The following is a 56483-nucleotide window of genomic DNA, read 5'->3' on the forward strand; positions in this document are numbered from 1 at the left end:
GTGCCACCGCGGCGGCGATGGACCTGCTCCGTCGCCTCCGCGCGGCACACGGCCCGCTCATGCTGCACCAGTCCGGCGGCTGCTGCGACGGCTCGGCCCCGATGTGTTACCCCGCAGGCGAATTCATCGTCGGCGACCGCGACATCCTGCTCGGCCTGCTGGACCTGCGCCTGGGCCCGGACGAGATCCCGAGTACCGCACCGGATTCCGGCGACACCGCACCGGTCTGGATCTCCGGCCCCCAGTTCGCCGCCTGGCGGCACACCCAGCTCATCCTCGACGTGGTCCCCGGCCGCGGCTCGGGCTTCAGCCTGGAAGCCCCGGAAGGCATGCGATTCCTCAGCCGCGCACGAGTTTTCGACCTGCACGAACAGGAGGCGCTGGCGGAGTCGCCGGAATTGACCGGCGAGATGTGGGAACAAGGAATGCGGCCCACCGCGGCAGCCGTGGAGGCCCAGGTGGTCGTCTTCGCCGCCGATGCGTGCCCGGTACCCGGGCCCTCCGCTGTGCGCCATCAGGGACTCGAACCCCGAACCCGCTGATTAAGAGTCAGCTGCTCTGCCAATTGAGCTAATGGCGCCTGGCATTCGAAAGCCCCGGCAACAGTGTTGCCGGGGCCTTCGTGGTGCGCCATCAGGGACTCGAACCCCGAACCCGCTGATTAAGAGTCAGCTGCTCTGCCAATTGAGCTAATGGCGCGTACTTCGCTGCCGGAGGTGATCCGGCGGCTCTGCGGTGCGGAAAGAAGATTAACAGGGATGCCGCGGGAAAGTGAAATCGGCTGGTTGGAGGGGGTTTTGTCGGGATGGCAAAGATTCGTTCACGGTGTTAACGCGCGAGGCCCCGGCGGGGATGTAGGGGTGAGCCCTGCGGGGGCGGACGGCTTGGTCGTTGGTCGGGGCTTGGACCTGGCAGAATGTTCCGAGCGTGGTCTCGACCGATTCCGCAGGCGTGGCTGGTCGAGCAGGCGTGGTCGGGGCCGGGTCCCGGAGGCCGACTGCGCACCGAGACGTGAAGTGGGGTTGCAAATGATCGCAGGTCAGGGCCGGCGCCGGTCGAGGAAGTTGCTCGGATCCGTGGCGGTGTTGTCCGTACTAGCGCTGGCGGTAGCCGGCTGTTCGGGGGGATCGTCGAAGGACTCCTCCACTGTCGCAATCGATTCCAATCCGCTCAGCGAGCTGGTGAAGCCGAAGCTGCTGGCGCCGGTCAAGGACGGTCAGAAGGGCGTTTCGCCCGGCGATCCGCTGGTGTTGAAGGTCGAGGACGGCAAGCTCACCAATGTGACGCTGACCAACCCCGAGGGCAAGCCGGTGGCCGGCGAGCTCGCGCCGGACGGGCTGTCCTGGAAGTTGACCGAGCAGTTGGGTTTTGCGCGCACCTACAAGCTGGCGGTGGACGCCATCGGGCTGGGCGGTGCGGCCAACACCACTATGAGCTTCAGCACCATTTCGCCGAACAATCGCACCCACCCGTACCTGCTGCCGGGCGAGAACGAGACGGTCGGCATCGGTCAGCCGGTGGCCATCCAGTTCGACGAGAACATCCCCGACCGCAAGGCCGCCCAGGCCGCGATCAAAATCACCACCACGCCCGCCGTGCAGGGCGCCTTCTACTGGGTGAACAACCGCGAAGTGCGCTGGCGGCCCGAGCATTTCTGGGCGCCGGGCACCAAGGTCGATGTGGCCGTGGGCGTTTACGGCAAGGATCTGGGCAACGGCCTGGTCGGCGATTCGGACATCACCTCGACCTTCACCGTCGGCGATTCCATGGTCTTCACCGCCGACGACAACACCCACATGGTGACCGTGGAGAAGAACGGCCAGGTGATCAAGACCATGCCGACCTCGATGGGCAAGAACTCCACGCCCACCGACAACGGCGTCTACATCATCGCCGACCGGCACGAGAAGATCATCATGGATTCCTCCACCTACGGCGTGGCGATCAACGCGCCCGACGGCTACAAGACGCCGGTGGACTACGCGACCCGAATGTCCTACTCGGGCATCTTCTTCCATTCGGCCCCGTGGTCGGTGGGTGCGCAGGGGTCCTACAACACCAGCCACGGCTGCCTCAACCTGAGCCCCAGCGACGCCCGCTGGGTCTTCGAGAACGCCAAGCGCGGCGATATCGCCATCGTCAAGAACACCGTCGGCGGCACGCTGTCCGGCGTGGACGGGCTGGGCGACTGGAACATTCCGTGGGAGCAGTGGAAGGCCGGCAACGCCGACGACAACCGCTGATCCTGAAACACGGAAGGGCACCGGCATAGCGCCGGTGCCCTTTTTCATGCTCGAACCAGTCGGTCCCCGGGAAGCGCCGGGAGGCTACTTCTTGGTGCCGGTGCCGGGGATGGTGTCGCCGGGCTTGACGGTCATGGAGTTGCAGCCGAACGAAGCCTCACCGGAGATCGGCACGGCACTGCCCAGCGCCATGCACAGGTTCTTGAAATCGCCGAAGATCAGCTTGTCCAGATTGGGCAGCCCGAAGGAGCCGGTGCCGGTCGAACCGGTGGAGGCCAGCCCGCCCGAACTGCCGGCGCTCTGCACCGAGCCGCCGCCCGCGCTCCCGGTCACCGCGGTCATCACATCCTCGTCGGCCTTGTCCTTGGAGTCGGTGGCGGCGGCATCGGTGAGCACGATTTCCGCGGATGCGGTGCCCGCCGTCGCGGTGAGAATGGCTGCGGTGGCCAGCAAAGTGGTTAGGGCGGAACGGTTCACAATGAGCGGCTTTCTTCTTCGAGCGCGAATTCGGGGGCCCCGACACCCCCGTGTCGGAAGAAGTCTACGAAGATCGAGTGGGCCGCGCCACAGAATCAGATACAGTGACGTTTCAGTCACATGCCGATGCGTGCCACCGCCCGCACCGGAGCGCCGTCCGCGCCCGGCAGATACAGCGGGAAAAGGGAAACGTCGAGGTCGTGCCCCGCGTGCTGGGCCGCCAGCAGTTCGGGCAGATTGGTGAGATTCTCGGCGATGACCGCGTGCGCGCCGCAGAGGATGCGATGCACCGGGATCTCGTGCGCCGGGGTGGGGTCCACGCTGAGCGCGTCGATGCCGATGGTGCGGACGCCGGAGTCGATCAGATAGCTCGCGGCCTCCGGGGTGAGATACGGGTGGGCCAGGTAGTCGATGGTGCCCCAATGCGCCGACCAACCGGTCGCGATCAAAACGATGAGGCCGGCGGACACCCGCCCCTCGAAATATTCGCGCCCGATCGCACCGCGCGGTTCCAGCCCGCGCGCGTCCACCACCACCGCCCGGCCCGTGAACCGTTCCAGCGGGAGCATTTCCAGGGTGGGCAGCGCATCGTCGATATGCGCGGGGGCGTCCACGTGCGTCCCGGTCTGCGAACCCAGATCCAGATGCAGCACGTTCACCCCGTCGGCGGCGACGGTGAGCGCGGGCGTGATGCGCACTTCCGGATCGCCGGGATAGACCGGCATTCCGGTGCGCAGCGGAACCGACAGGTCGATCAGGCGCATGCGCTCATCGTGCCAGTTGCAAGGCCAGCGCGGCCGCGGCGGGAACCAGATACAGCACCGGGAAGATGGCCGTCCCGTACGACTTGGCGCGGATGGTGGTGGCCACCGCACCGGCGAAGTACAGGATCAGCCCGATCGCGGCCGCCACCCCGATGGCCGGGATGAAGAACCCGGCCACCAGGCCCAGCGCGCCCGCCGCCTTGGCCGCCGCCAGGGGCGTCCACCAGGTCTGCGGCACCCCGTACTGGACCAGCGGCTGCACCACGAAGTCCTTGCGGGTGGCGAGCGAGAAGCCCGAGAAGCCGATCCACAGGGCGGCGGCGACGGCGACGATGTGGTACGCGGTGTTCATTGAAATCACTGTCCTTCCAAGCGGTTCCACCGTGGTCGGTGGTTCGCCTGGATGACGACGTCAGGTCCGCGAGTGTGACATGAGATCCGGGTCACTCGGCGCGGCCGCCTTGCCCAGCACCGAATGCCGGCGGCTGTAGGCGAAGTAGACGACGGTGCCGATGGCCATCCAGATCACGAAGCGCAGCCAGGTCTCGATGGACAGGTTCAGCATCAGCCACAGGCAGGACAGCGCGGCCAGGATGGGGATGAGCGGCACCAGGGGGACGCGGAAGCCGCGCTTCAGGTCCGGGCGGGTGCGGCGCAGGATGATCACGCCGATCGACACCAGCACGAACGCGACCAGGGTGCCGATATTGACCATCTCCTCGAGCGTGCCGAAGTCGACGAACCCGGCCAGCAGCGCGCAGACCACGCCGACGATCACGGTCAGCCGGACCGGGGTGCCCTTGGCGCCGGTGTGGGCCAGGCCGCGGGGCAGCAGGCCGTCGCGGGACATGGCGAACAGCACCCGGGTCTGGCCCAGGTACATGACCATGACCACGGTGGACAGGCCCGCGAGCGCGCCGATCGAGATGATGTTCTTCACCCACATATCGCCGTGGATGGCGAAAGCCGTTGCCAGGGTGGCGTTTCCGCCCGCCAGCTCGGTGTAGGGCACCATGCCGGTGAGGATCAGCGAGACCGCCACGTAGAGCACGGTGACGATGGCGAGGGAGCCCAGGATGCCGCGCGGCACATCGCGCTGCGGGTTGCGGGTCTCCTCCGCGGTGGTGGCGACGACGTCGAAGCCGATGAAGGCGAAGAACACCAGGCTGGCGGCGGCGAGCAGGCCGTACCAGCCGTAGCTGGTGCCGCCGGAGCCGGTGAGGAAGGCGAACAGCGACTGGCGCACACCCTCGGCCTTCTCCGACGGCTGGGCCGGCGGAATGTACGGGGTCAGGTTCGAAGCCTTGAAATACGTTGCGCCGACGACCAATACGAGGGCGATGACCGCGAGCTTGATGGCGACGGCGATGGCGGAGACGCGAGAGGAGAGTTTGGTGCCGGTCGCCAGCAGCGTTCCGACCACGGCGATGATGAGCACCGCGCCCCAGTCGAAGTGGATCGAGCCGAGTTCCAGAATCGGTGGGCGGGAACCGAGTACCTCGCCGAGGTACTGCGACCACCCCTTGGCCACCACCGAGACGGCCAGGGCGAATTCCAGGATCAGGTCCCAGCCGATGATCCAGGCGATCACCTCGCCGAAGGTGGCGTACGCGAAGGTGTAGGCGCTGCCCGCCACCGGCACCGTCGAGGCGAACTCGGCGTAGCAGAGCGCGGTCAGCCCGCAGGCGATGGCCGCGAACACGAACGCCAGCGAAACCGCCGGTCCCGCAACGGAACCGGCGGTGCGGGCGGTCAGGGTGAAGATGCCCGCGCCGATGACCACCGCGACGCCGAAGATGGTGAGATCCCGGGCCGTGAGGTCCTTGCGTAGCTTGGAATCCGGTTCGTCGGTGTCCCGGATGGACTGTTCAACCGATTTGGTGCGGAACATTCCGCTGGCGAACGACACTGTTCATTTCCTCTCTGGTACCGCTGCGATCAGATCGACCGCGGAATGGCGTCGAGCCGGCGCTCGGCGAAACGATTGGCGGCCGCGCCGGTGCCGATGCCCTCGGCGCGGGCGGCCGCGATGATGTCCCGGCAGCGGTCGAAGATGCCCCTCACGTCATCTTCGACCGCCTCCGGAGTGGCTCGGCGCAGTTCGCCTTCCACCTGGATGAGCCCGCCGGCGTTGGCGACGAAATCGGGCACCCAGGTGATGCCGCGCTCGTTCAGCGCGAATTCGACCTCGGGGGTGGCGAGCTGGTTGTTGGCCGCGCCGCAGACCAGCTTGGCTTCGATGGCCTCGGCGCTCGAGGCGGTGAGCGTGCCGCCCAGGGCGCACGGGGCGTACACGTCGACGGGCGCGGTGGCCACGGTGCTCAGCAGGCGCACCGACGGGTGATCGGCCGAAACACGCTGTAGCGCGGCCTCGTTCACGTCGGTGACGCACACCTCCGCGCCGTCGGCCAGCAGCAGTTCGATGAGTTCGCGCCCGACCTTGCCGACGCCCTCGACGCCCACCGTACGATTCGCCAGCGACGGTGCGCCCCAGACGGATTCGGCTCCCGCGCGCATGGAGTGGAAGACGCCCAGCGCGGTCAGCCGGGCGCTGTCACCCGAGCCGCCCGCGGCCACACTGCGACCGGTCACGTAGCGGGTGTGCTGCCCGATGATGTCCAGGTCGTCGGTATTGGTGCCCACGTCGCCCGCCGTGATGTACCGGCCGCCAAGGGTTTCCACGAACCGCGCGTACGCGGCGAGCAGCTCGGGCGTCTTGTGCACGGCCGGATCGCCGATGATGACCGCCTTGCCGCCGCCCAGATTCACCCCGGCCGCAGCGGCTTTGTACGTCATGCCCCACGACAGCCGCAGCACATCCTGCAACGCCGCGAACTCGTCCGCGTACGGGTAGAACCGCGTCCCGCCCAGCGCCGGACCCAGCGTGGTCGAGTGAATGGCGATGATCGCCTTCAACCCCGTCTTGTCGTCCTCACAGAACATCACCTGCTCGTGCCGACGGGCGCTCAGCTCCTCCGAGCGACCGAAAACCCCTGCGTCGGTGTGCAGTACAGACACTGTCGATCCTTTCCTGATTGCCCCGCCTCGTGGGCGTCCGGGCAGTTTTCGTCATTCCCGCCGGTGTTCGGCCGGAATCTCCCGCGCCGGTGCGATGGCCGGTACGGATCCCGGCCGAAAGCGCGCCGGGTGGATGGGTATGCAGATGTCGGGACGCGGGCCGGTGCCCGGCCCGGGGCGGCGGGCCGCCTCTTGTCTCCGGCGTTTTCTGTTGCCGTGCCGGTCACGTGTCGGGAGTTTCCCGTCGCCGGGTCGGCCACGCGCCCGGTACTTCTCTCGCCCGGAATGCTCCGCCGACCGGACTCGCCCGCCAAGGTGGCGAGAAATTCCTGGTGGCTGGAGCCGTCCCGGTCGCCGGACCGTTTTCCGGTCGGCGGAGCTTCCCGGTGGCCGGACTTCCGTGCTGCCCGGAGCTGACGCCTGAACATTGCCGGGTGATCGGTCAGTTGCCGAAGCCGAGTTCGCGCAAGCGGTTTCGGTACAGTTCCACATTGCCGAGCTTGATGTCCTCGTAGCCGCGGACCAGGTCGGGTAGGGCGGCGGCCTCGGCGGCGGTGTCGTAGTTCGCCGGGGTGAGCACGGAGGCGAGCCGGTGTACGAGGTCGGTGTACTCGGCGAGCAGCTCTCGCTCCACCTTTCGTACGTGGGCGTAGCCGAACGGGTCGAGCTTGGTGCCGCGCAGGGCCTTGCCCTTGGCGAGAAGCTTCAGCGCCACATGGGATTTCGGGGCGAGGCCGATCTTCTTCTTGCGGCCCATGGCCCGCAGCACCGGGGGATGCAGTTTGTAGGTGAGGTTCTCGCCGCCGGGGACCTGGGCCTGCACTTCGGCCAGGAAGGCGGGATCGACCAGCAGGCGGGCGACCTCGTACTCGTCCTTGTAGGCGGTGAACTTGTACAGGCCGCGCGCCACGGCCTGGCTGAACTCGGTGCGTTCGGTGACCGAACGTTCCGCCTGCCAGGCGAAGTGGACCGTATCGATGTAGCGACGTGCGACCTTCTCGTTCTGGTAGCCGATCAGTTCGGCGGCACGCAGTTCGACCAGGCGCTCGACCTCGCCGTCGAAGCTGGTGTTCGCCAGGAGGTGCGCCGGAACCTCGGGCCGATTGCGTTGCGGCAGTGCGGTTTCGGTCGCCTTCGCGAAGGCGGCGGGGTCGGCGATGGCCACCCGGCCCCAGCGGAAGGCGGCGATATTGGCCGCCACCGCGACACCGTTGATGCCGATGGCCTCCTCGATCGCGGCGGCGGGCAGGCGCAGGCCGCCGGTCTGGAAGGCCGCGCCGACCATCAGGAAGTTGGCGGCGGCGGTATTGCCGAAGAGCCGTTCGGCGGCGGCCAGCGCGTCGAACGAACGCTGCGAATTCGACATCGTGGCAAGACGATCCAGCAGCGGCGCGGTGTCCGGGTACGGCACCGACTTGTCGTAGACCATATCGCCGGTGGGGGTGCGGCTGGTCGAGGCGACGGCGATGGTGCGCGCCGGATCGCCGTAGGCCAGGTTCTTCGGGTCGGTCGCGGTCAGCAGGTCGATGGCGACGATGCAGGTGGCGCTGCCCGGGGTCAGCCGGTTCGACGGCTCCAATTCCGTTGCGGAGAAACGCAAGTGGGACAGCACCGGTCCGGCCTTCTGGCTCAGGCCGATCTGGTCCAGGCTCTCCACCGCGTATCCGGCGCGCAGCGCGGCCGTTGCCAGCACCTGGTTGACGGTGACGATGCCGGTGCCGCCGATCCCGGCGATGAGCACGTTCTGGGTGCCAGCTGGTGCGCCGAGACCCGGGTCGGCCACCGCCGGCGGCTCCGCCTTCTCGGTGACCTTGCGGGAACCCTTGCGCCCCTTCGCATCCGGCTTCACCTCGACCGTCACGAATGACGGGCAATCGCCGTCCAGGCAGCTGTAATCGGTATTGCAGGAGGTCTGATCGATCCGCGTCTTGCGCCCGAACTCGGTCTCGACCGGTTGCACGGACAGGCAATTGGATTTGGTGCCGCAGTCACCGCAGCCCTCGCACACCGCCTCGTTGATCACCACGCGGGTATTGCGCACCGGCAAGGTCCCGCGCTTGCGCTGCCGCCGTGCGTCGGCCGCGCAATGCTGGTCGTAGATCAGCACGGTCACGCCCTCGATCTCGCGCAACATCCGCTGCGCCTCGTCGAGCCTATCCCGATGCCACAGCAGCGTGCCCTTCGCGAGCGCTTTCCGATTGTGCCGCTTGGGTTCGTCGGCGCAGATGATGATCCGCTTGACGCCCTCCACGGTCAGCTTGTGCGTCAGCTGCGCGACCCCGAGCCCGCCCTCGACGTCCTGCGCGCCGGTCATGGCGACCACTTCGTTCCACAACAGCTTGTAGGTGATGTTCACCCCGGCCGCGACGCACGCCTGAATGGCCAGCTGCCCGGAATGGAAGAAGGTCCCGTCACCGATGTTCTGGAACAGGTGAGGCACGTCGGTGAACGGCGCCTGCCCGATCCACTGGCTGCCCTCGCCGCCCATCTGGGTGAGCCCGGTGACGGCGCTGTCGCTGCGCCCCGACATGGTGACCAGGGTGTGGCAGCCGATACCGCCGCCGCCGATCGAACCCTCCGGAATGGCGGTGGAGCGATTGTGCGGGCAGCCGCTGCAGAAATAGGGGGTGCGCTTGGCGGACAGCACTTCCAGCGAAAGCGCGGGCGGCGGAGCCTTTTTCAGCTCCACGTGATCGCGCAGCACCCGCCGCAGCGGGGCGAGCAGGCGGCCCGCGGTCAGCTCGCCGTCGAACGGCATGAGCGGCGCGCCGCGACCGTCCAGCTTGCCGACGATGCGCGGGGCATCGACCGTGCCGTACAGGATTTCGCGGATCTGGGTCTCGATGAACGCCGTCTTGTCCTCGACCACGATCAGCTCGTGCAAGCCCTGCGCGAACTCGGTGACCCGCTGCGCGCCCACCGGATAGGGCATTCCGATGCGTAGCAGGCGAATTCCGGCGCGGTGCAGCGCGGCATCGTCGACGCCGAGATCCACCAGCGCCTGCCGGACCGCGTCGAAGGTGGTGCCGGTGGCGGCGATACCGAGCTTCGCCCCGCTCGGATTCACCTCGATCACATCGAGGGCGTTGAGCGCGCCGTAGGCCCGCACCGTCTCCCAGCGCGGTCCGTACAGGTCCGCCTCGGCCAGCACGCTGTCGGTCGGCGCCGCCATCGGCCGCTGCCGGTAGGTGAAAGTCTTTCCCTCCCACTGCACTTCGGGCACGGTGATCGCCAGGTCGGCGACCGAGCCGTCCACCGTCCAGGCCCCGTCGGCGACATCGGCCACGATCTTCATGGCCACCACGCAGCCCGAGGCCCGCGACAGCGCCACGCCGTGCAGCCCCATCGTCACGATCTCCTCGGCATTGCGCGGGAACAGCACCGGCACGCCCATCGCGGCCAGGGAGCGTTCGCTCACCGCGGGCACCGTCGAGGATTTCGACGCCGGATCGTCGCCGACCAGCAGCAGCACCCCGCCGCGGGCATTGACCCCGTACATGTTCGCGTGCCGGATGGCATCGGTGGCGCGGTCGACGCCCGGCCCCTTGCCGTACCAAACCCCCACGACCCCATCGTGTGTCGCGCGCCCGGCGGGCAGATCGGCCTGGCTGCCCCACACCGCGGTCGCCGCCAGTTCCTCGTTGAAGCCCGGCACGAACGTGATGTCGTGCTCGGCCAGCACATTCGGCATGCCGGCCAGCATCTTGTCCACGCCGCCCAGCGGGCTGCCCTGATAGCCGGAGACGAAGGTGGCGACCCGCCGGCCCGCCCGGATATCCCGCACATGCTGTTCCACCAGCAGTCTCGCGATGGCCTGCACCCCGGTCAGCAGGACCGGGCCCGCTCCGGAGCGGTAGCGATCGGCGAGATCGTAGGGCGTGGCCGCCGCCAACTGCGGCAGTGCGGGCACCCAGGCAACGTCGGTCATGAACAGTCACCACACTTTCCGCGGCCCAGGTCGTGAGCCCGCGAACGAAGGACGAAGCAATCGGTGCAGCGAAATCTGCCGTCCCGTGTGACCGGTGTCAACAACCGCCGGAAAAGTTGATCAATCTGCTCAAAAGTGATCTATCGCACTACGGCGTACACATCATTCTGCTCGGTCCGCGGGAGACCCACGTCACACTACGCCGTCGCCCGGTTGCTTGGTCAGCTGCTCCACCAGCGGCAGCGACCGGTACTCGATCGGCGTCGCCAGCGCCAGCATCGTCTCGGTGTGCTTGACCCCCGGTACCGAATGCACCCGCTGAATGATCCCCAGCAGATCCTGCTGCGACCGCGCCGCGATCCGCACCAGCAGATCGGCGCGCCCGGTGGTCGCGTGCACCTCCAGCACGTTCGGGAACTCCCGCAGCGCCTCCACGATGTCGTCCATCTTGTTCTGATCCAGCTCCACCCCCAGAAACGCGTGCACCCCGAACCCCACCGCCGCCAGATCCACATCCGGCGCATACCCCCGCACCGCCCCCGACCCCTCCAGCCGCTTCATCCGCGCCTGCACCGTATTCCGCGCCACCCCCAACCGCTGCGCCAACTCCAGAATCGGCACCCGCGGATCCCGCGCCAACTCCGCCAGCAACGCCGAATCCAGCGCATCGATCTTGATACTCATCCCTCTATGTTCGCCGACATAGCGCGGATCTCGGACCTGCTGCACCGAACTGGAATGCGGTGACCATGAATATTCCAGCGCGCATATCGGCAGCCGAACCCTCGCGGATCGACAACGTCACCAGCCGCATATCGGCAGTCGACGCCCGAAATAATGCGGTGAAACCCGCCCGGGCGCGCACCTAGGGTGGCTGCATGAAAACCCTGGAACAGGTGCTGCGGGAACGGCTGGCGCGGGCATTCGCGGAGGTCGGCGGGGAAGACGCCGATCCGGTGGTGCAGCGTTCGCAGCGCGCGGATTTCCAGGCGAACGGGGCGCTGGCGCTGGGGAAGCGGCTGGGGATGGCGCCGCGGGAGGTCGCCGGGCGGGTGCTCGCGGCGGCGGAACTGGATGATCTGGCCGGTGCGGTCGAGGTGTCGGGGCCTGGGTTCATCAATATGACCGTCGATGACGCGGTGCTGGGGCGGCTGGTGGGGGCGGTGAACGCGGATGTGCGGCTGGGGGTGCCGGCGGCGGTGCGGCCGGAGACCGTGGTGGTCGATTACAGCGCGCCGAATGTGGCCAAGGAGATGCATGTCGGGCATCTGCGGTCGACGGTCATCGGGGATGCGGCGGTGCGGGTGCTGGAATGGGCCGGGCATCGGGTGATCCGGCGGAATCACCTGGGGGACTGGGGGACTCCGTTCGGGATGCTGATCGAGCACATGGCCGATATCGGGGATGCCGAAGCGGTGCGGGAACTGTCGGTGGGGGATCTGTCGGGGTTCTATACGGCCGCTCGGAAGAAGTTCGACGCGGATGACGGGTTCAAGGAACGGGCTCGGCTGCGGGTGGTCGCCTTGCAGGGCGGCGACGCGGCGACGCTGCGGTTGTGGCGGTTGCTGGTCGTGGAATCGAAGCGCTACTTCGGGACCGTGTACGAACAGCTCGGGGTGCGGTTGACCGAGGCGGACTTCGTCGGCGAATCGGCCTACAACGATCGGCTCGGGGCAGTAGTGGACGACCTGGAGCGGCTGGGGTTGCTCGCGGTCAGCGCGGGGGCGCAGTGCGTTTTCCCGGATGGGTTCACCGGGCGGGACGGGCAGCCGCTGCCGTTGATCGTGCGCAAGTCGGACGGCGGATTCGGTTATGCGGCAACCGATCTGGCGGCTATCCGGAATCGGGTCGAGGATCTGGAGGCCACCCGGCTGCTGTACGTGGTCGGGTCGCCGCAGGCGCAGCATTTCGGGATGGTGTTCGCCACCGCGCGGGCAGCGGGGTGGCTGGCGGATCCGGCGCGTGCCGAGCACATCGGGTTCGGGTCGGTGCTGGGCGGCGACGGCAAAGTGCTGCGGAGCCGGGCCGGGGGCACCGTCAAGCTGGTCGAATTGCTGGCCGAGGCGCGGCAGCGGGCCGCGGCCGTGGTGGCGGCGAAGAGCCCCGAGCTGTCGGCCGCCGAACAGGCCGAGGTCGCCGCCCAGGTCGGAATCGGCGCGGTGAAATACGCGGACCTGTCCACCGATCGGACCCGGGACTACGTCTTCGATTTCGACCGGATGCTGGGCCTGGAAGGCAATACCGGACCGTATCTGCAATACGCGCACGCCCGGACCCGGTCGCTGTTCCGCAAGAGCGGCGGTGAACCGGTGCGGGACGGTGCGCCGGTGATCGTGGCGGCGGCGGCCGAGCGGGCGCTGGCCCTCGAACTGCTCGCTTTCCCGGACGTTTTCGCCGACGTCGTCGAGAGCCTGGCGTTCCATCGGCTGGCCGGCTATCTCTTCGGCGTGGCCTCCGCGTTCGCCGCCTTCTACGAGCGGTGCCCGATCCTCAAAGCGCCCGATCCGGACGTGCGGGCATCCCGGCTGGCGCTGACCGACCTGACCGGCCGTACGCTGAGCGCCGGGCTGGGCATGCTCGGGATCGGGGCGCCGGACCGGATGTAGCCGCGGATAACGCGGGCACCCGCTGGCCCGATGACCAGCACGAAGCGCGCACTCGGAGGGGAATCGATGAAAATCAGGTCGGCGGCAATGGTTTCGCTGGTGGCGGGCGTGATGGTCGCAGTCAGCGGGTGTAGCGGCTCCTCGGGGACACCGCAGGCGGCAACGTCGGAGCAGACGGCGCCGGCCGCGCAGCAGAACAAGGGCGCGCCGGCGGGGAGCGGCCACGGACTGTGCTTCGACCTGAACTCGGGCCTGGCGAACGAGAGCGTGAAGCGGCTGAGCGCGGCCCCGATCGGCACCTGGTCGATCGGGCTGGCCAGTGACGATCCCATCTCCGCGGGGTGCGACGGGGTGCTGTCGTGGATGACGGTGAACACCGATACCAACCATCCGTACACGCACGTTCTGTTCTTCACCGGCGGCGAATATCTGGGCACCGCGACCGCCGAGCCGTACATGTTCACGGTGATAGCCGGGAAGACGCGCAATACCGTGTCGGTGACCTACCGGTGGACCCAGAACAACGACCCGATGTGCTGCCCGCAGGGCGGGCCGAGCACCGTCGTCTACACCCTGAACGGGACCACCGTGCAGGCGAAGGGCCAGTTCCCGCCGCACAATTGACCAGCGCCTCGGCGGCGCCCGCCGGTGGTTGCCGCCGCCGTACGGTCTGCAACTCGCGCGGGACCACCGGGGCCGGCGTGGTGGATACCGCGTCCGCCGCGGCTTATCCAGCCGCGATCAGCGGGCCGCACCGACCCATTCGGTGAGCGCCTCGGTGAGGCCGGTGGTGTCCGATCCGTCAGCTGCCCAGGCGACGTAGCCGTCGGGGCGGACGAGAACAGCTGCGGGGGAGGGGATTTCACCTGATTCCGGGGCTGCCCAGCGGCGGGCGGTCTCGGCGGTGACGACGTTGACCAAGCCCTGCCACGCGCCGAGGTCGGGTACCTCGGTTCCATTGAGCGCCAGCAGGATCGGGCGCGCGGTGCGCTGGAGTTCGGCGACCCGGGTGGCTCCGGTCGCGGTGGTGAGGTCGGCGTCGGGGATGCGGCGGCCCGCCAAGGGGTGATCGCATTTCGTGTCGTAGCGGATGTCCAATGCGGTGATCATCAGGCCGAGCCGCCTGCGGACCGCGTCCATATCGATGAGATCGCTCATGACGTCGCGCAGGGCGTCGGTGTGCGCGCCGGGACGCATGAGAGCGGTCTGGGCGCGGGTGTTGTGCAGCACGCGCGCGGCGATCGGGTGGCGCTCGGATTCGTAAGTGTCCAGCAGGCTTTCGGCGGCATCGCCCCGCACGACGGCGCCCAGCTTCCAGCCGAGATTGACCGCGTCCTGAATGCCGAGGTTCTGTCCCTGACCACCCGCGGGGTAGTGGATGTGCGCGGCGTCGCCGGCCAGGAACACGCGCCCGGCGCGGTAGTGATCGGCCTGGCGGGCCGCGTCGCCGTAGTGGCTCACCCAGCGCGGGCTGTGCATACCGAAGTCGGTGCCCGCGAGTTCGGTGAAATGGGCGCGGAATTCGTCGAAGGTGAGTTCGGCGCCGCGCGCGAGCACCACGTCGTGGCGCTGTACGACCAGGCGGTACCAGCCGGGCTGGAACTGCACGGCCGAGAAATCGCCCGCGCCGCCGCGGTGCGCGAAGAAGGGCTGGGCGGGCGGATCGGTGAGCTCGACATCGGCGAGCATGCCGGTGACGGTGGCGTCGGTGCCGCTGAAACCGATGCCCGCGAGCTTGCGCACCGAGCTGCGGCCGCCATCGCAGCCGACCAGGTAGGCGGCCCGGATGCGGCGCGGCTCGGCCCCGCCGATCTCGACCTCGATGCCGGTGGCGTCCTGCCGGAACCCGGTGACCGGCGACGACCACTGCACCACGGCGCCCAATTCGCCTGCGCGCCCGTCGAGTTCACGTTCGATGATCGATTGCAGGATGGCGAGCATATGCGGCTGCCGGGTCTCGAAGTCGCTGAAATCCAGGGACAGCCCGCCGAAATGCCCGGCCTGCATGAGCCGGCCCTGCGGCAGCAGCCGGTCCAGCAGGCCGCGGCCGTCGAGGATCTCCATACTGCGGGCGTGGATGCCACCGGCGCGGGATTCGCCGGTGCGCGCCGGGAGTCCGTCGACCAGCGTCACCCGCACCCCGGCCAGCCGCAATTCGCAGGCCAGCATCAATCCGGTCGGTCCGGCGCCCGCGATCACAACGTCCGTCGTCTCCATGACCCATCTCCTTAACGCTGTTAAATTCTTTAACGTTGTTAAGGAGACCAGAACGTTGTTAAGGTGTCAAGGGTGCGAAGAAGGCACGAAGGGAGCCGAACGTGAAACTCGACGTCAAAGCCATTGCGCAGACCGCGCTGGACCTGCTCGACGAAGCCGGACTGGACGGCCTCACCATGCGCAAGGTGGCGGGCGCGCTGAACGTGCAGGCGCCCGCGCTCTACTGGCACGTCAAGAACAAGCGTGAACTACTCGACGCGATGGCCGAGCAGGTGTTCCTCGCCGCCGTCGAAGGCATCGAGGCCCCGCGCCGGGGGGAATCCTGGCAGGACTGGCTGATCGGCCTGGCGCAGCGGCTGCGGCAAGCCATGCTGCGCTATCGCGACGGCGCGAAGGTGTTCGCCGGGACCTTCGTCGGCGACGAGACCCTGTGGCGCACCATCGAATTGACGCTGCGCACGCTCGAGGACGCGGGCTTCGAACCCACCGCGGCCGAACGCGTGTTCCCTATCCTGCTGCACTACACCACCGGTTTCGTCATCGAGGAACAAGCCCGCACCGGCATCGAATACGGCGAAAGTCCTTATGACGAAGGCGCTCTCGGCCAGCTCGTCGACGCCGGCCGCTACCCCCGCACCGCCCGGCTGGTCACCGATATGGCGGCCGCCGACCCCGATGTGGAATTCGAATACGCGTTGCGGGTGATCCTGACCGGCATCGAAACCCTCGAACGGGACGCCGGTCAGCGCGCGGCCACCCAGACGTAGTTGGGGATCAGCGGCCCGCCCGGACGCGGTACGCGGGACTGCCGGATGTCGTGGAATCCCGCGCCGATCAGCAGCCGGCGCATCTCGCGCGGGCTCGGCCAGCCGGCCTGCCCGAACGCCTGCCAGTTCAGAATGCGCTGGGCCGGAACGAGTCTGGGGTTGATCATCGCGATCACGGCGTGCCCGCCCGGGGCTAGGACGCGGTGGAATTCGGCCAGTGCGGCCGGCTTGTCGTAGAAGTGGAAGGACTCGGTGCAGGTGACGGCATCGACCGAGGCATCGGGCAAGGGCAGGTCCTCGGACCGCCCGTGCAGCCAATTCACCTGCGCGGAACGGGCTTCGGCCTTCGCGAGCATGCCTTCGGACAGATCGCAGCCGTAGATCTCCGCGGGCGACAGCTCGTCGAGCATGCGGGTGGTGAGCAGCCCGGTGCCGCAGCCGACATCCAGGATGCGAGTGGGCCGCAGCTCCCGCAGCTTGGTCATGACGTGATTCTGCTCGATCCGATACGTGTACCGCTGGACGATATCCAGGTCGTACAGCGCGGCGACGCGATCGAAGAGCGGGGCAACGAGATTCGTGGTGCTGACCATGCCACACCATAGCTGTCTGGGACGGTCTTCGGGAACTGTCGTTTCGATGAACTTTATCTCCGCGAACGTCAGCCGTTCCGAGCGCCGATCGACCGTCCTGCGCGAAGGACGCCGCCTGTCCCGCCCCGAGACACACCGGATGCCCGGCCTTCCAGCGCATACTGGAGGAGGTCATGCGGCCGCGGTCTCGATGGGACGGCCGGGCTTGCGCTCTCGTTGCAGGAGGCGGCATGTCAGCCGGGGGCTCGTCGTCGATCGCCACCGTGCCGTGGCGGTTGCCGATGCTCGGGCATATGGTTTCGCTGCTGCGGGACCCGTTGCGGTTCCTGGCTGGGCTGTCCTCACACGGTGATCTGGTGCGGGTCGGGCTCGGGCCGGTCACCGCGGTGGCGGTCTGCGATCCGCGGCTGACCGTGGAATTGCTGCGGCGGGACCGGGTTTTCGACAAGGGCGGGCCGCTGCTCGATCGGGTCCGGGAGATGCTCGGCGACGGGCTGGTCACCTGCCCGCACGCGATGCATAGGCGGCATCGGCGCTTGATCCAGCCCGCCTTCCATCCGGCGCGCACCGCCGGGTACGCGGCGGTGATGAGCGAGTGGATCGACGAGTTCACCCGGGCCTGGGACGACGGCCGGGTCATGGACGTCAAGGAGCGCATGCACGCGCTCACCTCCGGTGTGACCGCGGCGACGCTGTTCAGTCAGACTGTGCCGGAAGCTGTTTCGCTGAGCATGCTGCGGAACGTCGATCACGTGGTGCGGGCCATGATGCTGCGGACGGTGCTGCCGCCTGCGCTGCTGCGCGTGCCGACGCCGGGCAATCGGGCATACGAACGGGCGATCACGGAACTGCGAGGCGTGCTGGCGGAGATTATCGCGGCGCGCCGGGCCGCGGGGGTCGACCACGGAGATCTGTTGTCGGCCTTGATCGCCGCGCATGAGGAAGGGGCCGGGTTCACCGATGCCGAGATCAGCGATCAGGTCATCACTTTCTTCGTAGCGGGGACCGAAACCACCGGCACCGCACTGACCTGGGCGCTCGAACTGCTCGACCGGCATCCCGCCGTAGCGGCGCGGGTGCGTGCCGAAGTCGATGCGGCGCTGGACGGCCGGGCGGCCCGCTATGCGGATCTGCCGCGATTGAGCCTGACAGGCAGGGTCGTCACCGAGACGCTGCGACTGCGGCCACCGGTCTGGTTCGTCACTCGTACGGTCCGTGCGGACACCGAACTCGGCGGGCACCCGCTGGCGGCCGGTACGACGATCCTCTACAGCGCGTTCACCATTCAGCACCGGGCCGAACTGTATGCCGAACCCGGGCGGTTCGACCCGGACCGGTGGCTCTCGGCCGGCCCGCCGCGGCGCGGGAGCTTTCTGGCCTTCGCCGACGGGGCGCGCAAATGTATCGGTGAGAACTTCGCCATGACGGAGATGACCCTCGCGCTGGCGACCATCATGGCGCGATGGGAATTTCGCCCGGTGCCCGGCAACGACGCCCGGCCCGCCCGATCCGCGACGCTGCAACCCCGGCGGTTGCGCATGCGGGTCACCGCACGGGAACGGACTCCGGACCATCCGCGGGCAGCGGAGAATAGCGACCGGACTTCATGATCCAGCCGATATGCCCGCTGACCCAGTCGCAAACTCCGCGGCTGAACTCGGCGGCCGAACCGTCGTGCGAGTCTGTGAACCCGGCTGACAACTCCACCAGGGCGCACATGCGCGCATCCCGGAACGCGAGCACCTCGTCGATGGCGCCAGCGGTGTCACGCGCACCGTGCAAGGTTGCCGCGGTGACGCCATTGATGGGAAATTCCTCGTCCGGCCCGCTTTCCCGGGCGTAGGACAGCAGATCGTTGTCCAGATCGGCGAGGTCGGCGGCGGCCTTGACCAGTTCGGTCATGGGCTGCCCGCACAGCACCGCCGGCTGCACCTCGCAGCCCAGGCTGATATCGGTCAACATGAGGCAGGCGACATTGGCCCCGCCGAGGCGGCGCAGGTGCACGTAGCAGTCCAGCGGCGGCAGCGTGCGCGCCCGGCGGCGGCCCGCTTCCCAGAGCTTGGCGAGCAGATAGCGCTCGGTGTCGTCGGCCCAGCGCCGCCGCTGGACCGGGGATCCCATCTCCTCGACCCGGCGGTCCAGATCGCGCAGTGCTCGCGACACCGGCAGTTCTCGCTCGCGCGCCGCGCTCGGCGCTTCCAGCACGTGGATCAGATCGCCTATGACGGCGCTGAATTCGACCGGATCGCTGCCGATCCGGTTGGCGTCGCAGTACAGATCGTCGAAGGCGAACAGCCAGGTGATGAAATCCGTTGCCAGCTGCGCTCCTTCGCGTGATCCACGCGGATACGTATAGGAACCTAGCTCGGCGGGAGCGCCCGCCCAGAACTGCGTCTGTCGCGCCGCGGGCAGGACCTCGAACCGATCGAGCCAGCACCTGCTGTCCGCCGCCAGGGCTTTCCGCATCGGATGCACCGAACTCGGCAGGGGGCACCACAGTTCCACTCGGTCAGTATGCGGTCGAATCCCGCCCGTGAGCGCCGAAAGAGCAGGGTGCGCGCGAGGACTGGCGGAAACCCGCCGGTCGATATACCGTACGGGGGTATTGTTCGGGCGAGGATTGGGTGCCTGAGCGGCTGTTGCGATCAGGAGGATAGTAATGCGTGTGCTACTCATCGGTGCGGGCGGATATGTGGGTTCCGCTGTCGCCCAGCACCTCTCGGCCCTCGGGCACGAGATCGTGGCGCTCGAGCGTCCCGGCGCCGGGGTGAGTGCGTACGAGACTCGCACCGGTGACCTGACCGATCCGGCCTCGCTGACGGCCGCGGTCACCGCCGATATCGACGCGGTCGTCAATCTGGCTACGCCCAGCGGTGATCCGGCGGTCGACGCGGCCGCGGTGGTGGCGCTCACCGATCCGCTGCGCGGCACCGGCAAGCCGTTCGTCTACACCAGCGGCGTCTGGGTGCTCGGCGCGACCGACGGGGCCGACGAATCCTCGCCCGCCAACCCGATTCCCATCGTGGGCTACCGCCCCGACATCGAACGTCAGGTGCTCGCGCTCGCCGAGAGCGAGGTGCGCGCGGCGGTCGTCCGGCCGGGCATCGTGCACGGCCGCGGCGGCGGAATTCCGGCGCTGCTGGTCGATCTGGCGCGCAAGCACGAGGCGCCGGTGGTCGTCGCCGATCCGTCGGTGGTGTGGCCGATGGTGCACATCGACGATCTCGCGGACCTGTACGCGAAGGTCATCGACGCGGGTGCGGCCGGTTCGGTCTGGCATGCCATCAGCCAGCCTGCGGTGCCGGTCACCGATCTGGCCGTGGCGGCGGGCGCGGCGGCCGGCGTCTCGGGTGAGACGAAGGTCTGGCCGCTGGATGAGGCCCGTGCCGAACTGGGTGCGCTGTTCGCCGATGCGCTGGCGCTCAGTCAGACCGTGACCGGCCGTGCCGGGATCGAACAGCTGGACTGGGAACCCAAGGGGCTCGACGTGGTGTCGGATCTGACCAGCGGTTCCTACCGCTGAGTTCCGTTCGCCGGGGACGGTTCAGTCGGCTCGCACGCGCCGGGTGTCGTACGCCCACATGGCGATCTCGACGCGATTGCGGGCGCCGAGCTTGGTCATCAACGCGGCGACGTGGGATTTGACCGTGCTCAGGCCGACGAAGAGTTCGGCGGCGATCTCGGCGTTGGTCCGGCCGCGGGCCACCAGTGCGAGCACCTGCTCCTCGCGTTCGGTGAGCGGGTCGATGGGCTGGATCGGTACCACCGGCTTCTGACCGGCGAAGGTGGCCAGCAGGCGGCGGGTGACGTTGGGGGCGATCAGCGCGTCACCGCCGGCCGCCGCGTGAATGGCCTGTACGAGGAGTTCCGGGCCGGCGTCCTTGAGCAGGAAGCCGCGGGCGCCGGCGCGGAGCGCGCCGAGGACGTATTCGTCGAGGTCGAAGGTGGTGATCACGACGACCGCGATCGGGTTCGGCACATCCGGCCCGGCCAGGCGGCGCGTCACCTCGATGCCGTCGAGGCCGGGCATCCGGATGTCGGCGAGCAGGACATCGGGACGCAGCCGGGTCGCCAGGTCGAGTGCGGCGAGTCCGTCCGCGGCCTCGCCCACGACCTCGAGGCCGGGTTGCGCGCCGAGGATCATCACCAGTCCGGTCCGGACCAGGTCCTGATCATCGGCCACGACGACACGGATGCTCATGCCGGCACCGCCGCCGGCAGGACCGCCTCGACCACCCAGCCGCCCTCCGGTCCCGGTCCCGCACAGAGCGATCCGCCGAGGAGCTGGGCGCGTTCGGCCATGCCCAGCAGACCGAACCCGGGCGCGGGGGCCGGTCCCGGCTCGGTCCGGCCGTCGTCGCTGACGCGCAGCCGCACGGCGTCACCCTCGCGGTGCACGTCGATCCCGACCCGGGTCGCGTGCCGGGCGTGCCGTACGGCGTTGGTCAGCGACTCCTGCGCGAGCCGGTAGAGCGCGGCGTCGACCGATGGCGTCAGCCGCGTCAGCGAATTGTCCAGTGAGACTTCGACAATGAGCTTCGCGTCGGCGCGCGCCAGCCCGGGCAGGTCCGCGACGCCCGGCTCCGGTGCGTAGGCGACGGCTTCGTCCGACCGCAGCACCCGCACCATGGATCGCATCTCGGCCAGCGTTCGCGATGCTTCGGCCTCTATCGCGGCGAGGACCTCGGCGGCTTGCTCCGGCCGACTGCCGGCGACCACGCGACCGGCCTGCGCCTGCACCGCAATGGCCGAGACGTGGTGGGCCACGGTGTCGTGCAGTTCGCGCGCCAGCGCCACCCGCTCCTGATTGCGGATCTCGCGCCGCTGGCGCTGCCACAGGTCCGCGCGATAGCGGAACACCGCCGCGAGGGCGACGATCAACAGCAACAGGACGGTGCCGCCGAACACGTCGGCCCGGCCCGCGGCGGAGGCGTACATTCCCAGCGCGCCGACGATCGCCACGAACGTTGCGCCCGTGACGATCTCCCGTCCCGAACCCCACCGCACCAGCGAGTAGAGCAGGACCAGGACGGCCATCATGGCGTAGAGGCCGAGATCCCCGGTGTGCGTGGCCAACTGGAGGATCGAGAGCAGCCCGGCGACGCCCCACCCGGCCAGAACGGCCGGCAGGGGCCGCCGCCGCCGCCAGAGCAGGGCGGGAATCAGCGCCAGGGCGAGCACCGCCACCGCGGGCCGCCAGGTCAAACCCGGCCTGGCGATGCTCTCGACCAGGGCCGCGGTCGCGAACACGCCCACCAGCAGCCAGTCGAGACGCCCGATGGGTGGGGCGTCGACGGGCCGTGGCTCATGCCAGAGGGAGCGCCCGACGGTGATCACGGCTCCAGCCTAGGGATCGGCGGGCCGCGGCGTACCCGCCGAAAGTACTAGAGCGGGATCGTGCCATCGGCCGGGCGAACCCGGCCTCCGGGCCGGTGTGCCCGCCGCCTTGCTCGGCGATCGTGGACCCATCCATCCACACCAGACCGGAGCCCATGATGAGCACGCCTCGACCCAGCACTTTGCAAGACCAGCCGATCCCGGTGCGCGCCAAGCTCGCCGCAGCCTGGACGAGCTTCATGTTCCTCTACGCCTACGTGGACATTCTCAACTTCTTCACCCCCGGCGTCGTCCAGGACATCCTCGCCGGCAAGGTCTTCGAATTCGCTCTCTCCCAGACCTTTTCGACCACAGCACTGACCCTCATGGCCATCCCGATATTCATGATCACACTGTCGATGACGTTGCCGGCCAGAGCGAACCGCATGGCGAACCTCATCGTGGCTTCGCTCTACATCCCGGTCACGGTATTCAATATCGCGGGTGCGTCCTGGCTGTACTTCTACGGTCTCGGCATCGTTCTGGAATTGACCCTGCTCGCCCTCATCCTGCGCACCGCCTGGACCTGGCCGCACAGCGACTAGCACCGCACCGTCAATCCCACGCACCCAACGGGATGGCTCCCGGGGTCGGGGTGTCGGTGATGCGAACGTCAGTGGCGATCCCGATCTGCCCTTGTGTCAGGGGAATGAGGCATTCGAGCCGGGGATTGGCGGTCGGCGGGTAGGGGTCGTCGACACGGCCCATCTTGGATTTGAGGTACTGGAAGCCCTGGAACGACACACCGACGCAGGTGACTTCCAGATAGAAGGTGCCCTCACCGGCGCAATGCGCGCTCGCCCCGGTCAGCCAGCGATCTATGACGCAGTCTCGTGCCTGAGCCGCCGCCGAACCGCTCCCGACCGTGACCGCCGTCGCGGCAGCGGCGAGCAGAACCGAGGTCGCGATACTTCGAGTCATCCACATACCCGCCATTCTGGTTCGCCGGATCGGCCGGGGCGGTCAGCGACTTGTAGGAAAATGCGTGCCGCAGCACATCTTCTGAACAGACCCTTTTTCGCAAACTCGCACGCATGCCGTTCGGATCTGGAATCCGGGCACGGCGGCGGCCGGCAGCTATGCCGTGATGCCGGACTTCTTCGGCGCAGTGGCCGCCTCCACCCTCGACCCGGCCGCCGCGCCGCCGGGAGTCAACAATCCGGCCTGCAAGCTCAGTGCCGCACATCCGCGTCCGGTCATCCTCATTACCGGGACGTTCGAGAACATGGTCGACAACTGGAGCGCGATGGGTCCCGTCCTGGCCGACAACGGCTACTGCGTGTTCTCGATGGCGCACGGCGCTCCCGCGGGCAATTTCCTGCAGAGTGTCGGACCGTTCGTGGATTCGGCGAATCAGGTTGCCGCCCAGATCGACTCGGTCATCGCCGGCTACGGCGGGAAGGTCAAGGTCGACCTCGTCGGGCATTCACAGGGCGGCACCCTGGCGCTCTACATCGCGAAGGTGCTGAAGTACGCACCGAAGATCGGCGGAAAAGGTCGTGCCCACGAGGATGTCTCGTGGGCACGACCTATGGAATACCTTGCGGGCTACTCGGCCTTCAGGCTGTCCGGGAGGCGGAAGCGGTTGCCGTAGCGGGCGGTGAGTTCTTCGGCGCGGGCGATGAAAGCCGCACGGCCGCCGGGGTATCCGGTGATGAACTGGCGGACGCCGCCGGACCAGGCGGGAAAGCCGATGCCGAAGATGGAGCCGATATTGGCGTCCGGGTCGGAGGCGATGACGCCTTCGTCGTAGCACTTCTGGGTTTCGATGGCCTGGATGAACATGTAGCGATCACGCAGGTCTTCGAAGGGGACAGCGAGTTTCGTGGTGGTGGAGTACTCCTCGCGCAGGCCCTGCCACAGGCCGGCGCGCTTGCCGTCGGCGTACTCGTAGAAACCCGCGCCGCCGATCTTGCCGTTGCGATCGAACTTGTCGATCAGGGCGTCGATGACACCGCTTGCGGCCGTGACGGATTCGGTCAGCTCCGTGCCCTCCGCCCGGGCCGCGGCGATGTTCTCGTTCATGATCTTGCGGATGGTGCCGAAGGAAAGTTCGTCGGCGACCTGGAGGGGCGCGGCCGGGTAGCCGGCCTGGAAGCCCGCCTGCTCGATGGTGGCCGGGTCGATGCCCTCGGTGAGCATGGTCATGGCCTCGAGCAGGTACGTGCTGAACACGCGGGTGGTGAAGAAGCCGCGGCCGTCATTGACGACGATCGGGTATTTCTTGATGGCGAGGGTGTAATCGATGACGCGCGCGAGGGTTTCGTCGGAAGTCCGCTCACCCTTGATGATCTCGATCGGCTGCATGGCTTCGACCGGGGAGAAGAAGTGGATGCCGATGAAGTCCTCGGGGCGCTTCACACCGGTCGCCAGACCGGTGATGGGCAGCGAGGAGGTGTTCGAACCCAGTACCGCGTCCGCGTCCACCACGTCTTCGATCTCGGCGAACACCTTGTTCTTGAGCTCAGGGTTCTCGAACACTGCCTCGACGACGAAGTCCACGCCCGCAAGATCTTTCGCGTCCGCACTGGGCTGGATGCGGTCCAGGAGCGCCTTGGACTTCTCCTCGGTCGTGCGACCCTTCGCGAGAGCCTTGGCCTCGAGGTTCTCCGAGTAGGCTTTACCCTTCTGGGCGGCTTCCAGCGAAATGTCCTTCAGCACCACCTCGATGCCCGCCTTGGCGGTGACGTAGGCGATGCCCGCGCCCATCATCCCCGCGCCCAGGATGCCGACCTTCTTGGGCTTGCGCACCGGGTAACCCTCGGGACGCGAGCCGCCGCCCTGCACCTTCTGCAGGTCGAAGAAGAACGCCTGGATCATGTTCTTGGCCACCGGGCCGGTGACCAGGCTGGTGAAGTAGCGGGCCTCGATCTTCTGCGCGGTGTCGAAATCGACCTGTGCGCCCTCGATCGCGGCGGCCAGGATGGCGCGCGGTGCGGGCATATCGTGCTGGCCCTTGAGCTGCTTGTGCAGGTTGGCCGGGAAGGCGGGCAGGTTCGCCGCGAATGCCGGGGTGGACGGGGTGCCGCCGGGGATCTTGTAGCCCTTCACATCCCAGGGCTGCACGTTCTTGTCCGGGTTGGTCTTGATCCACGCCTTGGCGGCGGGCACCAATTCCTCTGTGCTGCTGACCAATTCGTCGACGACGCCGACCTTCAGCGCCTTGGCCGGGGTCATCCGGTCGCCGGTGAGCAGCACCTGCATGAGCGCGCTCTGGATGCCGAGCAGCCGCACGGTCCGCACCACGCCGCCCGCACCGGGCAGCACGCCGAGCATGACCTCGGGCAGGCCGATCACACTGCCGCGCACATCGGCGGCGATGCGGTGATGGGTGGCCAGCGCCAGTTCCAGACCGCCGCCGAGGGCCGCGCCATTGATAGCGGCGACGACCGGCTTGCCGATCTTCTCCAGCCGGCGCAGGTCACCCTTGATGCGCATGGAGCCGTCGAACAGCTCCTGCGCGTTCTCCGGTCCGGCCTGAATGATCTGCGTCAGGTCCGCTCCGGCGAAGAAGGTGTTCTTGCCGGAGGTGATCACGACGCCGGTAATTCCGTCGATCTCGGCTTCCAGGCGGTCGACGGTCGCACCCATCTCCGCGACATAGGCATCGGTGAGCGTGTTGGCCCCGGCGGACGGGTCGTCGATGGTGAGGACGACGATCCCGTCCGCATCCTGTTCCCAGCGAATGATGTTGTCGGTCATAACGTTCAGACCCTCTCGATGATGGCGGCGACGCCCATGCCGCCCGCGACGCAGAGCGTGATCAGGCCGTAGCGGCCGCCGGTGCGCTCGAGCTCGTCGAGCACGGTGCCGACCAGAATGGACCCGGTCGCGCCCAGCGGATGCCCCATGGCGATCGCGCCGCCGTTGACGTTGTACTTCTCGTCCGGAATCCCGAAGTGCGCCTGCACCTTCAACGCCACGGCAGCGAACGCCTCGTTCATCTCGAACACGTCGATCTGATCGACCGTCAAGCCCGCCAGGGCCAGTGCCTTGTCCACAGCCGGAATCGGACCCTCGAACATGAGCACCGGATCGGACCCGCTGGTGGCGTAGGAGGCGATGCGGGCGCGCGGCACCAGCCCGGAAGCCTCCCCGGCCCCCTTGCTGCCGATGAGCACCAGCGCCGCACCATCCACGATGCCGGAGCTGTTGCCGCCGGTGTGCACGTGGCTGACCTTCTCCACGAACGGATACTTCTGCATCGCAACGGCATCGAAGCCGCCGAACTCACCGATGCCCGCGAACGCCGGAGCCAGCTTGCCCAGATCGGCGACGCTGCTGTCGCGGCGGATGTGCTCATCGTGTTCGAGGATGGTGATGCCGTTGATATCCTTCACCGGCACAACCGATTTGGCGAAGTATCCACCGTCCCACGCCTTGGCCGCACGCTGCTGCGAGCGCACCGCGTAGGCGTCCACATCCTCCCGGGTGTACCCCTCGATCGTGGCGAGCAGGTCGCACGCGACACCCTGGGGGATGAAGTAGTTGTCGTACGCGGTGGCGGCGTCGTACGCCATCGCGCCACCGTCACTGCCCATCTGGACCCGCGACATGGATTCCACGCCACCGGCGATGACGAGTTCCTCGAACCCGCCGCGCACGCTGGACGCGGCCATGCCGACCGCGGACAGACCGGAGCCGCAGAATCGGTTGATCTGCACGCCGCCGACGGTGTCGGGCAGACCCGCCAAGTTCACGGCCGTCCGGGCGATATCCATGCCCTGATCGCCGACCGGCGTCACGCAGCCGAGCACCACATCGGCGATGCGGTCCTCGTCCAGATCCGGGAACCGCACCCGCAGTTCCTCGATCAGCCCGACGACCAGCGAGATCGGCTTGACCTCGTGCAAAGATCCTGAGCTCTTGCCCTTCCCGCGCGGAGTGCGGATGGCCTCGAAAATGTATGCCTCAGTTGTCATTCCGACCTTCCGTCGGTAGAGGGGGTTCGGGGGATCCTCACCCGAGAGCCCCCCGAGGGGTAGGAACGGCTCACAGCGAGCGCGAGATGATTTCCTTCATGATTTCGCTGGTGCCGCCGTAGATCTTGTTGACGCGGGCGGCCGCGTACATGCGGGCGATCGGGTACTCGATCATGTAGCCGTAGCCGCCGAAGAACTGCACGCAGCGGTCCACCACGGCGACTGCCTTGTCGGCGGCCACCAGCTTGGCCATGGACGCGGTCGCCGGATCGTTCTTTCCGTTGATGTACTGCTGGATGCAGTAGTCGACGGTGGTCTTGATGGACAACACCTCGGCCTTGAGCTCGGCGAGCTCGAACTTGTTGTGCTGGAATTTGATCAGCGGCCGGCCGAAGGCCTCGCGATCCTTGGTGTACTTCAGCGCCTCCAGCACGGCGGCCTCGGCCATGCCCGCGCAGAGGGCGGCGATGATCAGCCGCTCGCGCGCCAACTGCTCCATCAGCTGGTAGAAGCCCAGACCTTCTTGTGCGCCGAGGAGATTGGTGACCGGCACCCGCATATCGGAGAAGAACAGCTCACGAGTGTCCTGCCCGTGCTGGCCGACCTTCTCCAGCACCCGGCCGCGCTCGAAGCCCGGCAGATCCCTGGTCTCGGCGACGATCAGCGACACGCCCGCCGCGCCCTGTGCGGGATCGGTCTTGGCGACGATCACCAGCAGATCGCAGTGGGTTCCATTGGAGATGAACGTCTTCGAGCCGTTGATGACGTAGTGGTCGCCGTCGCGAATGGCGGTGGTCTTGACCGCCTGCAGGTCCGAGCCGGTGCCGGGCTCGGTCATGGCGATGGCCAGAACCAGCTCACCGGAGATGATGCCCGGCATCCAGCGCGCTCGCTGCTCGTCATTGGAGTAGGTGTTCACATAGTGCGCCACGATCGGCGAGTGCACGATCCAGCCGGACGCGGAGTCGTGAGCCAGCGCCAGCTCCTCGGCGATCACCGCGGACAGGCCGAAATCGCCCGCGAGACCGCCGTATTCCTCCGGCAGGTCCACACCCAGCAGGCCCGCGGACCCCATTTTGTTCCAGAACTCCCGGTCCACCTGGTGTTCCTTGGCCCAGCGTTCCTGGTTCGGCGTCGCCTCTTTACGCAGGAACTCCGCAGCGTGCTTGCGCAGTTCGCGGTGCTGCTCGGTCTCCCAGGACGCCTGGTAATCGGGGAACAGTTCGGACATCGTTGTTCTACTCTCCGGAGGTGGATGGGACGCGAATCCCGTTGAGGGGAATGTCGACCCGGGCCGCGATGGCCTCGAGCTCGGCAATGGTCTTGTCGGCGAAGGCGGCCCGCAGGCTCTCGTGATCGCCGCTGGCGTCGAAGGTTTCGATGGTGCGCATGAAGAAGTGCGGTTCGACAGCGCCGAGGGCGACGTGGCCGTCCGCGCACTCGTAGATCCCGTAGCCGGGGAACGCGCCGCCGAGCACCGCGCCCGGACCCATGAGCCGGTAGCGCACGGCGTCGCCCGCACGGGCGGCCGCGTCTTCCAGCGCGACCCGATACGGCTGTCCCGCACCAGTCGCCGCGCGTCGCACCAGCGCGGCCAATGCGGTGGACACCGCCCGCTCCGCACCGAGCATGTCGGCGATCGGCACGGTCGGCATGTGCGGCGGCGTGAGCGTGGCGTGCACGGCCTGATAGTTCAGATCGTGGCCGGGGACCTCGGGCTCGCCGGCGTGGCCCACGATCTCGATGAGCGACAGCTTCGGGAACCGCTCCTGCGGCTGTGCCAGACCCAGCCGGGCCAGCGCCGAGGGACGCATCGAGGTGATCAGCAGGTCCGCGTCGGCCAGCAATTCGTCGAGCTTGGCGCGGTCAGCGTCCTGTTTCACATCGAGGGAGACGACCTCCTGCCGCTCGATCAGCATGCGATACCAGTCGGGCGCGGCGGCGGCGAGCGGATCACCGCTGGGCGGCTCGACCTTGACGACCCGTGCCCCGAGCTCCGCCAACCGCGCTGCGGCCAGTGGTCCGGGCAGGTTCACCGCCAGCGAGACCACCCCCACGCCATCGAGGGGTTGCGTCATTCTGCCTCCATACTCACGAACGATACGCTTGTATCGTACATGGGTCTTTCGTTAAGACAACTGTCAGTGCGCACAACACCGAAGCCGAACTCTCGAGCGTCGGACCATGAGGAATACAGATGTATCGATTACGATGCGGTGCATGCGCTGGCCTTACACTCCGTAGGATCGACCGCGTATTCGACGAGCGAGGACTGATGCTGAACCCACGGGCGACCAATGACGACCTGACCGCCAAGGCGCGTATTCGCAACGCCGCCATGGACCTCTACGCGCAGTACGGCGCGGAACGGGTCTCCCTGCGTGCGGTCGCCGGCGAGGCCGGGGTCACCCTGGGCCTGGTGCAGCATCACTTCAAGACCAAGGCCGGGCTGATCGACGCCGTCGATCAGCTCGTGGTCGACTACTTCGCGGCCGCCGTCGGTTCGGTGCCGCCTACCGGCACCGCCGCCGAGGTGGCCGCCGCCCGGGACGAGGCCGTGCGCACCATGCTGCACAACAATCCGGCCGTGGTGAACTATGTGCGCCGGGCCGTGCTGGAACCGTCCGAAACCCGAATCCGGCTGCTGGACACGCTGATCGACCTGACCCGCCGCGAGGTCTCCGGCCTGCGCGAGGCCGGGATCGCCTCCACGCGCCGCCGTGAATCCGACCAGATCGTGTCCGTGCTGGTCCGCCAGCTCGGGGAACTGCTGCTCGCACCGCTGGTGGACGCGGTGTGGGAGCGCGTCGCCGAACCGGGCAATACGAAGCCCCGCCTGGCGATCAAACTCGAGGACTGACAGGGCCTTTCGACCGGGAGCGTGGCGACGTGCTCCCGGTTTCCGGGAACTCAGCTGTACATGTCGTCGATCCGGTCGGCGTAGGCCGTGGCGATCGGCTTGCGGCGCAGCTTGTTCGTCGCGGTCAGGTAGTCGCTGCCCGGCTCCCACACCTCGGGCACCACGCTGAACTTCTTGACCTGCTCCACCCGCGAGAGCGTCGCATTGGCGGCGTCGACACCGGCCTGAATGCGCTCGTGCACCTTCGGATGGTGCGCCAGTTCCGCGATGGTGCCCGAAATGCCCTCGCGCGCAGCGAAAGCCGTGACGGCGTCGGGGTCCAGGGTGATCAGTGCCGTGTTGTACTGCCGCCCGTCGCCGATGGCCACCACCGGTCCGGCCAGTGCGGTGTGGGCGGTGATGGCATTCTCGATATTGGCCGGTGACATGTTCTTGCCGGCCGCGTTGATGATCAGTTCCTTCTTGCGGTCGACGATCTTCAGATTGCCCTCGGCATCGAACGCGCCGACATCACCGCTGTGCAGCCAGCCGTCCGAATCGATGGCCTCGGCGGTTTTCTCGGGGTCTTTGCGGTAGCCGCGCATGATCATGGGGCCGCGGGCGAGGATTTCTCCGTCGCCGGCGAGCTTGATTTCCGCCCCCGGAACGGGTGTGCCCACGGTTCCCACCCGGATGTGATCGGGCTGGTTGATCGTCAGCGGGCAGGTCGCCTCGGTCAGGCCCCACGCCTCGCACACCGTCACGCCGAGACCGAGGGTGAACTCGAGCACCTCGGGCGGAATGGGCGCCGTCGAGGACACCGCGAGCCGGAACTGATCCAATCCGAGCTGGGCGCGGATCTTGCCCAGCAGCCTGTCGGCAACTGCGTACTGCACACGATCGGCGAGACTCGCTTCCCGGCCGTGCGATTTCGCGCGGCCCACGCGCAGGCCCGTAGCGAGCGCCCAGCCCAGCAACGCCCGTTCGACCGGCGACTTCGCCGCGACAGCGGCTTCGATCCCGGCTTTCGCTTTGATCCATACCCGTGGCACGCCCAGGAACAGCGTCGGCCGGACCTCCACCAGGGCGGCGCCGACCTGCTTGAAATCGGCGCTGGTGGTGATGGTCGCGCCGTACTTCATCTGCGGATAGTGCGTCAGCCAGCGGTTGGCCATATGCGCGTCGGGCAGGTAGGAGATCAGTCGGTCGGAGGCTCCGAGGGTGAGCCCCTTCATCTCGTCGTAGAGCCGCATGCTGGCGAGCAGATTGGTGTGCGTGATCTCCACCGCCTTCGGCATGCCGGTGGTACCGGAGGTGTAAACCAGGGTCACGACATCCTCCGGACCGACTGCGCGCCAGGCGGATTCGAAGTCGAAGTCGGCGGCGGGCGCCGCCTCCACCTGCTGCAAGGTGAGCACCCCGGACTCCGCGCCGTCGAGCACGATGAGGTGTTCGACCTTGCCGCCCTGCGCCATACCGGCCCTGATCGCCGGGAGGAACTGCCGTTCGCAGATCACCGCTTTGGCGTCGGAGTTGTCCAGCTGGAAGCCGATGACCTCCGGCGGGTTGGTGTTGTAGATGGAGAACGGCGTGGCTCCGGTGTGCAGGACCGCGGTATCGCACAGATGGAATTCGGGCCGGTTGGTCATCATGAACGCGACCGTGTCGCCACGGCCGATGCCCAGCCCGGCCAGTCCGGCCGCAATCGAGCGCACCCGGTCGCCGTACTCCCGCCAGGTCACGGTGACCGCATCGCCGAGCGTGCGCAAGGCCGTGTGCTCGGGCCAGGCAGCGCGCAGTGTGCTCTGGAATGCCTCACACAGGGTGCGCGGGGACGGATCGGACATGGCGGCAACACCTTTCAGCTCATCCGGTGCACAAGGTCGACCCAGTTCAGCGACTTGTGCGTCGACCAAATGTATAGAGTGACTGACATGTGGTCAATACAAGTGTATAGGACTGGGCTCACAACAGTACTGGTCACCCACATAGGCTGGCTGTACATCTGTACCAAGATCTGATCAAATGTAAATACTGTGAACGTCGGTCGCGGCAAGTCCGGACCAATACGCAAAGGAGCGTATCCACGTGAACTGGACCGCCCTCGGGGCTCAATTCGGCGTGGACGGCCGCCTTGCCGAACTGCTCCGCACCACCTGGCCGCCGGCCGTCGCCACGGAGTTCGGGTACGGCGACACCGCGACCGAACTGTTCCGCAATCCGCGAATCCCGTTCAATGCCGCGACCGTCGAGACCGCCGACGGCGCCCGCCTGCACGTCCGCGAATTCGGCCCGCGCGATGCGCAGCCGATCGTGCTGCTGCATGGCTGGGGCTGCCGGATCGAATACTGGAATCCCCAGATCAACTTGCTCGCCGACCGCTACCGCGTCATCGCGCTGGACCTGCGCGGCTTCGGCCGCAGCACGCAGGGCGAACGCCCGTTCGGTGTCGACGCCCTCGGGGACGATCTGTCGGACGTGCTCGCCGCCACCATCGCGGCCGGTCAGCAGGCCGCCATCGTCGGACACAGCCTCGGGGGCGTCACTCTCATGAGCTGGGCCGCCCGGCACCCCGGGGCAGTCCGGCGCTACGCACGTTCGGTCCTGCTCATGGACACCGTCGCCGAGAACTTCCCGGTGCATTCCCGGGCGGTCCCGCTCCCCGAGGCATTCGGCGGGCTGCGCACGCGATTGCAACGCCGATACGTCGGGCAACTCCCGATCCTCGATCCGCGGCTGATGGGTCCGCTGCTGCGCAGCCGCGCCCTGTCGAACACGGCAACCGTGGACCAGACCCGCTTCGTCGCCGCGATCATCGGTAGCTGCCCCAACCCCTTCCGGACCCGGGCACTGAAGGTACTGCCCGGCCTGGACGTCACCGCCGGCCTGCCCAACCTCACCGTTCCGGTCACCGTCATGGTGGGCGATCGCGACGCTCTGACGCCGCCGAGTGCGTCACGCGCCATTACCGACATTCTCACCAGGGCGGGTAATCCACCCCGGTACGTGCAGTACCCGATGCTCGGCCACTGCGTGAATCTGCAGGATCCGCAGGCCGTTACGGCGGAGATCGAACGCACCGTGCACACGGCCAGGGCGAAGGATCGCGCGGCCGGCTGAGTGCCATGGTCCGACACAGCGAAGCGCTCCGGAACGGCTACCCGGAGCGCTTCGCTGATGCGGTCCTCGTCCAGACCCGTTACGCGCGAACGCAATTCGCCGATCAGCCCGTCATTTCATTCCTCAGAGAGAGCGCCCGATGAGCTCGCGCATGATTTCGCTGGTGCCCGCGTAGATGGTCTGGGCACGTGCGGCCACGAAGGCCTGGGCGATGGGGTACTCCATCATGTAGCCGTAACCGCCGAAGAGCTGCAGGCACTTCGAGGTGATCTCGAACTGCTTCTCCGAGGTCCACAGCTTGGCGATGGCCAGACTCGGCAGGTCGAGCGTGCCCGCGATGGCCTCTTCGACGCAGTAGTCGACCAGGGTCTTACCGGCCAGTACATCGGCCTTGCAGTCGGCCAGCACGAATTTGGTGTTCTGAAAGCCGATGATGGGGCGGCCGAACGCCTCGCGCTGCTTGGTGTACGCGACAGCTTCCAGGACGGCGGTCTCGGCGCCGGCGACCGCGTAGACCGACAGGATGAGCCGCTCGCGGGTGAGCTGGTTCATCAGCTGATAGAAGCCCTGGCCCTCCGCCCCGCCGAGGACGTTCGCCGCGGGCACTCGCATGTTGTCGAAGAACAGCTCGCGAGTGTCCTGCCCATGCTGCCCGATCTTCTTCAGCACGCGTCCGCGCGAAAACCCCTGCAGGCCGGCGGTTTCCGCCACGATCAGAGACACCCCCTGCGCGCCCCGGGCGGGGTCGGTTTTGGCGACGATGATCACCGCGTCGCAGTGGGTGCCATTGGAGATGAAGGTCTTCGACCCGTTGATGACGTATTCGTCGCCCTCGCGCACGGCGGTGGTCTTCACCGCCTGCAGATCCGACCCGGTCCCCGGCTCGGTCATGGCGATGGCAAGCACCAGGTCGCCACTGGCGGCCCCCGGCAACCAGCGCCGCTTCTGCTCGTCGGTGCCGTACGCCTGGATGTAGTGCGCGGCAATGGTGGAATGCACCGCCCACCCGCCGAGCGCGGTGTCGCGCGCGAAGGCCAGCTCCTCGGCGATCACGGCCTCGTGGCCGAAATTGCCTCCGCCGCCGCCGAATTCCTCCGCGACATCGAGGCACAGCAGCCCCGCATCACCCATCTTGTTCCAGAACTCGCGATCGACCTGGTGCTGTTCGGCCCAGCGCTCCTGGTGCGGGGTCACCTCCTTGGCGAAGAACTCCGCGGCGTGCGCCCGCAGCGCGGAATGCTCCTCTGTCTCCCACCGTGCGCGGTACTGCGGAAACAACCCAGACATCGACGACCTTCCACCATTGGACTGTGTGTACGACCAAATATAGATTCGTACATGCAAATAATCAATACAACTGTATTGTCCAGCGGGTATGAAGGGCCTGAGTTCTCGTTCAAGGGACAGCCGGATGCCGTATACGTCGAGTTCGAATCGAGACGTGCGCAGGCGGTCGATTCAGTGCGTGCCGTGCCCCGAACCGATGACGTCGGCGGGTTGCTGGTCGGGCGCGAGCACCAGGAACTGGCCCATCATGCCCAGGTCCTCATGGAACATCATGTGGCAGTGGTACATATACGGCCATCGCGGATCGGCGTAGTCGGTGAAACGGATGGCCAGCCGGACACTGCCCCGGGGCGGGACGTTGACCGTGTCCTTCCATCCCGCGAGTTCAGGGGGCGGCGGGTGGCCGCCGATGTCGAGAATGCGGAACATCGAATCGTGAATGTGGAAGTTGTGCAGCCAATCCCGATCGTTGGTCAGCTCCCAGATCTCGGTGGTGCCCAGCGGGACCTGGAAGTCGATGCGCTCCATGTCCATGACCACGTCGTTGATCTTTGTCGGCTGCAGGGTCATGGTGCGCGTGGATGCGCCGGTGAGGTCCATCGGTGCGAGGGCGGCGAGGGAGGCGGGCAGGGCGGGGGAGCTGTCCAGGGCATCGGCCGCACGGAGTTGCAGGACATCGAAGGCGTCGCCGAGTCCGAAACCCGGGATTCCCGGTGCCGGCACTATCCCGGCATTATCCGGAAAGGGGAACGCGCGCAGCATTTTTCGGGCTCCGGGCGAATTCTCGACGATGATCTCCGCGCGCTCGCCGGGGCTGAGGACGAGCCGTCGGGCGGGAACGGGCTCCGCGAGCAGCCCACCGTCGCCTGCGATGATATGGAACCCGGAACCGTCCTCGAAGCCGAAGTTGTACAGGCGCATGGTGGAGCCGTTGAGGATTCGCAGGCGCACTCGCCCGGCGGTGACCGTCAGGTAGGTGCCGGCGATGCCGTTGGTGGTGACGACGGTGCCTAGCAGGCCCATCTTTTCGTCGTCGGTCTCATCGAGCAGTCCGTCCGGAGTGAACTTCTTGTCCTGCACGACCAGGGGAATATCGTCCACCCCATAGTCTTTCGGCAGTCCGAGCCGGTCGGATTCGTCGTCATCGAGCAGGAACAGTCCCGCCAGCCCACGGTAGGCCTGATGCTGGGTGTGCCCGTGCGGATGGGGGTGGTACCAGAGCGTCGCCGCCTGCTGCCGAACGGTCCAGGACGGGCTCCAGACGCCGCCCGGCGGGATGGTCTGATGCGGGCCGCCGTCGTACACCGCGGGTAGATGCATGCCGTGCCAGTGCACCGTGGTGGCCTCGGACAGGTTGTTGCGCACATCGACGGCGACCTGCTCGCCCCGCCGTGCCCGCAGTGTGGGTCCGAGTATCGAGCCCGAGTATCCCCGCGTAGGGATCGGTTGTCCCGCGCGGATTTCGGTGGTCCCGGCGCGAATGTCGAGACCGAACCGGCGCACCCCGCCCTCGACCGTCGAGGGAGCGAGGGGCGGTATGGGCAGCGGCCGCAACCCGTCCATGGTTTCGGCTGGACCGGTCGAGTTGTCAGCGCATGCGACCGAGGCGACGAGGGGTGCGACGACCAGTCCGGCCAGTAGGGTGCGGCGGGAAAGCCTCCCGGTCAACGGGTCGCACCGCATGCGTTGCAGATCATGAAACCTCCGAATGGGGTCGTAACGATCTCAGAATGTGGCGCTGACCAGTGCTGTTCCGCAGAACGAACATCGTACAGGCGTGCGGCCGTCCCACCTGTTCACCACGCCCCGCTCAGCGTGACGCCCGCACAGGCCGGACAAGCGAAAGGCCCAGGCGGGAGAAAACTCTCCGGCCTGGGCCTTCAAGGGTGGCTGACGGGACTCGAACCCGCGACACCCAGGATCACAACCTGGTGCTCTACCAGCTGAACTACAGCCACCATTGCCGGTAACTTCCGGCGCGGAGAAGCTTATCGTGTACCCGCCGTCAGTTCCTAATCGGCTGTTCAGATGGGGTTTCGGAGATCTATTCGGTGGGTGCGGGGCGGGTGCTGGACAGGTCCGCGGCGACGGCGGCGATCTCGGCGGTGGAGGGGCCGGGGGGTGCGACGAAGGCCGTGCGGCGGTAGTACTGGAGTTCGCGGATCGACTCCTGGATGTCGGCCAGGGCGCGGTGGGCGAGGCCCTTCTCGGGCTGGCCGAAGTAGATGCGCGGGTACCAGCGGCGGGCCAGTTCCTTGATGGAGCTGACGTCGATCATGCGGTAGTGCAGGTGGGCATCGAGGGCGGGCATGTCGCGGGCGATGAAACCGCGATCGGTGGCAATGGAATTGCCGGCCAGCGGTACGGTGCGCGGGGTGGGCACGTACTGCTTGATGTAGTCCAGGATCTGCTGCTCGGCCTCGGCCATGGTGACGGTGGAGCGGCGCACCTCTTCGGTGAGCCCGGAGCGGGCGTGCATTTCGGTGACCACCGGCGGCATCGAGGCCAGGGCGGCGTCGTCGGCGTGAATGACGATGTCCACGCCCTCGCCGAGGATATTGAGGTCGCTGTCGGTGACCAGCGCGGCCACCTCGATCAGCTTGTCGCTGTCCAGCCGTAGGCCGGTCATCTCGCAGTCCATCCACACCACGTATTTGTCGCTCACCGAGGCAAGGTTAGTCCTTCGGCGCCGGGTGACCTCGGTGCCCGGCCGCGTCGAGGCCGGTTTGCATGCCGACCGGGCAGTATCGTTCCCCTCGCAGGTTCCGAAGCAGTTGGTTCAGCAGTCGCAGTTGGCACAGCAGACGGAGGAAGTGCGATGACCAGCCCGCAGGAGAAGGCAGCGGCGGCCCGTAAGGCGGCCGAGGACGCGGCCCGGATCGCGGCGGAAGCGGCCGCGGCTGCCGAAGCGGCGGAGAAGGAAGCGGCCGAGCAGGAGGCGGCGGACAAGGCGAAGGCCGACGCGGCCTCGACTTCCGACGCGGCCGGGGGCGGCGGCAAGAAGACGGATTCGGGCGGTGGCAAGGCGAGTGGGGACAAGGGCGCGGCCGCCGCGCAGGAGATCGCCGCCGGCTACGCCATGGAGGGCCTGGCTCTCGAGCTCGGCACCGTGATCGTCGACGGTCAGGTGTATTCCGATGCGCGCGTGCGGATTCCGATGAAGACCATGAACCGGCACGGTCTGGTCGCGGGCGCCACCGGCACCGGTAAGACCAAGACCGTGCAGGGCATCTGCGAACAGCTGTCGGCGGCGGGGGTGCCGGTGGTGGTGGCCGATATCAAGGGCGATCTTTCCGGCCTGTCGCAACCCGGCCAGTCCAATGACAAGATCCTCACCCGCGCACAGGAAACCGGCGACGCCGACTGGAAACCGCAGGGCTATCCGTGCGAGTTCGTCTCCCTCGGCACCGAGGGCATCGGGGTGCCGATCCGCGCCACCATCACCTCGTTCGGCCCGATCCTGCTGTCGAAGGTGCTGGGCCTCAACGAAACCCAGGAATCCACCCTCGGCCTGATCTTCCACTGGTCGGATCAGAACGGCTTCCCGCTGCTCGACCTCAAGGACCTGCGCGCGGTCATCCAATTCCTCACCAGCCCCGAGGGCAAGGAGGATCTGAAGGGCATCGGCGGTGTCTCCGCGCAGACCGCCGGCGTCATCCTGCGCGCCCTGGTCAATCTGGAAGCCGACGGCGGCGACACCTTCTTCGGCGAACCGGAACTCGACCCCGCCGACCTGATGCGCACCCTGGGCGGCCAGGGCGTCATCACCCTGTTCGAACTCGGCGCCCAGGCGTCCCGGCCCCAGATGTTCTCCACCTTCCTGATGTGGGTGCTCGCGGACCTGTTCCAGACCCTCCCCGAAATCGGCGATATGGAGAAACCGAAGCTGGTCTTCATCTTCGACGAAGCCCACCTCCTCTTCACCGGCGCGTCGAAGGCCTTCCTGCAACAGGTCGAGCAAACCGTCAAACTCATCCGCTCCAAGGGCGTCGGCGTCTTCTTCTGCACCCAGCTCCCCACCGACATCCCGAACGCGGTGCTCTCCCAGCTGGGCGCACGAGTCCAGCACGCCCTCCGCGCCTTCACCCCCGAAGACCAAGCGGCCCTGTCCAAGACGGTCCGCACCTACCCCAAGACCGCCACCTACGACCTCGAAAAGGCCCTGACCTCTCTGGGTATCGGCGAAGCCATCGTGACGGTCCTCTCGGAAAAGGGCGCCCCCACCCCCGTCGCCTGGGCCCGCATGCAACCCCCGCGCTCCCTCATGGACACCATCGGCGACGACGGAATCCGTTCGCGAGCACAGCAATCCACGCTCTACTCCAAGTACGGCCAAACCATCGACCGCGATTCCGCCTACGAGATCATGGCCGAGAAGATCGAGAAAGCGGCACAGGAAGCCGAGGACGCGCCCGCACCCACCCGCTCCGGCCGCGCCAAGCAACCGCCGGTCGAGGAGTCCCTCGCCGAAAAGGTCGTCAACAACGCCGCCTTCAAGAATTTCCTCCGCTCGGCCGCCACCGTCGCCGGCCGCGAAATCGGCCGCAGCATCTTCGGCACCCGGAAACGGTAAGCAGCTCAGCGGCCGATATCGCGGCGCAGGAGGTCGTCGATGGTTTCGCGGCGGACCAGTTCTCGGGTGTGGCCGCTGCGGACCGCGACGATGGGTGGGCGGCCGATGCCGTTGTAGGTGGAGGCGAGGCTGTGGTGGTAGGCGCCGGTGCAGGGGACGGCGAGGACTTCGCCGGGGCGGAGGTCCACCGGGAGGCGGACGTCGGTGGCGAGGATATCGCCTGCCTCGCAGTGTCTTCCGGCGATGGTGGCGGTCATGTGCGGGCCTTCGGGGTGGCGGTTGGCGACGACGGCGTCGTAGCGGGCGCCGTAGAGGGCGACGCGGGGGTTGTCGCTCATGCCGCCGTCCACGGTGACGTAGGTGTGGCCGTCGGGGACGTGTTTGACCGACAGGACGCGGTAGAGGGTGATGCCGGCGCGGGCCACGACGGCGCGGCCGGGTTCCAGGGAGAGGGCGGGCCGGGGGAAGCGGAAGCGGGCGCAGGCGGCGTCGAGGGCGTCCTCGATGATGTCGGCCAGTTCGTACAGGTTCATTTCGGCGTCGCCGGGACGGTAGGCGACCGCGTGCCCGCCGCCCAGGTCCAGGTGGGTGAGGGTGATGCCGAATTCGTCACGGATGCGGGCCATTTCGCCGATCATGCGCCGGACCGCCTCACCGTAGGGGAAGGTGTCGTAGATCTGTGAGCCGATATGGCAGTGCAGCCCGGTGAACTCCAGATTCGATTGCCGCGCAATACGTTCGACGGCTTCGTCGGCAGCGCTGCTCTCGAGCGGGAAGCCGAACTTCTGATCCGCCACCCCGGTCCGCACCGCCGGATGCCCGTGCACGTCGATATCGGGCGTCATGCGCAGCAGCACCTGCTGCGGTTTGGTGGCCAGCGCCGACAGCAGGGTGATCTCGGTCAGCGAATCGACCACGATCCGCCCCACCCCGCAGTCGATGGCCGTCTCCAGTTCCGCGAACGGTTTCCCGTTGCCGTGCAGGACAATTCGCTTCGGATCGGTCCACGCCGACAGCGCCACGGCCAGTTCCCCCGCCGAGCAGACGTCGAGCGAGAGCCCTTCCTCGGTGACCCATTCCGCGACCGCGCGGGTGAGCAGCGCCTTGCCCGCGTAGATGATCTCGGCTTCCGGGAACCGCTTGCGGTAGGCCCGGCACCGCGACCGCACCTCGTCCTCGTCGAGCACATAGGTGGGCGTGCCGTACTGATCGGCGATATCGGCCAGCGCCACCCCGCCGACGGTTATCCGCCCGTCGCCGTCGTAATGGGTTTCGCGCGGCCACACGGCCGGATCGAGACGGGGAACCATGCCCCCCGACCGCAACGACGGGAAAATGTCGAGCAGCGTCACTATGTCTCCTGTTGGCGTCCCCGCTATTCCGTATGCGGGGCCGCCTTCAGGACTACGCCGATTTCCGTACCGCCGGTCGCCCCGCTACACGCCCTTGACGCGCGGCGGGGCGATCTTGACGGCTTCTTGACCTAGTTCTCGCCGAGCTTCTTGTACATGGCCCCGGCCACCGGCGAGGTGAGCGAGCGCGGCCCGAACTGCCCGACCAGGCTCATGCCCTTGGAGATCAGGCCCGGCACCACGCGCATCTTGTTGCGGGCCAGTGCATCGATGGTGATCTTGGCGGTGTGCGCGGCGGTGACCCAGATGAATTCCGGGATCTTGTTGCCGACTTCCTCCTGATCCGGATTGTCGGTGCGCACCGGTCCGGGCGCCAGCAGCGTCACATTGATGCCGCTGTTCTTGACCTCGCCGCGCAGCGATTCGGAGAAGGAATTGGTGAACGCCTTGGAGGCCGCGTAGGTGGCATTGTTCGGAATCGGCATATTGCCCGCCGCCGAACCGGTGATGAGAATGCCGCCCGCGCGCCGCCGCAGCATGCCCGGCAGCACGGCCAGGGTGAGATCGTGCACGGCGACGGCATTGAGTTCCATGATGTCGCGCTCGTAATCCAGGTCCAGTTTGGCGAGCGGGCCGAAAGTGGCGACCCCGGCGTTATTGCACAGGATCGCGATATCACGGTCGGCCAGTTCCTTGGCCAGCGGCGCGCGCTGTTCCCGATTCGACAGATCGACCGCGCGGACCTCGGCGGTGATGCCGTACTTGGTGCTCAGCTTCTCGGCGAGCTGATTCAAAAGATCCTCGCGGCGAGCCACCAGAATCAGCGAATAGCCGCGCGAGGCGAGTTCTTCGGCGAGGGCGGTGCCGATCCCGGAGGAGGATCCGGTGACGACGGCACGGTTGTCGGCGGTAGGTGCAGGCAAGCTCACGAGTGCCGAGCCTAATCGAATCGCCGGAACCCGCCGGGTTTCCCCCGGAGAGTTCCGGCGCGACGTGCGTCAGCCCGCGTTGACGGTGCACTCGGAGGCGACGACGGCGGTCTCGCTCCTGGGCCCGACACCGAGGGTGCCCAGCACCGGGTTGGGGTCCGGTCCGGTGGCCGCCAGGGCCTTGCGTTCGGCTTCGGCGCGGGTGGGGCCCACGGCCGAGGCATAGCTGCTGCCGCGACTGGCGATGGCGGCGCAGCCGTTCACGAACTGCACCTTGATCAGGCAGCTGAAGTGCCCGCACCGCTGGATCGCGGCCTGGTCCGCGCTCGCCTGATCGCTTGCGTCCGTGACGATTCCGATCACCGGGTCACCCCGGTGGAAGGACACCGCCATGGCACCGTAGACGTCGCCGTCGGCGTGCGCCGTGGCCGGGAGCGTGAGCGTGCCGGCCGCCGCCAGCACGCCGAGCACGGTTTTCCCGCGCCGGGACATGACCGGCGTCAGCCCGCGTTGCGGGTGCACTCGGAGCTGACGACGCGAGCCGAGCTGGCCTGCGAGCTGCCGAGGCTGACCATCAGCGGGTTCGGGTCGGTGCCGGTGGCGGCGAGGGTCTTGCGGGAGGCTTCGGCGCGGGTGGGGCCGGATTGCGCCCAGAAGCCCGCGTTGCGGCCGCCGGTGGTGCGCGACGCCACGGCCACGCAGCCGTTCGCCCAGCTGGTGTGGACGATGCAGTCGCCGGTTTCGCAGCCGCTCAACGCGGCGGCCTCGGCCGATTCCTGGGAGTCGTAGTTGACCGCGACGATGGTGTGCAGCTGGTTGCCGACGTATTCGTAGGCCAGCGAGCCCCATTCGTTGCCGTCGGCGTCGGCGGCCTGCGAGGTGCCGGTGGCGCCGAGTACGAGTGCGGTGGCGGTGGCGGCGATGACGCCCAGTGCGCGTGACCGATTGAGTGACAGATTCAAGAGGGGTCCTCCCCCGAGGAAGATGAAGAAGTAAAGACTTCAAGATCTTTACAGGGAGGTCCGACAAATAAGCAAACCGAGAGCCGCCGAACGAGATTCGCGCACAAAATCTTCACAAGATCCGGCGGATTTCCCCTAGTGGGGCTTCGGCTCCATGAATGCAATCCCCCAATTCACGTGGCCCCGCCAGACACTGGCGATACGACCGCCCTGCACCGCCGGTTTCGGATCCCCGATGGGTCCGCCCGCCGCACGCACGGCGGCCACTGTCGCGTCCAGATCCGGGGTGCGGAATGCCGCGCCCACGAGTGCCGCCGAACGGCCGGAACTCACCACTTCGATGAATGGTTCGCCGACGCGGTAGAAAGCCATTTCCGGGCCTTCGGGCCCGCGCGGGAAGAAACGGCGGCGCGGCGGAATTCCGAGCACGGCGTTCAGTTCGGCGACCGCGGAATCCAATTCCGGTACCCAGTAGACGACGTGATCGACAATGGTGACGCCATTGGGATGCGCTGCCGGCGAACCGGTATCGCCGTCGTCGAGATACGGCACGCCGAGTTCCCCGGTGGCGGCATGGGTTTCGTCGAAGCCCCAGCCGGCCGCGCCCACCGTGCAGTCCACCTGCCCGATCCGCACGCGACCGCCGGTGACGGTGAAACCCAATGCCGCCCAGGCCTGCTCGTCTCCGGGCAGGCCCAGGCGGGTGAGGTTCGGCATTACAGGCCCGCCGCCAGCCGGGTGCCCTGGTCGATGGCGCGCTTGGCGTCCAGTTCGGCGGCCAGGTCCGCGCCGCCGATCAGATGGAACTTGACGCCCGCCGCGGTCAGCGGCGCTTCCAGATCGCGCACGGATTCCTGTCCGGCGCACAGGATCACATTGTCGCATTCGATGACGGTGGGCCGCTGGCGTTGCTCGCCGAAGCTGATGTGCAGGCCGCGATCGTCGATGCGCTCGTAGTTGACGCCGCCGATCTGCTCGACGCCCTTGGCCTTGACCGCGGCCCGGTGCACCCACCCGGAGGTCTTGCCCAGGTCCTTGCCGAACGAGGACGACTTGCGCTGCAGCAGTACGACTTCGCGGGCGGCGGGGGAGGGCTTGGGCTTGGTCAGGAAGCCGCGCGCGTTCGGATCGTCGGACACGCCCCACTCTTCCTTCCACTCGTCGAGCTTGAGGCTGGGATGCCCTTCGACGGTGAGGAATTCGCTGACGTCGAAGCCGATGCCGCCCGCGCCGATGACCGCGACCTTCTTGCCGACCGGCTTGCCGTCGCGCACCAGTTCGGCGTAGGTGAGCACCTTCGGGTGATCGACGCCGGGGATGTTCGGGATGCGCGGCTTCACGCCGGTGGCCAGGATGACCTCGTCGTAGCCGCCCGCGATGAGCTGCTCGGCCGTCGCCCGGGTATTGAGATGCACTCGTACACCGGTGATCTCGAGCTTGCGGGTGAAGTAGCGGACGGTCTCGCTGAACTCTTCCTTGCCGGGGATGCGGCGGGCGATGTCGAACTGCCCGCCGATCTTGTCGTCGGCTTCGAACAGGTCCACCGAATGCCCGCGCTCGGCCAGCGACACCGCCGCCGACAGTCCGGCCGGGCCCGCGCCGACCACCGCGAACTTGCGGGTGCGGCGGGTCGGCAGCAGCTTGAGCTCGGTCTCGTGCCCCGCGCGCGGATTCAGCAGGCAGGAAACGGTTTTGGCCTGGAAGGCGTGATCGAGGCAGGCCTGGTTGCAGGCGATGCAGGTATTGATCTCGTCATTGCGCGCCTCCTGGGCCTTGCGCGCCCATTCCGGATCGGCCAGCAGCGGGCGGGCCAGGGAGATCAGTTCGGCGTCGCCGCGGGTGAGGATCTCCTCGGCGGTCTCCGGCATATTGATGCGGTTGGAGGCGCACACCGGAATGCTCACCACGTCCTTGACCTTCGCGGTCCATTCCACGAACGCCGCGCGCGGCACCGAGGTCACGATGGTCGGGACGCGCGCCTCGTGCCAGCCGATATCGGTATTGATGATGGTGGCCCCGGCGGCCTCCACATCCTTGGCGACGGCTTCGATCTCGTCCCAGGTCTGGCCGTTCTCCACGAAATCGGCCATGGACAAACGGAATACGATGATGAAGTCCGGGCCGACCGCCTTACGCACCCGGCGCACGATCTCCCCGGCGATGCGGCGGCGGTTCTCGGCCGAGCCGCCCCACTTGTCCTTGCGCTTGTTGGTGCGCGGCGCGAGGAACTGGTTGATGAAATAGCCTTCACCACCCATGATCTCGACGCCGTCGTACCCGGCGAACTTGGCCAGGTAGGCGCAGCGCGCGTAATCGTCGATGGTCGCCTCGACGCCCTTGCCGGACAGTGCGCGCGGCTTGAACGGGTTGATCGGCGCCTTGATGGCCGAGGCCGAAACACTGGTCGGCATATAGGAATAACGGCCCGCGTGCAGAATCTGCAGCGCGATCTTGCCGCCCTCGGCGTGCACCGCCTTGGTGATGGCGCGATGCCGGTACGCCTCGGTCTTGTTGGTCAGCTTGGCGCCGAACGGCAGCAGCCAGCCGGTGCGGTTGGGGGCGTAACCACCGGTGATGATCAGGCCCACACCGCCTTTGGCGCGCTCGGCGAAATAGGCGGCCAGCCGGTTGATGTGCCAGGCGCGGTCTTCCAGGCCGGTGTGCATGGAACCCATGACCACGCGATTGCGCAGGGTGGTGAATCCCAGATCCAGGGGTTCGAACAGATGCGGGTACGCGCTCATCGCTGAGTGCCTTTCGGGTCGGACGCCTGCGACCGGGCTGAGTCGCGTGCCAGGGCGTCGAGTACTTCCTCACACCAGTCCACGACACCCTCCTGTACGCGGATGCCTCCGCGCAGCACGAGGTACTGGTGCAGCTTCTTGCCGGTGAGCTGATCCGGCGCGGGGTAGTCCTTCTTCTCGAAGGCGCGGTAGAGGTCCAGGCGCACGGCGTGCTCGTCGCGGTGACGGCGCACTTCGGCTTCCATGGCGGCCATATCGCCCAGCGAGGCGGCGCGCAGTTTGACGCCGAGTTCATTGCGCATGGGTTCGATATCGGCGGGTTCGGCGATCCAGCGGACGAGTTCGTCACGGCCGGCGTCGGAGACGGTGTAGACCTTCTTGTCCGGGCGGCCCTCCTGGGCGATGGCCTCGGCGATCACCCAGCCCTGCTCGTCCATGCGCTTGAGCACGCGATAGATCTGCTGGTGGGTGGCGTTCCAGAAGAAGCCGATGGATTTGTCGAACCGGCGGGCCAGGTCGTAGCCCGAGCTGGCGCGTTCGGTCAGCGATACCAGCAGCGCATGTTCGAGGGCCATGACGTGAGGGTACGTGAGACACGGCGTATTATGCAACTGGGTGCATAGACAGGATATCCGAAAAAAGAGGCCCGATACCGAGCCTCTTCATTCTCGCCCCCGCGGTTCCGGTCAGCGCGCTGCCTTGGCCGCGAGTCCCGCCGCGACCAGCACCGTCACCCCTTCGGCGACCGCGGTGACGCTCACCGCGTGCGCCGCCGACAGCGCCGTCGCACCGGCCAGGCTCAGGAACACCGACCCGAAGGTCGCGATGCCGACCACGATGCCCAACTGCACGCTGGTCACCAGAATGCCGCTGGCATCGGCGGCCAGCTGCGGCGGAATGCGACCGGTGGTGCGGGCCATGAGCGGGCTGAACGACAACCCGAAACCGATGCCCATGAGGCCGAACACGGTCAGCTCCAGCACGCCCATCCCGCCGCCGTCACGCAGCAGCAGGCCCATGACGACCATGGTCGAGGCGGCCAGCACCAGGCCGAGCGGAATCATGACGGCGTGGAAGCGGGCCGGGATGCGCGACCAATTCAGGCTGGCGACAGCGAAAGTCGCGCCATTGGGAAGGAACAGCAGTCCGGCGTGCAAGGCGCTGTAACCGAGCGTGCCCTGCAGGTGGATGGCCATGACGAACAGCCAGCCGCCGAAAGTGCACATGACGATCAGCAGGGTGAGGGCGGTGAGCACCAGGCCGGGAGTCCTCAATACCCGGTCGGCGAACAGCGGTTCGCCGCCGCGCCGGTGCACGTGACGTTCCACCAGTGCGAAACCGGCGAATCCCAGTGCGGCGCAACCCAGCGCGACCCAGCTCCACACCGGCCAATCCTGTTCGTGGCCGAGAACCAGCGGCACTACCAGCAGCAGTACGGCCGGAGTGAGTACGGCCAGTCCCGCCAGATCGAGTTTGCGATCGGTGCGCGCCGTCAGGGCGGGCAGGATTCCGGGTGCGATGGCGAGCAGCGCCAGCCCGATCGGCACGTTCACCAGAAACACTCCGCGCCAGGTACTTCCGGCGATATCGGCATTGACGATGAGCCCGCCCGCGATCTGCCCCGCGACCATGCCGCCGGAGATGACCGCCGCGTACGCCGAAAGCGCCCGGGCTCGAGTGGTTCCCGTGAACGTGCGCTGGATCAAGGTCATTACCTGCGGCACCATCGCCGCCGATCCGACGCCCTGGAGGAAGCGGAATACGATGAGCGAGTCCGTATTCCATGCCAGCCCGCAGGCCAGCGATGCCGCGGTGAACACGGCCAGTCCGGTGAGGAACATATTCCGCTGCCCGAACCGGTCACCCAGCCGTGCACCGGTGACCAGCAGCACGGCGTAGGCGATGACATAGCCGGACACGATGAGCTGCAACGCGGAACCGCTGGCGTGCAACGAGGTACGAATCGATGGGATGGCGACATTGACGATGGAGGCGTCCAGCACGGCCATGAACTGGCCCAGCAGGATCACCGCGAGAATGGCCAGCGGTCGGCGCCCGGCGGCCGGGCCGGCGGCCGGCGCCGCTACCGGAGGTGTTCGGGTAATGCTCGAAGTCATGTCCATGAGCCTGCGGTCCCGTCCATCCTGGTAACAGGAGTCCGCTTATACGGGTACTGGCAGCACCTGGATACTGTCGGTGCTTGCGGCGACTATGGGAAACGTGGACATCGCAAACGCTTCCGGGACCGGTTCGGCGGGTAAGGCTCGCCGCGAGGAACTCTCGGCGTTCCTCAAGTCGAGGCGAGCGCGGATCACCCCGCAGGATGTGGGGCTGCCGGTGGGTTCGCGTCGCCGCACGCCCGGTCTGCGCCGGGAGGAGGTCGCGCAGCTGGCCGGTGTCGGCGTGACCTGGTACACCTGGCTGGAGCAGGGGCGCGATATCAACGCGAGTATTCAGGTCCTGGATGCCATTTCCCGCACGCTCTGCCTGGACGGCGTCGAAAAGGCGCACCTGTATCGCCTGGCGGATGTCCCCACGGTTCCTACACCGCAGCACGAGGATCCCATCTCCGAGGAGATTCAGGTGATCCTCGACCACCTGAATCCGCTCCCCGCGGCTCTCCTCAGCGCCCGCTACGACGTGCTCGCTCACAACTCCGCGTACGAGGCGCTGTGCCCCGCTTTCACGCGCGGCGACAGGAACGTCCTGCGCAAGGTCTTCCTGAGCCCGGAATGCTGCAACCCCTACCCGTCCACCGGACCGGAGCACCAGGCCCGGATGGTCGCCTACCTGCGAGCGGCCTACGTCCGGCACCTGCAGGACCCCGCCTGGACCACCTTCGTGGACGATCTCTGCGCTCAGAGCACGCTTTTCGCCACCATGTGGGCCCGCAATGACGTGGCGCTTCCCATCGGCCGCTCGCGCACCATCCGCAATCTCGCCATCGGCGACCTCGAAATGATCATGACGAGCATGTCCCTGCCCTCCATCGCCGGAGCGTGGGTGCAGATCTGGCAACCCGTCGACGCGGCCGGCTGGACCTGCCTGCACGGCCTGCTGGCCATGACCCCCGAGGAACGCGAAATCCCGTGGCGCGAACACATGGAACGCGACCACGGGTACGTCGCCGGTTGACGGCGATTATTCGGCGTATGGCTGATCCTCGCCCTGTGCGCTGTAACCGACGCTCCATACGTAGCCGTCCGGGTCGGCGAAAGTGCCGCCGTACCCGCCCCACGGCAGGGCGCCCGCCGGCTTCAGCACGGTGGCCCCGGCCTTCTCCGCCTCCGCCAGAATCTCGTCCACCCGCGTCTCGCTGCGCACCACATAGGTCAGTACCAGCCCACTGAACCCGCTGCCTTCCGGATCCGTCCCCACCTGCCCGGCCAGCCCCTCACGGCCGTAGAACCCCACCGGCGAAGCCCCGTCGGACTCGAAGAACACCGAGATCCCGTAGTCGTTCGCGATCGTCCAACCGAGTCCCTGGGTGTAGAACTCCTTGGCCCGATCCATATCCCGGACGCCGAGAAGAATAGAGCTGACGTGCGCCTTCATGACTTACTCCCTATGAGTTCGGTAGTGCGGTTCGTGTCGAATCCCTTGCTCATGAACCTAGATTCGGGGCGGCGAACCGACATCCGTGCCGACCACGGAACCCACCACTGAGCAACGGACCAGTGGGAGTACGGAATCGCCTACCGGGTGCTGCTTTCCACCGCACCCGATACATCGGGGAGTTGATCGCTGACGAGCGCGGTGGCCGTCATGGCGGCCACCAGATCGGCCAGTTCCCTTGTGTGGACCGGGTTTTCGTCCAGCACGACCAACCAGGCGTACAACGGGCCCAGGAGTAGCGCCTGCACCAGTGCCGGTTCCGGGCGGTGAGAGAGCTCGCCACGGGCGACCGCGCGGTCGAGCACCGTCGCGATGATGGCGCGCTCGACGGGCAGGAATGCGCCGGCGAAGCGGGCGGTCAGCGCGGGGTCGGCGCGGATGTCGGCGAGCAGCCCGGTCAGGGTGGCCGCGCTCGCCGTCACCTGCGCGGCGATCTGCTCGGTCAGCGCGCCGAGATCGCCGCGCAGGGTGCCGGTGTCGGCGGGTGGCTGCTCCCGCAGGTCGTGCAGCAGCACCGAGAAGATCATTTCTTGTTTGGTGGCGTAGCGGCGGTAGATGGCAGCCTTGCTCACTCCCGCCTGCAATGCGACCGCGTCGACGGTCAGGCTCGCGTAGCCGCGCTCCGCGATGAGCACGCGCACGGCCGTGGCGATCGAGGTGTCGACCCGGGACTGCCGGGGGCGGCCGCCCGCTTGTTTCGCCTTGGTCATGGTGGCATGATACGAAACCATCAGTTTCGATACCAATCGTCTCGTAACTGGATTCCAGGACAGGGGAGTGATGTCAGGCCAGCTGGACCAGGGCGCAGCCGATGCTCAGCGCCGCGAGCCCGCCCAGCCGCTCGGCCGTCACCGGTTTGGCCGGGAGCTGGAACCATCCCTTGTGATCGATGGCCGCCGAGGCGATCTGCTGACCGGTCACCGTGAGCGCGATGGTGGTGGCGGCGCCGATCTGCGGGATCACCGAAAAGGTCACCGTCACATAGGTTGCCGCCGCGGCCCCGCCCAGCCAGCCCCACCAGGGGACGGTGGTCAGCGCGCCGAACCGGGGCGGCGGGGTCCGGCGGGCGGTCACCAGGACCAGCAGCGCGATCGCGATGGTCGCGGTGGCCACGAGGAACGACCACAGCCCGGTGGCGAACGGATCGCCGAGTGCGCGGCGTAGTTCGGCATTGGTCGCGCCCTGCACCGGAAGCACCGCCCCCGCGACGAGTCCCAGTGCGACCCAGCCGATTCGGGCCGCCACGGTGGCGTGTGCCTGCGCTCCGGTGAGCTGGCTGCGGATCACCACCGCGATACCCGCCAGCACCGCCGCGCCGCCGAGCAGCATGCCCGGGCCGAGTGGGCGCTGCTCGACGCCCAGCAGCCCGCCCACATCGAGTGCGATGGAGGCGAACATCTGCCCGGTCACGAACAGGCCGACCGAGGCCAGCGCGCCCATCCGCGGAAACAGCACGATGGCGCTGGTGATGTAGATCGGAGAAGCGATGCCGCCCAACAGCTGCCACCAGGCGACGTCGTCGATGCCGCCCAGCGCGGCCCAGCTGCCCGCCGCGCTGACCACGAGCGCCAGCAACCCGGCCGAGACCGCGAGCTGCACGGTGGCCGCACCGTACGGCGTGCCCACCGCCGCGCCCAATTGCAGATTCACCGAAGCCTGCACCGCCAGCAGGCCGCCCACCGCGAGCGCGGCGGCGAGGAACACGAACGTCAAAGGACTCTCCCGAAGCTGTTGCCGATAAACCACATTCAGCTTGGCCGTGGGCATCCACGCTGATCAACGCCAGTTTCCGGAACCGACCATGACTCTCAGATCATCAATGTGGAGGCCCCCGTGGAGATGCGGGACATCGAGATCTTCCTGACGCTGGCCCAGGAATTGCATTTCGGCCGCACCGCCCAGCGGCTGCACATCAGCCAATCCCGCGTCAGCCACGCGATCCGAACCCAGGAGCGCCGCATCGGCGCACCCCTGTTCCTGCGATCCAGCCGCACGGTGCGTCTCACCCCACTCGGCGAACAACTGGCCACCGAACTCCGAGCCGGCAGCCGCCTCATCGAATCAGCCCTGACGCGTGCGCAATCCGCGGCGCAGGGCCTGGATCACACGCTCACGCTGGGCATCATGGGCGCCCTCGGACATGTCGTCGAGCCGATCCTGACCGCGTTCACCGACGCCTTCCCCCGAGTGAATCTGGTGCTCCGCGAAGCCCACTTCTCCGACCCGTTCGCCCTGCTGCGCACCGGCGACGCCGACCTCCAACTGCTCTGGCTCCCGATCCGAGAACCCGAATTCACCATAGGCTCAACACTTCTGGTGGAACCGATGCGCCTGGCGGTATCGACCGCCAGCACCCTGTCCACCCGCGACACGGTCACGCTGGAAGACCTGGCCGACCAAACCCTCTGCGACATAGGCACTGTCGCCCCCCGCTACTGGTCCAACGAACTGATTCCCCCACTCACCCCCTCCGGCCGCCCCATCCCACGAGGCCCCCGCGTCCACACCTTCCAGGAAATGCTCGCCGCAATAGCCGCCGACCGCGCCGTAGCCCTGGTCCAGGAACACTGCGTCCACTACTACGCCCGCCCCGGCATCACCTACATCCCGATGCCCGACGGCCCGCACTGCGCCTGGACCCTGATCTGGCGCACCCACACCGAAACCGCCCTGATCCGCACCTTCGACGCCTTCGCCGCGCGCCGTTCGTGAACCCTATCCGGCGCTCGGCGACCGCTGTGCCGCATACTCGCGCAGGTCTGCCAAATACCCCGGGGCATAGAGCGAACGGGGTGCGAAGAGCGCGAACATGATCGAGCGCCAGTTCTGGTCGTTGTCCAGGGCGGCTTTGACGATGTTGTGGGATGCGTCGGGGTAGCGGTGGATCGTCAATTGCCGGGGCGGGATCGCGCTGCGGTAGACGCGTTCGGTTTCGTCGACGTCGACGTTCAGGTCGTTGTCGCCGAGGGCGAGCAGGATCGGGATCTCGATTCGGGGGAGGAATTCGGTGGCGTCGGAGCGGTAGTTCTTGCGGACGAAGTTCCAGCGGTCGGGTGACATCGGGTCGGGGTCGTCGGCGGTGGCCAGGTAGCGGTCGTAGGAGGCGTCGGCGAGCAAGGGTTGCAGTCTGGTGGCACGGCGCTGTAGTGCTTCGGCGATCTCGGATTCGGAGGCGTGGCGGTGGCGGAGTTCGGCGATCAGGTTGTATTCGCCTTGGCGGAGCCAGTTCACGGCTGGGCCGACGAGGATCAGGAATTGCAGGTCGGGGCGGTGGGCCGCTACCTCCGGTGCTACCCAGCCGGCTTGGCTGATGCCCCACAGGCCGATTCGATGGGGGTCGATGTCGGTGCGGGTGCGTGCCCAGTCGATGGCCGCTTCGGTTTCGGCGGCGCGGTCGTGCATGGATTGGTCGAGCCAATTGCCCGGCGCGCCATCGACTCCCGGTTTGTTCCAGGAGAGGGAGGCACCGCGGATTACCATCGCAACTGTGGGATTGCAGTTCGAAACGCGCGGGTCGCAATCACCGTGGATCGATTCGGTGTGGACCTGCCGGAGTGACGGCGTCGCGGAGATGACCTCGGTGGCGACCGAGACGGTCGGGTTGGTGTTCTGGGTGCAGGAGGGGGAGGCGTTCGCGGCGGTCACGGGGCCCGAAAGCCGGTGCAGCACCGCGGCAGTGCCCGAGGGTGCGGAATTCGTGGGGATGCAGTTCGCGGTGGGCACCTCGTTGCGGGCGGTGGCGGCGCCGTCGCTGGTGGACAGCGGGATCCTGCTACCGGATGTGACCGAGCGGAAGTTCTGGCTGGCGGGGAGCCGGTGGGAGACGCCGCACGCCGATGACGCCGAAGCGCTGGTGGAGCGGTTGGTGCGGGACGGGGTGCTGGAACGGGATCCGCTGGTGGCGCAGGTGCTGCGCGGGTCTCAGCCGGCCGCGGCCGAACGCACGGTGGAGCGGCGGTTCCGCAGTGCGACGGGATTGACCCAGGGCGCGGTGCGGCAGATCGAGCGGGCGCGGACCGCGGCCCTGCTGCTGACGGCGGGGGAACTGCCGGGCGATGTCATCGAAAAGCTCGGGTACTACGACGAACCGCATCTCGCCCGTGCGCTGCGGCGGTACGTGGGGCGTACCGCACGGCAGCTGCGGGCGGGGAACGGCGGGGAGCTGTCACTGGATTTCGGTCAGCGCACCACGTCGTAGATCAGCTTGGTGACACCGTTGGAGTAGCTCTCGGACTCGCGCAGGCGCAGCTGCTGCTTATCGCGGTCGGCCCGGCTGAACAGGCTCTTGCCCGCGCCCAGCAGCACCGGGAAGACGAGCAGGTTGTAGCGGTCGATGAGATCGGCGTCGGAGAGATTGCGGGCCAGTTCGGCGCTGCCGTGGATGAAGATCGCCCCGCCTTCGGTCGCCTTGAGCGCGGCGACGTCGTCGATGGACCGCAGGATGGTGGTCTCGCCCCAGCCTTCGGTCAGCTCTTCCTCTTTCAGGCTCGAGGACAGCACGTACTTGGGCAGCTCCTTGTACGCGATGTGGTCCTCGGAGTCCTTCCAGAACGGCGCGAACGCCTCGTAGCTGCGCCGCCCGAACAGCAGCGCGGTGTGGTCGGCGAGCTCTTCGCCCTTGAGCGAGTACGCCTCCGGGACGAACTCGGTCTGCATGACCCAGCCGCCGCTGCGGTGCCCTTCGACCTCGCCGCCGGGCGAGTCCACGACGCCGTCGAGGGACATGAAGCCGGTGTAGACCAATTCGCGTGCCACGGTTTTCCTCCTGAGATCGTGGGCGGTGACCCGGTGTTCCGGCCGCCCGTGCTGTTGATCGAAAGCTTATGAGGGCGCAAAGCCGCCGTCTTGTACAAAACCGACACGTTGATCGCCTACCCTGCGCAACATGACCGAGGTGCCGGGACAGGCGACGATCGGACAGGCCGCCGGGCGCGGCCGGGTGCTGGCGTGGGGGTTCTGGGATTTGGGTTCTTCGGCTTTCAATGCCGTGATCCTGACCTTCGTGTTCTCGGTGTATCTCACCGACAAGGTGGGCGACGACCTGCCCGGCGGCGTCTCGGCCAGTGCCTGGCTGGGCTGGGCGCTGGGCATCGCCGGCCTGCTGGTGGCGCTGACCGCGCCGGTGAGCGGGCAGTGGTTCGATGCCACGGCGCGGCGCAAGCTTTCGCTCGGCATTCTCACCGGGCTGACCGTGCTGGCGATGGCGGGGATGTTCTTCGTCGAGGACGATTACCACTATCTGTGGCTGGGCCTGGCGCTGCTCGCGGTCGGGTCGGTGTGCTTCGAACTGGCGAATGTGCCCTACAACGCCATGCTGCGGCAGGTCTCGACGCCCGCCACGGTAGGGCGGATCTCCGGGTTCGGCTGGGCGATGGGCTATTTCGGCGGCATCCTGCTGCTGCTCATCTGCTATTTCGGTTTCATCAGCGGGAAAGGGGACTACCGGGGACTGCTGGGGGCGCCCACCGACGCGGGCCTGAACATCCGGCTGGTCGCGGTGCTGGCGGCGGTGTGGTTCGCGGCCTTCGCGGTCCCGGTGCTGCTGTTCGTGCCGGAACTGCCGCGCACCGATGCCGATCCGGGCGCGGCGGTGCGGCCGGCGCGCCGGGGTCCGGCCGGATGGCTCGCGGGCCTCGGGCAGTCGTATCGGGTGCTGTGGCGCGATATCCGGGAGTTGTGGCGCGAGGACCGGCGCATCGTGGGTTTCCTGCTGGCGAGCGCTGTCTTCCGGGATGGGCTGGCGGGCGTGTTCACCTTCGGTGCGGTGCTGGCCGTGCGGGTGTACGGCATCGCCGATTCCGATGTGCTGCTGTTCGGCATCGCCGCGAATGTGGTTGCGGCGCTGGGCGCATTGCTGGCCGGCCGGTTCGACGACGGGGCCGGGCCGAAGATCGTCATCGTGGTGTCGCTGGCGGCGATGATCGCCTGCGGGCTGGTGCTGCTGGTGGTGTCGGGCGCGCTCATGTTCTGGATCTTCGGGTTGCTGCTGACCGTATTCGTCGGTCCCGCACAGGCTTCGGCGCGCTCTTTCCTGGCGCGGCTGGCTCCGCCGGGACGCGAGGGGCAGCTGTTCGGGCTCTACACGACCACGGGCCGCGCCGTATCGTTCCTGGCCCCAGCACTTTTCGGGTTCTTCGTCTGGGTTTCCGGATCCGATCGGGTCGGCATCGTCGGTATCGTGCTGGTGCTGGCCATCGGGCTGGCGGCGCTGTTGCCGGTGCGTTCGCCGGATCGAATCGCCTGAGCCGCAATGGTTTCGGCGCGATAACGGCTCAGGGCCGCCACGCCCCCATGCCGAGCGCGATCAACCGCACCTGCAGCACGGCGCGCTCCACGATGCGCCCGCGTTCGCGCGGTTCGGCGATCACGTAGTCGGCGATCCGGTCCGCCACGGTGGACACGATCAGGTCCGCCGCCAGCTCCAGATCATCGGGTGACCAGGCGTCCAGCGCCCGCACCCGGGACAGGTCCACCACCAATTCCCGCACGATGAGCTGCATTTCGACCGCGATGGCGCTGCGCAGCGCCCCCGACCCGCCGTGCCGTTCACGCAGCAGGAATCCGTAGAGGTCGCGTTTGCCGGCCACCTGGTCGAAGACGAACCGCACCGTATCGCCGAGTTTCGCGTTCGGATTGCGCCGCATCTCGCGCAGCGCCAGCCGCAATTGGCGCACGCCCTCCTCGACCAGGGTGGTGCCGAGTTCGTCGAGCGAGGCGAAGTGCCGGTAGAACGCGGTCGGCACGATGCCCGCGGAACGGGCGATCTCCCGCAGCGACAGCGCCGCGAAACCCCGGTCGGCGGCCAGTGCGAGGGTGCCTTCCAGCAGCGCCGCGCGGGTGCGTTCCTTGCGCTCGACTAGGGTAGCTGCCTGCTCGCTCACGTCGATGAGCATACATGCGTTCACATTCGTTCCATTCGCGATATGTCGTGTGGGTCACACGAACTGCCGGTTGAACTGGAGTGCCTTCACCCGGCAGACTATCTCAGTGTACAGATGTGCACCGAAATGATTCGGAATCAACTTCGGGGGCATATCGAACAGCGAAGAGGCGTCGCACAGCCCGGCGACGCGACAGGAGGCTCGCATGGTCGGACTCATCGACCTGGTGCAGAAGACACTGACCACCCCGCATCCGCTGGACCGCTACCTGGAACTGGTGCGCCCCACCCTGACCCTGCGCGACATGCGGGCGGAGATCACCCACGTGCGGCGCAGCGCGGTCGGGTCGGTCACCTTGACCCTCAAGCCCACCCGGCAGTGGACGGGGCACGCCGCCGGCCAATACGTGCAGCTCGGCGTGGTGATCGACGGTGTCCGCCACGTCCGCTGCTATTCCCCGGTCAATGCCCAGGGCCGCCGCGACCGGCACATCGAACTGACGATCAAGGCGCATCCGCACGGCCTGGTGTCCAACTACCTGCACGAGCACGCCATCCCGGGCATGGTGGTGGATCTCGAGCCGGCCGCGGGCGTGTTCCACCTGCCCGAGCCCCGGCCCGAGCAGCTGGTGCTGATCAGCGGCGGCAGCGGCATCACCCCGGTGCTGTCCATGCTGCGCACGCTCGCCAACGAGAACTACCGCGGCCGGGTGCTGTTCCTGCATTACAACCGTTCTCCCGAATGGGTCCCGCACCGCGCGGAACTTGAGGCGATCGCCATGCAGCACAACAACATCCGGGTGGAATTCCGCTACCCGGAGACCCAGCAGCACGCCCCGTTCGGCTACGACGAACTGGAAAGACTGGCGCCCTGGTTCTCCAGCGCGCAGACCTACCTGTGCGGCCCGCCCGGCCTGATGGCCGCGGTGCGCACCGTGTTCGAGGCCGAACAGCTGGGCGAGCGGCTGCACAGCGAGGAGTTCACCCTCACCACTGCCGTCGCCGATCCGGCCGACGCCGAAGGAAAGGTGACCTTCTCCGGGAGCGGCGTGATCGCCGAGAACACCGGCTCGACCCTGCTGGAGCAGGCCGAAAACGCCGGTCTCACACCGGAATACGGCTGCCGCATGGGTATCTGCTTCACCTGCACCGCGGTCAAGCGCAGCGGCTGCACCCGCAATCTCAAGACCGGCGAGCTGGACAGCGACCCGGACACGTCCATTCAAATCTGTGTCAGCGCCCCCGTCGGGGACGTCGACATCGCCCTCTGA

General features: G+C 67.5%; 51 protein-coding genes, 3 tRNA genes and 1 pseudogene (1 of these 55 only partly in view). 17 read left to right on the plus strand and 38 right to left on the minus strand.

Annotated features, from left to right (window positions below; genetic code table 11):
• Positions 1-542, plus strand: the 3' portion of a protein-coding gene (locus LTV02_RS37425) for a DUF779 domain-containing protein (protein ID WP_233036227.1). 22 nt of this gene lie to the left of the window's left edge; only the last 542 of its 564 coding nucleotides appear in the window; its start codon lies beyond the left edge, outside the window; the stop codon is at positions 540-542.
• Here LTV02_RS37425 and LTV02_RS37430 read toward each other — a convergent pair.
• Together LTV02_RS37430 and LTV02_RS37435 are read right to left on the minus strand one after the other, a co-directional pair.
• A tRNA-Lys gene (locus LTV02_RS37430) sits at positions 508-580 on the minus strand. The two genes, LTV02_RS37425 and LTV02_RS37430, sit on opposite strands and share 35 nt — an antisense overlap.
• Before the next feature lie 43 nt (positions 581-623).
• Positions 624-699: transfer RNA gene (locus LTV02_RS37435), tRNA-Lys, on the minus strand.
• A gap of 329 nt (positions 700-1028) precedes the next feature.
• Here LTV02_RS37435 and LTV02_RS37440 point away from each other — a divergent pair.
• Positions 1029-2243 carry a L,D-transpeptidase gene (locus LTV02_RS37440; protein WP_067714858.1) on the plus strand — a complete coding sequence of 405 codons (1215 nt, stop codon included), beginning with the start codon at positions 1029-1031 and terminating at the stop codon, positions 2241-2243.
• Between the two features lie 84 nt (positions 2244-2327).
• Here the strand turns inward: LTV02_RS37440 and LTV02_RS37445 are convergent, their stop codons facing one another.
• The 7 genes from LTV02_RS37445 to LTV02_RS37475 all read right to left on the minus strand — a co-directional run bounded on the left by LTV02_RS37445 (position 2328) and on the right by LTV02_RS37475 (position 11114).
• Positions 2328-2720, minus strand: a complete 393-nt coding sequence (locus tag LTV02_RS37445) for a hypothetical protein (RefSeq protein ID WP_233036228.1) — start codon at positions 2718-2720, stop codon at positions 2328-2330.
• Positions 2721-2836: 116 nt separating this feature from the next.
• On the minus strand, positions 2837-3484 hold the full coding sequence (locus tag LTV02_RS37450) for a cyclase family protein (RefSeq protein ID WP_233036229.1): 648 nt from the start codon (positions 3482-3484) through the stop codon (positions 2837-2839).
• Between the two features lie 4 nt (positions 3485-3488).
• A complete protein-coding gene (locus tag LTV02_RS37455; RefSeq protein ID WP_067714848.1) occupies positions 3489-3836 on the minus strand; it encodes a DoxX family protein in 348 nt (115 codons plus the stop codon).
• A gap of 60 nt (positions 3837-3896) precedes the next feature.
• The gene (locus tag LTV02_RS37460; RefSeq protein ID WP_233041882.1) at positions 3897-5375 is read right to left on the minus strand and encodes an amino acid permease; all 1479 of its coding nucleotides are present in this window, start codon (positions 5373-5375) and stop codon (positions 3897-3899) included.
• 47 nt (positions 5376-5422) lie between these two features.
• Positions 5423-6502 (minus strand): Glu/Leu/Phe/Val family dehydrogenase, encoded by a 1080-nt coding sequence (locus LTV02_RS37465; protein ID WP_233036230.1) that lies wholly within the window; start codon positions 6500-6502, stop codon positions 5423-5425.
• A gap of 442 nt (positions 6503-6944) precedes the next feature.
• A complete protein-coding gene (locus tag LTV02_RS37470; protein WP_233036231.1) occupies positions 6945-10430 on the minus strand; it encodes an indolepyruvate ferredoxin oxidoreductase family protein in 3486 nt (1161 codons plus the stop codon).
• Between the two features lie 192 nt (positions 10431-10622).
• On the minus strand, positions 10623-11114 hold the full coding sequence (locus LTV02_RS37475) for an Lrp/AsnC family transcriptional regulator (RefSeq protein ID WP_233036232.1): 492 nt from the start codon (positions 11112-11114) through the stop codon (positions 10623-10625).
• A gap of 194 nt (positions 11115-11308) precedes the next feature.
• Between LTV02_RS37475 and argS the strand changes: the two genes are divergently transcribed.
• Entirely contained in the window at positions 11309-13036 is a 1728-nt protein-coding gene (argS, locus tag LTV02_RS37480; protein WP_233036233.1) for an arginine--tRNA ligase, read from the plus strand.
• Positions 13037-13102: 66 nt separating this feature from the next.
• Positions 13103-13660, plus strand: a complete 558-nt coding sequence (locus LTV02_RS37485; RefSeq protein WP_233036234.1) for an LppP/LprE family lipoprotein — start codon at positions 13103-13105, stop codon at positions 13658-13660.
• A 117-nt stretch (positions 13661-13777) separates the two neighbouring features.
• Here the strand turns inward: LTV02_RS37485 and LTV02_RS37490 are convergent, their stop codons facing one another.
• Complete coding sequence (locus tag LTV02_RS37490) at positions 13778-15253, minus strand: FAD-dependent monooxygenase (protein WP_233036235.1); 1476 nt, start codon at positions 15251-15253, stop codon at positions 13778-13780.
• Between the two features lie 101 nt (positions 15254-15354).
• Between LTV02_RS37490 and LTV02_RS37495 the strand changes: the two genes are divergently transcribed.
• Complete coding sequence (locus tag LTV02_RS37495) at positions 15355-16020, plus strand: TetR/AcrR family transcriptional regulator C-terminal domain-containing protein (protein ID WP_233036236.1); 666 nt, start codon at positions 15355-15357, stop codon at positions 16018-16020.
• Here the strand turns inward: LTV02_RS37495 and LTV02_RS37500 are convergent.
• On the minus strand, positions 15996-16613 hold the full coding sequence (locus LTV02_RS37500) for a class I SAM-dependent methyltransferase (RefSeq protein ID WP_233036237.1): 618 nt from the start codon (positions 16611-16613) through the stop codon (positions 15996-15998). The two genes, LTV02_RS37495 and LTV02_RS37500, sit on opposite strands and share 25 nt — an antisense overlap.
• 230 nt (positions 16614-16843) lie before the next feature.
• On the opposite strand from LTV02_RS37500, the gene LTV02_RS37505 reads away from it, so the two are divergent.
• Positions 16844-18223, plus strand: a complete 1380-nt coding sequence (locus LTV02_RS37505) for a cytochrome P450 (protein ID WP_233036238.1) — start codon at positions 16844-16846, stop codon at positions 18221-18223.
• Here the strand turns inward: LTV02_RS37505 and LTV02_RS37510 are convergent.
• Positions 18159-19079: a terpene synthase family protein gene (locus LTV02_RS37510; RefSeq protein WP_233036239.1), complete on the minus strand. Its 921-nt coding sequence runs from the start codon at positions 19077-19079 to the stop codon at positions 18159-18161. The two genes, LTV02_RS37505 and LTV02_RS37510, sit on opposite strands and share 65 nt — an antisense overlap.
• Before the next feature lie 193 nt (positions 19080-19272).
• On the opposite strand from LTV02_RS37510, the gene LTV02_RS37515 reads away from it, so the two are divergent.
• Positions 19273-20136, plus strand: a complete 864-nt coding sequence (locus LTV02_RS37515; RefSeq protein ID WP_233036240.1) for an NAD-dependent epimerase/dehydratase family protein — start codon at positions 19273-19275, stop codon at positions 20134-20136.
• Positions 20137-20157: 21 nt separating this feature from the next.
• On the opposite strand, the gene LTV02_RS37520 is transcribed toward LTV02_RS37515, so the two are convergent.
• Positions 20158-20814, minus strand: coding sequence for a response regulator (locus tag LTV02_RS37520; RefSeq protein WP_233036241.1), 657 nt, complete (start codon positions 20812-20814; stop codon positions 20158-20160).
• Positions 20811-21950: a sensor histidine kinase gene (locus LTV02_RS37525; RefSeq protein WP_233036242.1), complete on the minus strand. Its 1140-nt coding sequence runs from the start codon at positions 21948-21950 to the stop codon at positions 20811-20813. The genes LTV02_RS37520 and LTV02_RS37525 overlap by 4 nt, the downstream gene beginning before the upstream one ends.
• 158 nt (positions 21951-22108) lie before the next feature.
• On the opposite strand from LTV02_RS37525, the gene LTV02_RS37530 reads away from it, so the two are divergent.
• The gene (locus LTV02_RS37530; protein WP_233036243.1) at positions 22109-22534 is read left to right on the plus strand and encodes a DUF6326 family protein; all 426 of its coding nucleotides are present in this window, start codon (positions 22109-22111) and stop codon (positions 22532-22534) included.
• 10 nt (positions 22535-22544) lie between these two features.
• On the opposite strand, the gene LTV02_RS37535 is transcribed toward LTV02_RS37530, so the two are convergent.
• Positions 22545-22910: a hypothetical protein gene (locus LTV02_RS37535; RefSeq protein ID WP_233036244.1), complete on the minus strand. Its 366-nt coding sequence runs from the start codon at positions 22908-22910 to the stop codon at positions 22545-22547.
• 166 nt (positions 22911-23076) lie between these two features.
• Here LTV02_RS37535 and LTV02_RS37540 point away from each other — a divergent pair, with 166 nt between their 5' ends.
• Positions 23077-23583 (plus strand): esterase/lipase family protein, encoded by a 507-nt coding sequence (locus LTV02_RS37540; protein WP_233036245.1) that lies wholly within the window; start codon positions 23077-23079, stop codon positions 23581-23583.
• Here the strand turns inward: LTV02_RS37540 and LTV02_RS37545 are convergent.
• The 4 genes from LTV02_RS37545 to LTV02_RS37560 all read right to left on the minus strand — a co-directional run bounded on the left by LTV02_RS37545 (position 23538) and on the right by LTV02_RS37560 (position 28989).
• Complete coding sequence (locus LTV02_RS37545) at positions 23538-25691, minus strand: 3-hydroxyacyl-CoA dehydrogenase NAD-binding domain-containing protein (protein ID WP_233036246.1); 2154 nt, start codon at positions 25689-25691, stop codon at positions 23538-23540. The two genes, LTV02_RS37540 and LTV02_RS37545, sit on opposite strands and share 46 nt — an antisense overlap.
• Before the next feature lie 5 nt (positions 25692-25696).
• On the minus strand, positions 25697-26911 hold the full coding sequence (locus LTV02_RS37550; RefSeq protein ID WP_233036247.1) for an acetyl-CoA C-acetyltransferase: 1215 nt from the start codon (positions 26909-26911) through the stop codon (positions 25697-25699).
• Between the two features lie 70 nt (positions 26912-26981).
• Positions 26982-28142, minus strand: coding sequence for an acyl-CoA dehydrogenase family protein (locus tag LTV02_RS37555; protein WP_233036248.1), 1161 nt, complete (start codon positions 28140-28142; stop codon positions 26982-26984).
• A 7-nt stretch (positions 28143-28149) separates the two neighbouring features.
• Positions 28150-28989 carry a CoA transferase gene (locus LTV02_RS37560; RefSeq protein ID WP_233036249.1) on the minus strand — a complete coding sequence of 280 codons (840 nt, stop codon included), beginning with the start codon at positions 28987-28989 and terminating at the stop codon, positions 28150-28152.
• A 197-nt stretch (positions 28990-29186) separates the two neighbouring features.
• On the opposite strand from LTV02_RS37560, the gene LTV02_RS37565 reads away from it, so the two are divergent.
• A complete protein-coding gene (locus LTV02_RS37565) occupies positions 29187-29771 on the plus strand; it encodes a TetR/AcrR family transcriptional regulator (RefSeq protein WP_233036250.1) in 585 nt (194 codons plus the stop codon).
• A gap of 50 nt (positions 29772-29821) precedes the next feature.
• Here the strand turns inward: LTV02_RS37565 and LTV02_RS37570 are convergent, their stop codons facing one another.
• Complete coding sequence (locus LTV02_RS37570; RefSeq protein WP_233036251.1) at positions 29822-31597, minus strand: AMP-dependent synthetase/ligase; 1776 nt, start codon at positions 31595-31597, stop codon at positions 29822-29824.
• 241 nt (positions 31598-31838) lie between these two features.
• On the opposite strand from LTV02_RS37570, the gene LTV02_RS37575 reads away from it, so the two are divergent.
• A complete protein-coding gene (locus LTV02_RS37575) occupies positions 31839-32870 on the plus strand; it encodes an alpha/beta fold hydrolase (protein WP_233036252.1) in 1032 nt (343 codons plus the stop codon).
• Between the two features lie 123 nt (positions 32871-32993).
• Here LTV02_RS37575 and LTV02_RS37580 read toward each other — a convergent pair whose 3' ends face one another.
• From LTV02_RS37580 to orn, 4 genes are all read right to left on the minus strand, one after another.
• Entirely contained in the window at positions 32994-34157 is a 1164-nt protein-coding gene (locus LTV02_RS37580; protein WP_233036253.1) for an acyl-CoA dehydrogenase family protein, read from the minus strand.
• A 171-nt stretch (positions 34158-34328) separates the two neighbouring features.
• Positions 34329-35825 (minus strand): multicopper oxidase family protein, encoded by a 1497-nt coding sequence (locus tag LTV02_RS37585; protein WP_233036254.1) that lies wholly within the window; start codon positions 35823-35825, stop codon positions 34329-34331.
• A gap of 217 nt (positions 35826-36042) precedes the next feature.
• Positions 36043-36115 (minus strand) — tRNA-His (locus LTV02_RS37590).
• 86 nt (positions 36116-36201) lie between these two features.
• On the minus strand, positions 36202-36798 hold the full coding sequence (gene orn / locus LTV02_RS37595) for an oligoribonuclease (RefSeq protein WP_408639449.1): 597 nt from the start codon (positions 36796-36798) through the stop codon (positions 36202-36204).
• Between the two features lie 177 nt (positions 36799-36975).
• On the opposite strand from orn, the gene LTV02_RS37600 reads away from it, so the two are divergent.
• Positions 36976-38730 (plus strand): helicase HerA-like domain-containing protein, encoded by a 1755-nt coding sequence (locus LTV02_RS37600; RefSeq protein WP_233036256.1) that lies wholly within the window; start codon positions 36976-36978, stop codon positions 38728-38730.
• Positions 38731-38735: 5 nt separating this feature from the next.
• Here LTV02_RS37600 and lysA read toward each other — a convergent pair whose 3' ends face one another.
• From lysA to LTV02_RS37640, 8 genes are all read right to left on the minus strand, one after another.
• Positions 38736-40082 (minus strand): diaminopimelate decarboxylase, encoded by a 1347-nt coding sequence (lysA, locus tag LTV02_RS37605; protein WP_233036257.1) that lies wholly within the window; start codon positions 40080-40082, stop codon positions 38736-38738.
• Between the two features lie 131 nt (positions 40083-40213).
• Positions 40214-41011: a mycolate reductase gene (gene cmrA, locus LTV02_RS37610; RefSeq protein WP_233036258.1), complete on the minus strand. Its 798-nt coding sequence runs from the start codon at positions 41009-41011 to the stop codon at positions 40214-40216.
• A 69-nt stretch (positions 41012-41080) separates the two neighbouring features.
• Positions 41081-41533: a DUF4189 domain-containing protein gene (locus LTV02_RS39420; RefSeq protein WP_269821590.1), complete on the minus strand. Its 453-nt coding sequence runs from the start codon at positions 41531-41533 to the stop codon at positions 41081-41083.
• Complete coding sequence (locus tag LTV02_RS37620; protein WP_233036259.1) at positions 41512-41973, minus strand: DUF4189 domain-containing protein; 462 nt, start codon at positions 41971-41973, stop codon at positions 41512-41514. Before LTV02_RS37620 ends, LTV02_RS39420 begins: the two co-directional genes overlap by 22 nt.
• 135 nt (positions 41974-42108) lie before the next feature.
• The gene (locus LTV02_RS37625) at positions 42109-42690 is read right to left on the minus strand and encodes a VOC family protein (protein ID WP_233036260.1); all 582 of its coding nucleotides are present in this window, start codon (positions 42688-42690) and stop codon (positions 42109-42111) included.
• Positions 42690-44717, minus strand: a complete 2028-nt coding sequence (locus tag LTV02_RS37630) for an NADPH-dependent 2,4-dienoyl-CoA reductase (RefSeq protein WP_233036261.1) — start codon at positions 44715-44717, stop codon at positions 42690-42692. The genes LTV02_RS37625 and LTV02_RS37630 overlap by 1 nt, the downstream gene beginning before the upstream one ends.
• Entirely contained in the window at positions 44714-45292 is a 579-nt protein-coding gene (locus LTV02_RS37635) for a PadR family transcriptional regulator (protein WP_067714787.1), read from the minus strand. The genes LTV02_RS37630 and LTV02_RS37635 overlap by 4 nt, the downstream gene beginning before the upstream one ends.
• A gap of 111 nt (positions 45293-45403) precedes the next feature.
• Positions 45404-46834 (minus strand): MFS transporter, encoded by a 1431-nt coding sequence (locus LTV02_RS37640; RefSeq protein ID WP_233036262.1) that lies wholly within the window; start codon positions 46832-46834, stop codon positions 45404-45406.
• A gap of 103 nt (positions 46835-46937) precedes the next feature.
• Here LTV02_RS37640 and LTV02_RS37645 point away from each other — a divergent pair, with 103 nt between their 5' ends.
• Positions 46938-47852, plus strand: a complete 915-nt coding sequence (locus LTV02_RS37645) for a helix-turn-helix transcriptional regulator (protein ID WP_233036263.1) — start codon at positions 46938-46940, stop codon at positions 47850-47852.
• Between the two features lie 6 nt (positions 47853-47858).
• Here the strand turns inward: LTV02_RS37645 and LTV02_RS37650 are convergent, their stop codons facing one another.
• From LTV02_RS37650 to LTV02_RS37660, 3 genes are all read right to left on the minus strand, one after another.
• A complete protein-coding gene (locus LTV02_RS37650) occupies positions 47859-48272 on the minus strand; it encodes a VOC family protein (protein WP_233036264.1) in 414 nt (137 codons plus the stop codon).
• Positions 48273-48412: 140 nt separating this feature from the next.
• Positions 48413-49042 carry a TetR/AcrR family transcriptional regulator gene (locus LTV02_RS37655; protein WP_233036265.1) on the minus strand — a complete coding sequence of 210 codons (630 nt, stop codon included), beginning with the start codon at positions 49040-49042 and terminating at the stop codon, positions 48413-48415.
• 73 nt (positions 49043-49115) lie between these two features.
• Positions 49116-50036, minus strand: coding sequence for a DMT family transporter (locus LTV02_RS37660; protein WP_233041884.1), 921 nt, complete (start codon positions 50034-50036; stop codon positions 49116-49118).
• 135 nt (positions 50037-50171) lie between these two features.
• On the opposite strand from LTV02_RS37660, the gene LTV02_RS37665 reads away from it, so the two are divergent.
• Positions 50172-51044: a LysR family transcriptional regulator gene (locus tag LTV02_RS37665; RefSeq protein ID WP_233041885.1), complete on the plus strand. Its 873-nt coding sequence runs from the start codon at positions 50172-50174 to the stop codon at positions 51042-51044.
• A gap of 3 nt (positions 51045-51047) precedes the next feature.
• Here LTV02_RS37665 and LTV02_RS37670 read toward each other — a convergent pair.
• A pseudogene (locus LTV02_RS37670) lies at positions 51048-51797 on the minus strand (alpha/beta hydrolase family protein); the annotation flags it as partial.
• 22 nt (positions 51798-51819) lie between these two features.
• Here LTV02_RS37670 and LTV02_RS37675 point away from each other — a divergent pair.
• The gene (locus LTV02_RS37675) at positions 51820-52530 is read left to right on the plus strand and encodes a helix-turn-helix domain-containing protein (RefSeq protein WP_233036266.1); all 711 of its coding nucleotides are present in this window, start codon (positions 51820-51822) and stop codon (positions 52528-52530) included.
• Here the strand turns inward: LTV02_RS37675 and LTV02_RS37680 are convergent.
• Positions 52512-53087 (minus strand): dihydrofolate reductase family protein, encoded by a 576-nt coding sequence (locus LTV02_RS37680; RefSeq protein WP_233036267.1) that lies wholly within the window; start codon positions 53085-53087, stop codon positions 52512-52514. The two genes, LTV02_RS37675 and LTV02_RS37680, sit on opposite strands and share 19 nt — an antisense overlap.
• Before the next feature lie 130 nt (positions 53088-53217).
• On the opposite strand from LTV02_RS37680, the gene LTV02_RS37685 reads away from it, so the two are divergent.
• Positions 53218-54576 carry an MFS transporter gene (locus tag LTV02_RS37685; protein ID WP_233036268.1) on the plus strand — a complete coding sequence of 453 codons (1359 nt, stop codon included), beginning with the start codon at positions 53218-53220 and terminating at the stop codon, positions 54574-54576.
• Between the two features lie 28 nt (positions 54577-54604).
• Here the strand turns inward: LTV02_RS37685 and LTV02_RS37690 are convergent, their stop codons facing one another.
• A complete protein-coding gene (locus tag LTV02_RS37690) occupies positions 54605-55225 on the minus strand; it encodes a TetR family transcriptional regulator (protein ID WP_233041886.1) in 621 nt (206 codons plus the stop codon).
• 193 nt (positions 55226-55418) lie between these two features.
• On the opposite strand from LTV02_RS37690, the gene LTV02_RS37695 reads away from it, so the two are divergent.
• Positions 55419-56483, plus strand: a complete 1065-nt coding sequence (locus LTV02_RS37695; protein ID WP_233036269.1) for a ferredoxin reductase — start codon at positions 55419-55421, stop codon at positions 56481-56483.

It is taken from the genome of Nocardia yamanashiensis (genome assembly GCF_021183565.1).
Taxonomy (GTDB): domain Bacteria; phylum Actinomycetota; class Actinomycetes; order Mycobacteriales; family Mycobacteriaceae; genus Nocardia; species Nocardia yamanashiensis.

Bases quoted from the DNA above. Each gene is read 5' to 3' on its own strand.
- LTV02_RS37655 (WP_233036265.1), bottom strand. From the start codon at position 49,042: ATGACCAAGGCGAAACAAGCGGGCGGCCGCCCCCGGCAGTCCCGGGTC.
- LTV02_RS37535 (WP_233036244.1), bottom strand. From the start codon at position 22,910: ATGACTCGAAGTATCGCGACCTCGGTTCTGCTCGCCGCTGCCGCGACG.
- LTV02_RS37440 (WP_067714858.1), top strand. From the start codon at position 1,029: ATGATCGCAGGTCAGGGCCGGCGCCGGTCGAGGAAGTTGCTCGGATCC.
- LTV02_RS37565 (WP_233036250.1), top strand. From the start codon at position 29,187: ATGCTGAACCCACGGGCGACCAATGACGACCTGACCGCCAAGGCGCGT.
- orn (WP_408639449.1), bottom strand. From the start codon at position 36,798: ATGGACTGCGAGATGACCGGCCTACGGCTGGACAGCGACAAGCTGATC.
- LTV02_RS37625 (WP_233036260.1), bottom strand. From the start codon at position 42,690: ATGCCGAACCTCACCCGCCTGGGCCTGCCCGGAGACGAGCAGGCCTGG.
- LTV02_RS37455 (WP_067714848.1), bottom strand. From the start codon at position 3,836: ATGAACACCGCGTACCACATCGTCGCCGTCGCCGCCGCCCTGTGGATC.
- LTV02_RS37685 (WP_233036268.1), top strand. From the start codon at position 53,218: ATGACCGAGGTGCCGGGACAGGCGACGATCGGACAGGCCGCCGGGCGC.
- LTV02_RS37540 (WP_233036245.1), top strand. From the start codon at position 23,077: ATGCCGGACTTCTTCGGCGCAGTGGCCGCCTCCACCCTCGACCCGGCC.
- LTV02_RS37635 (WP_067714787.1), bottom strand. From the start codon at position 45,292: ATGGCCCTCGAACATGCGCTGCTGGTATCGCTGACCGAACGCGCCAGC.
- LTV02_RS37490 (WP_233036235.1), bottom strand. From the start codon at position 15,253: ATGGAGACGACGGACGTTGTGATCGCGGGCGCCGGACCGACCGGATTG.
- LTV02_RS37690 (WP_233041886.1), bottom strand. From the start codon at position 55,225: ATGCTCATCGACGTGAGCGAGCAGGCAGCTACCCTAGTCGAGCGCAAG.
- LTV02_RS37640 (WP_233036262.1), bottom strand. From the start codon at position 46,834: ATGACTTCGAGCATTACCCGAACACCTCCGGTAGCGGCGCCGGCCGCC.
- LTV02_RS37560 (WP_233036249.1), bottom strand. From the start codon at position 28,989: ATGACGCAACCCCTCGATGGCGTGGGGGTGGTCTCGCTGGCGGTGAAC.
- LTV02_RS37570 (WP_233036251.1), bottom strand. From the start codon at position 31,597: ATGTCCGATCCGTCCCCGCGCACCCTGTGTGAGGCATTCCAGAGCACA.
- LTV02_RS37600 (WP_233036256.1), top strand. From the start codon at position 36,976: ATGACCAGCCCGCAGGAGAAGGCAGCGGCGGCCCGTAAGGCGGCCGAG.
- LTV02_RS37530 (WP_233036243.1), top strand. From the start codon at position 22,109: ATGAGCACGCCTCGACCCAGCACTTTGCAAGACCAGCCGATCCCGGTG.
- LTV02_RS37545 (WP_233036246.1), bottom strand. From the start codon at position 25,691: ATGACCGACAACATCATTCGCTGGGAACAGGATGCGGACGGGATCGTC.
- LTV02_RS37500 (WP_233036237.1), bottom strand. From the start codon at position 16,613: ATGGTCAGCACCACGAATCTCGTTGCCCCGCTCTTCGATCGCGTCGCC.
- LTV02_RS37485 (WP_233036234.1), top strand. From the start codon at position 13,103: ATGAAAATCAGGTCGGCGGCAATGGTTTCGCTGGTGGCGGGCGTGATG.
- argS (WP_233036233.1), top strand. From the start codon at position 11,309: ATGAAAACCCTGGAACAGGTGCTGCGGGAACGGCTGGCGCGGGCATTC.
- LTV02_RS37460 (WP_233041882.1), bottom strand. From the start codon at position 5,375: ATGTTCCGCACCAAATCGGTTGAACAGTCCATCCGGGACACCGACGAA.
- LTV02_RS37515 (WP_233036240.1), top strand. From the start codon at position 19,273: ATGCGTGTGCTACTCATCGGTGCGGGCGGATATGTGGGTTCCGCTGTC.
- LTV02_RS37520 (WP_233036241.1), bottom strand. From the start codon at position 20,814: ATGAGCATCCGTGTCGTCGTGGCCGATGATCAGGACCTGGTCCGGACC.
- LTV02_RS37470 (WP_233036231.1), bottom strand. From the start codon at position 10,430: ATGACCGACGTTGCCTGGGTGCCCGCACTGCCGCAGTTGGCGGCGGCC.
- LTV02_RS37650 (WP_233036264.1), bottom strand. From the start codon at position 48,272: ATGAAGGCGCACGTCAGCTCTATTCTTCTCGGCGTCCGGGATATGGAT.
- LTV02_RS37475 (WP_233036232.1), bottom strand. From the start codon at position 11,114: ATGAGTATCAAGATCGATGCGCTGGATTCGGCGTTGCTGGCGGAGTTG.
- LTV02_RS37555 (WP_233036248.1), bottom strand. From the start codon at position 28,142: ATGTCCGAACTGTTCCCCGATTACCAGGCGTCCTGGGAGACCGAGCAG.
- LTV02_RS37510 (WP_233036239.1), bottom strand. From the start codon at position 19,079: ATGCGGAAAGCCCTGGCGGCGGACAGCAGGTGCTGGCTCGATCGGTTC.
- LTV02_RS37665 (WP_233041885.1), top strand. From the start codon at position 50,172: ATGCGGGACATCGAGATCTTCCTGACGCTGGCCCAGGAATTGCATTTC.
- LTV02_RS37450 (WP_233036229.1), bottom strand. From the start codon at position 3,484: ATGCGCCTGATCGACCTGTCGGTTCCGCTGCGCACCGGAATGCCGGTC.
- LTV02_RS37580 (WP_233036253.1), bottom strand. From the start codon at position 34,157: ATGTCTGGGTTGTTTCCGCAGTACCGCGCACGGTGGGAGACAGAGGAG.
- LTV02_RS37630 (WP_233036261.1), bottom strand. From the start codon at position 44,717: ATGAGCGCGTACCCGCATCTGTTCGAACCCCTGGATCTGGGATTCACC.
- LTV02_RS37550 (WP_233036247.1), bottom strand. From the start codon at position 26,911: ATGACAACTGAGGCATACATTTTCGAGGCCATCCGCACTCCGCGCGGG.
- LTV02_RS37695 (WP_233036269.1), top strand. From the start codon at position 55,419: ATGGTCGGACTCATCGACCTGGTGCAGAAGACACTGACCACCCCGCAT.
- LTV02_RS37505 (WP_233036238.1), top strand. From the start codon at position 16,844: ATGTCAGCCGGGGGCTCGTCGTCGATCGCCACCGTGCCGTGGCGGTTG.